The 57,116-nt window shown below is 63.2% G+C and carries 53 protein-coding genes and 1 riboswitch (2 of these 54 running past the window's edge); of the genes, 26 read left to right on the forward strand and 27 right to left on the reverse strand.

Translation table 11 applies throughout. The annotated features are described in order from the left end of the window. Positions 1 to 1,041 carry the 5' portion of a pyridoxal phosphate-dependent aminotransferase gene (locus ATN38_RS29060; protein ID WP_003945423.1) on the reverse strand. Its footprint begins 180 nt before the window's first position, so 1,041 of the gene's 1,221 nt are visible here — the first part of the coding sequence; the start codon lies at positions 1,039 to 1,041; its stop codon lies off the left edge, out of view. 138 nt (positions 1,042 to 1,179) lie between these two features. Between ATN38_RS29060 and ATN38_RS29065 the strand changes: the two genes are divergently transcribed. Then, positions 1,180 to 2,586, forward strand: coding sequence for a PLP-dependent aminotransferase family protein (locus tag ATN38_RS29065; RefSeq protein ID WP_003945572.1), 1,407 nt, complete (start codon positions 1,180 to 1,182; stop codon positions 2,584 to 2,586). Between the two features lie 57 nt (positions 2,587 to 2,643). Beyond that, a complete protein-coding gene (locus tag ATN38_RS29070; RefSeq protein WP_037132303.1) occupies positions 2,644 to 3,090 on the forward strand; it encodes a MarR family winged helix-turn-helix transcriptional regulator in 447 nt (148 codons plus the stop codon). Positions 3,091 to 3,096: 6 nt separating this feature from the next. Here ATN38_RS29070 and ATN38_RS29075 read toward each other — a convergent pair whose 3' ends face one another. Next, on the reverse strand, positions 3,097 to 4,305 hold the full coding sequence (locus ATN38_RS29075) for a macrolide family glycosyltransferase (protein ID WP_218749186.1): 1,209 nt from the start codon (positions 4,303 to 4,305) through the stop codon (positions 3,097 to 3,099). A gap of 163 nt (positions 4,306 to 4,468) precedes the next feature. Between ATN38_RS29075 and ATN38_RS29080 the strand changes: the two genes are divergently transcribed. Continuing rightward, a complete protein-coding gene (locus ATN38_RS29080; RefSeq protein ID WP_003945505.1) occupies positions 4,469 to 4,759 on the forward strand; it encodes a YiaA/YiaB family inner membrane protein in 291 nt (96 codons plus the stop codon). Here the strand turns inward: ATN38_RS29080 and ATN38_RS29085 are convergent. Together ATN38_RS29085 and ATN38_RS29090 are read right to left on the reverse strand one after the other, a co-directional pair. Further along, a complete protein-coding gene (locus tag ATN38_RS29085) occupies positions 4,743 to 5,849 on the reverse strand; it encodes a cell wall metabolism sensor histidine kinase WalK (protein WP_218749188.1) in 1,107 nt (368 codons plus the stop codon). The two genes, ATN38_RS29080 and ATN38_RS29085, sit on opposite strands and share 17 nt — an antisense overlap. Next, positions 5,846 to 6,559: a response regulator transcription factor gene (locus ATN38_RS29090; RefSeq protein WP_003945526.1), complete on the reverse strand. Its 714-nt coding sequence runs from the start codon at positions 6,557 to 6,559 to the stop codon at positions 5,846 to 5,848. The genes ATN38_RS29085 and ATN38_RS29090 overlap by 4 nt, the downstream gene beginning before the upstream one ends. Positions 6,560 to 6,775: 216 nt before the next feature. Between ATN38_RS29090 and ATN38_RS29095 the strand changes: the two genes are divergently transcribed. Beyond that, complete coding sequence (locus tag ATN38_RS29095; protein ID WP_054188009.1) at positions 6,776 to 7,426, forward strand: DUF305 domain-containing protein; 651 nt, start codon at positions 6,776 to 6,778, stop codon at positions 7,424 to 7,426. 112 nt (positions 7,427 to 7,538) lie between these two features. Next, entirely contained in the window at positions 7,539 to 9,617 is a 2,079-nt protein-coding gene (locus ATN38_RS29100) for a heavy metal translocating P-type ATPase (protein WP_218749189.1), read from the forward strand. 18 nt (positions 9,618 to 9,635) lie between these two features. Here ATN38_RS29100 and ATN38_RS29105 read toward each other — a convergent pair whose 3' ends face one another. The 4 genes from ATN38_RS29105 to ATN38_RS29120 all read right to left on the reverse strand — a co-directional run bounded on the left by ATN38_RS29105 (position 9,636) and on the right by ATN38_RS29120 (position 13,513). After that, positions 9,636 to 10,406, reverse strand: coding sequence for an alpha/beta fold hydrolase (locus ATN38_RS29105; RefSeq protein WP_003945805.1), 771 nt, complete (start codon positions 10,404 to 10,406; stop codon positions 9,636 to 9,638). Positions 10,407 to 10,548: 142 nt separating this feature from the next. Continuing rightward, positions 10,549 to 11,088, reverse strand: coding sequence for a hypothetical protein (locus ATN38_RS29110; protein ID WP_256932201.1), 540 nt, complete (start codon positions 11,086 to 11,088; stop codon positions 10,549 to 10,551). A 50-nt stretch (positions 11,089 to 11,138) separates the two neighbouring features. Then, the gene (locus ATN38_RS29115; RefSeq protein ID WP_003945668.1) at positions 11,139 to 12,740 is read right to left on the reverse strand and encodes an ABC-F family ATP-binding cassette domain-containing protein; all 1,602 of its coding nucleotides are present in this window, start codon (positions 12,738 to 12,740) and stop codon (positions 11,139 to 11,141) included. A 218-nt stretch (positions 12,741 to 12,958) separates the two neighbouring features. Then, the gene (locus ATN38_RS29120) at positions 12,959 to 13,513 is read right to left on the reverse strand and encodes a hypothetical protein (protein WP_003945732.1); all 555 of its coding nucleotides are present in this window, start codon (positions 13,511 to 13,513) and stop codon (positions 12,959 to 12,961) included. A 96-nt stretch (positions 13,514 to 13,609) separates the two neighbouring features. Between ATN38_RS29120 and ATN38_RS29125 the strand changes: the two genes are divergently transcribed. The 3 genes from ATN38_RS29125 to ATN38_RS29135 all read left to right on the forward strand — a co-directional run bounded on the left by ATN38_RS29125 (position 13,610) and on the right by ATN38_RS29135 (position 17,982). Continuing rightward, on the forward strand, positions 13,610 to 15,427 hold the full coding sequence (locus tag ATN38_RS29125) for a penicillin-binding transpeptidase domain-containing protein (RefSeq protein WP_218749190.1): 1,818 nt from the start codon (positions 13,610 to 13,612) through the stop codon (positions 15,425 to 15,427). Positions 15,428 to 15,534: 107 nt separating this feature from the next. Beyond that, positions 15,535 to 17,214 carry an NTF2-like N-terminal transpeptidase domain-containing protein gene (locus tag ATN38_RS29130; RefSeq protein WP_003945897.1) on the forward strand — a complete coding sequence of 560 codons (1,680 nt, stop codon included), beginning with the start codon at positions 15,535 to 15,537 and terminating at the stop codon, positions 17,212 to 17,214. A 30-nt stretch (positions 17,215 to 17,244) separates the two neighbouring features. Beyond that, positions 17,245 to 17,982: a sulfite exporter TauE/SafE family protein gene (locus ATN38_RS29135; protein WP_003945554.1), complete on the forward strand. Its 738-nt coding sequence runs from the start codon at positions 17,245 to 17,247 to the stop codon at positions 17,980 to 17,982. Between the two features lie 6 nt (positions 17,983 to 17,988). On the opposite strand, the gene ATN38_RS29140 is transcribed toward ATN38_RS29135, so the two are convergent. From ATN38_RS29140 to ATN38_RS29155, 4 genes are all read right to left on the reverse strand, one after another. Further along, positions 17,989 to 19,461 (reverse strand): peptide MFS transporter, encoded by a 1,473-nt coding sequence (locus ATN38_RS29140; RefSeq protein WP_003945468.1) that lies wholly within the window; start codon positions 19,459 to 19,461, stop codon positions 17,989 to 17,991. A gap of 57 nt (positions 19,462 to 19,518) precedes the next feature. Continuing rightward, entirely contained in the window at positions 19,519 to 19,896 is a 378-nt protein-coding gene (locus ATN38_RS29145) for a DUF3054 domain-containing protein (RefSeq protein WP_003945710.1), read from the reverse strand. 64 nt (positions 19,897 to 19,960) lie between these two features. Further along, complete coding sequence (locus tag ATN38_RS29150; RefSeq protein ID WP_003945643.1) at positions 19,961 to 20,509, reverse strand: YceI family protein; 549 nt, start codon at positions 20,507 to 20,509, stop codon at positions 19,961 to 19,963. A 78-nt stretch (positions 20,510 to 20,587) separates the two neighbouring features. Next, positions 20,588 to 22,324 (reverse strand): 2-isopropylmalate synthase, encoded by a 1,737-nt coding sequence (locus ATN38_RS29155; protein ID WP_218749191.1) that lies wholly within the window; start codon positions 22,322 to 22,324, stop codon positions 20,588 to 20,590. A gap of 163 nt (positions 22,325 to 22,487) precedes the next feature. Here ATN38_RS29155 and ATN38_RS29160 point away from each other — a divergent pair, with 163 nt between their 5' ends. Continuing rightward, positions 22,488 to 23,168 (forward strand): FadR/GntR family transcriptional regulator, encoded by a 681-nt coding sequence (locus ATN38_RS29160; protein ID WP_007734477.1) that lies wholly within the window; start codon positions 22,488 to 22,490, stop codon positions 23,166 to 23,168. Here ATN38_RS29160 and ATN38_RS29165 read toward each other — a convergent pair. Continuing rightward, positions 23,165 to 24,271: a YbhN family protein gene (locus ATN38_RS29165; protein WP_042452628.1), complete on the reverse strand. Its 1,107-nt coding sequence runs from the start codon at positions 24,269 to 24,271 to the stop codon at positions 23,165 to 23,167. The two genes, ATN38_RS29160 and ATN38_RS29165, sit on opposite strands and share 4 nt — an antisense overlap. A 9-nt stretch (positions 24,272 to 24,280) precedes the next feature. Then, positions 24,281 to 25,759: an adenylate/guanylate cyclase domain-containing protein gene (locus ATN38_RS29170; protein WP_003945952.1), complete on the reverse strand. Its 1,479-nt coding sequence runs from the start codon at positions 25,757 to 25,759 to the stop codon at positions 24,281 to 24,283. Positions 25,760 to 25,951: 192 nt separating this feature from the next. On the opposite strand from ATN38_RS29170, the gene ATN38_RS29175 reads away from it, so the two are divergent. Genes ATN38_RS29175 through ATN38_RS29190 form a run of 4 tightly spaced genes read left to right on the forward strand, consistent with a single transcriptional unit; the run spans position 25,952 to position 29,744 of the window. Then, positions 25,952 to 27,130, forward strand: a complete 1,179-nt coding sequence (locus tag ATN38_RS29175; RefSeq protein ID WP_007734480.1) for an AI-2E family transporter — start codon at positions 25,952 to 25,954, stop codon at positions 27,128 to 27,130. Next, positions 27,123 to 28,346: a MacS family sensor histidine kinase gene (macS, locus tag ATN38_RS29180; RefSeq protein WP_007734482.1), complete on the forward strand. Its 1,224-nt coding sequence runs from the start codon at positions 27,123 to 27,125 to the stop codon at positions 28,344 to 28,346. The genes ATN38_RS29175 and macS overlap by 8 nt, the downstream gene beginning before the upstream one ends. Positions 28,347 to 28,374: 28 nt before the next feature. Then, positions 28,375 to 29,007 (forward strand): response regulator transcription factor, encoded by a 633-nt coding sequence (locus ATN38_RS29185; RefSeq protein ID WP_047269712.1) that lies wholly within the window; start codon positions 28,375 to 28,377, stop codon positions 29,005 to 29,007. A gap of 17 nt (positions 29,008 to 29,024) precedes the next feature. Beyond that, positions 29,025 to 29,744: a DUF1707 domain-containing protein gene (locus tag ATN38_RS29190; RefSeq protein ID WP_007734485.1), complete on the forward strand. Its 720-nt coding sequence runs from the start codon at positions 29,025 to 29,027 to the stop codon at positions 29,742 to 29,744. Positions 29,745 to 29,748: 4 nt separating this feature from the next. Here the strand turns inward: ATN38_RS29190 and ATN38_RS29195 are convergent, their stop codons facing one another. Continuing rightward, on the reverse strand, positions 29,749 to 30,201 hold the full coding sequence (locus tag ATN38_RS29195; protein ID WP_218749192.1) for a MaoC family dehydratase: 453 nt from the start codon (positions 30,199 to 30,201) through the stop codon (positions 29,749 to 29,751). Between the two features lie 35 nt (positions 30,202 to 30,236). Then, on the reverse strand, positions 30,237 to 30,764 hold the full coding sequence (locus ATN38_RS29200) for a cupin domain-containing protein (RefSeq protein WP_065456094.1): 528 nt from the start codon (positions 30,762 to 30,764) through the stop codon (positions 30,237 to 30,239). A 152-nt stretch (positions 30,765 to 30,916) separates the two neighbouring features. Here ATN38_RS29200 and ATN38_RS29205 point away from each other — a divergent pair, with 152 nt between their 5' ends. Both ATN38_RS29205 and ATN38_RS29210 read left to right on the forward strand, forming a co-directional pair. After that, positions 30,917 to 31,489 (forward strand): TetR/AcrR family transcriptional regulator, encoded by a 573-nt coding sequence (locus ATN38_RS29205; protein ID WP_054188003.1) that lies wholly within the window; start codon positions 30,917 to 30,919, stop codon positions 31,487 to 31,489. Between the two features lie 137 nt (positions 31,490 to 31,626). Then, entirely contained in the window at positions 31,627 to 33,495 is a 1,869-nt protein-coding gene (locus ATN38_RS29210; protein ID WP_218749197.1) for a DUF2339 domain-containing protein, read from the forward strand. Here the strand turns inward: ATN38_RS29210 and ATN38_RS29215 are convergent. Genes ATN38_RS29215 through trmB form a run of 3 tightly spaced genes read right to left on the reverse strand, consistent with a single transcriptional unit; the run spans position 33,470 to position 37,888 of the window. Next, the gene (locus ATN38_RS29215; RefSeq protein ID WP_218749198.1) at positions 33,470 to 36,415 is read right to left on the reverse strand and encodes an MMPL family transporter; all 2,946 of its coding nucleotides are present in this window, start codon (positions 36,413 to 36,415) and stop codon (positions 33,470 to 33,472) included. The genes ATN38_RS29210 and ATN38_RS29215 overlap by 26 nt on opposite strands. Positions 36,416 to 36,425: 10 nt before the next feature. Continuing rightward, positions 36,426 to 37,133, reverse strand: a complete 708-nt coding sequence (locus ATN38_RS29220; protein ID WP_003945733.1) for an NYN domain-containing protein — start codon at positions 37,131 to 37,133, stop codon at positions 36,426 to 36,428. After that, positions 37,130 to 37,888, reverse strand: coding sequence for a tRNA (guanosine(46)-N7)-methyltransferase TrmB (trmB, locus tag ATN38_RS29225; RefSeq protein ID WP_007734493.1), 759 nt, complete (start codon positions 37,886 to 37,888; stop codon positions 37,130 to 37,132). The genes ATN38_RS29220 and trmB overlap by 4 nt, the downstream gene beginning before the upstream one ends. A 199-nt stretch (positions 37,889 to 38,087) precedes the next feature. Here trmB and ATN38_RS29230 point away from each other — a divergent pair, with 199 nt between their 5' ends. The 6 genes from ATN38_RS29230 to epsC all read left to right on the forward strand — a co-directional run bounded on the left by ATN38_RS29230 (position 38,088) and on the right by epsC (position 44,598). Then, positions 38,088 to 38,984, forward strand: coding sequence for a GTPase domain-containing protein (locus ATN38_RS29230; RefSeq protein ID WP_218749199.1), 897 nt, complete (start codon positions 38,088 to 38,090; stop codon positions 38,982 to 38,984). 181 nt (positions 38,985 to 39,165) lie between these two features. Next, on the forward strand, positions 39,166 to 40,317 hold the full coding sequence (locus ATN38_RS29235) for a hypothetical protein (protein ID WP_231915004.1): 1,152 nt from the start codon (positions 39,166 to 39,168) through the stop codon (positions 40,315 to 40,317). 134 nt (positions 40,318 to 40,451) lie between these two features. After that, positions 40,452 to 40,790 (forward strand): DUF6802 family protein, encoded by a 339-nt coding sequence (locus tag ATN38_RS29240; RefSeq protein WP_063314962.1) that lies wholly within the window; start codon positions 40,452 to 40,454, stop codon positions 40,788 to 40,790. Positions 40,791 to 41,067: 277 nt separating this feature from the next. Beyond that, entirely contained in the window at positions 41,068 to 42,897 is a 1,830-nt protein-coding gene (locus ATN38_RS29245; RefSeq protein ID WP_003945806.1) for a phosphoenolpyruvate carboxykinase (GTP), read from the forward strand. 181 nt (positions 42,898 to 43,078) lie between these two features. Further along, entirely contained in the window at positions 43,079 to 44,014 is a 936-nt protein-coding gene (gene cysK, locus ATN38_RS29250; RefSeq protein ID WP_003945916.1) for a cysteine synthase A, read from the forward strand. A 5-nt stretch (positions 44,015 to 44,019) separates the two neighbouring features. Continuing rightward, positions 44,020 to 44,598, forward strand: coding sequence for a serine O-acetyltransferase EpsC (gene epsC / locus ATN38_RS29255; protein WP_003945907.1), 579 nt, complete (start codon positions 44,020 to 44,022; stop codon positions 44,596 to 44,598). 58 nt (positions 44,599 to 44,656) lie between these two features. Here epsC and ATN38_RS29260 read toward each other — a convergent pair whose 3' ends face one another. From ATN38_RS29260 to ATN38_RS29270, 3 genes are read right to left on the reverse strand one after another with little or no spacing between them, the layout of a single operon-like run. Next, positions 44,657 to 44,959, reverse strand: a complete 303-nt coding sequence (locus ATN38_RS29260; RefSeq protein ID WP_065351988.1) for a hypothetical protein — start codon at positions 44,957 to 44,959, stop codon at positions 44,657 to 44,659. A 28-nt stretch (positions 44,960 to 44,987) separates the two neighbouring features. Beyond that, complete coding sequence (locus ATN38_RS29265) at positions 44,988 to 45,935, reverse strand: cation diffusion facilitator family transporter (protein ID WP_042452614.1); 948 nt, start codon at positions 45,933 to 45,935, stop codon at positions 44,988 to 44,990. Positions 45,936 to 45,945: 10 nt separating this feature from the next. After that, on the reverse strand, positions 45,946 to 46,884 hold the full coding sequence (locus ATN38_RS29270) for an alpha/beta hydrolase (RefSeq protein ID WP_161120897.1): 939 nt from the start codon (positions 46,882 to 46,884) through the stop codon (positions 45,946 to 45,948). 52 nt (positions 46,885 to 46,936) lie between these two features. Between ATN38_RS29270 and ATN38_RS29275 the strand changes: the two genes are divergently transcribed. From ATN38_RS29275 to ATN38_RS29295, 5 genes are all read left to right on the forward strand, one after another. Continuing rightward, positions 46,937 to 47,545, forward strand: a complete 609-nt coding sequence (locus ATN38_RS29275; protein WP_218749200.1) for a TetR/AcrR family transcriptional regulator — start codon at positions 46,937 to 46,939, stop codon at positions 47,543 to 47,545. 16 nt (positions 47,546 to 47,561) lie between these two features. Continuing rightward, positions 47,562 to 47,699, forward strand: a riboswitch (cobalamin riboswitch). A gap of 115 nt (positions 47,700 to 47,814) precedes the next feature. Then, positions 47,815 to 48,822, forward strand: a complete 1,008-nt coding sequence (locus ATN38_RS29280) for an iron ABC transporter permease (RefSeq protein WP_047269567.1) — start codon at positions 47,815 to 47,817, stop codon at positions 48,820 to 48,822. Next, positions 48,819 to 49,637 (forward strand): ABC transporter ATP-binding protein, encoded by an 819-nt coding sequence (locus ATN38_RS29285; RefSeq protein WP_218749202.1) that lies wholly within the window; start codon positions 48,819 to 48,821, stop codon positions 49,635 to 49,637. Before ATN38_RS29280 ends, ATN38_RS29285 begins: the two co-directional genes overlap by 4 nt. Next, positions 49,634 to 50,695, forward strand: coding sequence for an ABC transporter substrate-binding protein (locus tag ATN38_RS29290; protein WP_218749204.1), 1,062 nt, complete (start codon positions 49,634 to 49,636; stop codon positions 50,693 to 50,695). The genes ATN38_RS29285 and ATN38_RS29290 overlap by 4 nt, the downstream gene beginning before the upstream one ends. Further along, complete coding sequence (locus tag ATN38_RS29295) at positions 50,692 to 51,393, forward strand: (2Fe-2S) ferredoxin domain-containing protein (RefSeq protein ID WP_218749205.1); 702 nt, start codon at positions 50,692 to 50,694, stop codon at positions 51,391 to 51,393. Before ATN38_RS29290 ends, ATN38_RS29295 begins: the two co-directional genes overlap by 4 nt. Positions 51,394 to 51,723: 330 nt before the next feature. Here the strand turns inward: ATN38_RS29295 and ATN38_RS29300 are convergent, their stop codons facing one another. The 5 genes from ATN38_RS29300 to ATN38_RS29320 all read right to left on the reverse strand — a co-directional run. Further along, a complete protein-coding gene (locus ATN38_RS29300) occupies positions 51,724 to 53,169 on the reverse strand; it encodes an aldehyde dehydrogenase (RefSeq protein WP_003945530.1) in 1,446 nt (481 codons plus the stop codon). A gap of 4 nt (positions 53,170 to 53,173) precedes the next feature. After that, the gene (locus ATN38_RS29305; protein WP_042452600.1) at positions 53,174 to 54,343 is read right to left on the reverse strand and encodes a hypothetical protein; all 1,170 of its coding nucleotides are present in this window, start codon (positions 54,341 to 54,343) and stop codon (positions 53,174 to 53,176) included. A gap of 1 nt (position 54,344) precedes the next feature. After that, positions 54,345 to 55,532 carry a phosphotransferase family protein gene (locus ATN38_RS29310; RefSeq protein ID WP_007734522.1) on the reverse strand — a complete coding sequence of 396 codons (1,188 nt, stop codon included), beginning with the start codon at positions 55,530 to 55,532 and terminating at the stop codon, positions 54,345 to 54,347. Between the two features lie 139 nt (positions 55,533 to 55,671). Continuing rightward, positions 55,672 to 56,559, reverse strand: a complete 888-nt coding sequence (locus tag ATN38_RS29315; protein WP_218749207.1) for an ROK family protein — start codon at positions 56,557 to 56,559, stop codon at positions 55,672 to 55,674. Positions 56,560 to 56,563: 4 nt separating this feature from the next. Then, a protein-coding gene (locus ATN38_RS29320; RefSeq protein WP_003945692.1) for a bifunctional 2-polyprenyl-6-hydroxyphenol methylase/3-demethylubiquinol 3-O-methyltransferase UbiG crosses the window boundary here: on the reverse strand, positions 56,564 to 57,116 show its 3' portion. The gene runs 218 nt beyond the window's last position; the window shows 553 of its 771 coding nt (coding positions 219-771); its start codon lies off the right edge, out of view; it ends in the stop codon at positions 56,564 to 56,566.

The raw sequence follows: 57,116 nt of genomic DNA on the forward strand, positions 1-57,116 counted from the left end.
GATGCCGAACTTGTCGACGTCGAGCTTGGGGAACAGGTACAGCGCCCCGTCGGCCTGTTGGCAACTGATCCCGTCGATGCTGTTGAGCGTGGTGTGTGCGAGATCGCGCTGGGCCGTCAGCCGACCTTGTGGAAGCAACAGGTCCTCGATGGACTGTCGTCCGCCGAGTGCAGTCTGGATAGCGTGCTGCGCCGGCACGTTGGCACACATTCGCATGTTGGCCAGCAATTTGATGCCTTCGATGAAGCTCGACGCCCGCTCGAGTGGTCCGGTGATGGCCAGCCATCCGGCTCGGAATCCGCACACGCGGTAGGCCTTGGACAGTCCCGAATACGTCAGACACAGAACGTCTCGCCCGGTCATCGTCGCAAGGTTTGTCATGGATCGGCCGTCGTAGACGATCTTTTCGTAGATCTCGTCGGCGAAGAGCATCAGATCGTGTTTGCGCGCTAGATCCACGAAGCGTTGCAGCACCTCCGTCGAGTAGACGGCGCCCGTCGGATTGTTGGGATTGATGACGACAATCCCTCGGGTGCGCGGCGTGATCCGGGCTTCCAGATCGTCGAAGTCCGGTGCCCAGCCTTGGCTTTCATCGGTGAGGTAGTGGACGGGCGTGCCGCCGGCAAGTGAAACCGAAGCCGTCCACAAGGGATAGTCGGGAGCGGGAATCAGGATCTCGTCCTCTGGATTGCAGAGGGCCTGCATCGTCAGGGTGATCAGTTCGGACACACCGTTTCCGAGATAGATCTCGTCGACGGTGACGTCGGTGATGCCCCGCGTCTGGTAGTACTGGACCACCGCAGTGCGCGCCGAATACAGTCCGCGAGAATCGCAATATCCCTGCGCGGTAGGGAGATTGCGGATCATGGCCATCATGATTTCGTCCGGAGCTTCGAACCCGAAGGGGGCCGGATTGCCGACGTTGAGTCGCAGGATCGTGTGCCCCTGATCCTCGAGTTCTTCGGTCTTGTCGAGAATTCGCCCTCTGATGTCGTACCTGACATTCTCGAGCTTGCGGGCCTGATCGATGGGTGTGTTCACGCGGTTACGTACCTCTCCGGTTCGGGTGGGTGAGTTGTGTTTCAGATGAGAAGGGCGCCTCAGGGTTCGGTCTGGAAACGGACATTGATTCGCGATAGCGCTAGCGGCGAAAGAAGAGTAGCGCTACTATGATTCGACATGTCCAATGATAGCAGTTCGAGGATTGTCGCAGCCTTGCGTGAGTGGATCGCGACGGCTCCTCCAGGCGCGAAGCTTCCGTCCACTCGGTCGCTCGTCAGCCTGCACGGGGCGAGTCCGGTCACCGTGCAGAAGGCGCTGCGAACACTGGTATCTCAGGGGGTTGTGGAGGCTCGTCCCGGTGTGGGGACCTTCGTGCGCGCGGCGCGCGTCGTGCGACCCAACGACTACGGGTGGCAGACAGCGGCGCTCGGATCGCCGAACTATCGTCTGCAGTTGCCCATGGCGCTGCAGTCCACCTCCAACGACGTGATCGCGCTGCATTCCGGCTATCCGGCCCGAGAGCTGTTGCCGGAAGGTCTGGTTCGTGCAGCCTTCACCAGGGCGACGCGAACCGACGCCGTGTTCAATCGGCCCCTCGCTGCCGGGCTTCCGGAACTGCAGTCCTGGTTTGCCTCCGAATTGGGTTCCGCCACTCCTGCCGGGATCACGCCGCCGGGGCCGAACGACGTGGTTGTACTTCCGGGCAGTCAGGGCGGGCTTGCGACGTCCTTCCGCGCATTGGTGGGGGAGGGGCGTCCGTTGCTCATGGAATCGCCGACCTACTGGGGTGCGATCCTGGCCGCCGCGCAGGCAGGAGTCACGGTCATTCCGATCTCCAGCGGCGCCAACGGGCCTGATCCTGAAGAGCTTTCGCGTGCATTCGAACAGACCGGTGCCCGTGCGTTCTACGCACAACCGAGCTTCGCGAGTCCGACGGGAGCGCTGTGGTCGCCGTCGTTGGCTGACAAGGTTCTCGACACCGTCCGTCGGCACGGCGCATTCCTCATCGAGGACAGTTCGGCGCTCGACTTCGGAATCACCGCAGATCCCAGCCCCATCGCTGCACGAGACGACAGCGGTCACGTCGTCTACCTTCGTGCGCTGACCAAGAGCGTGTCCCCATCGGTGCGAGTTGCCGGATTGATCGCTCGGGGTCCGGCGTACGAGCGGATTCTGGCTGATACACAGGCAGATTCGATGTACGTCAGCGGGATGCTGCAAGCGGTAGCGCTCGACGTCGTGACCCAACCGGCCTGGCGAACGCACTTGCGCAGGCTTCGTCACCAACTCGAGGCCAGACGCGACCTCCTCGTCTCGAGTCTGCGCGAGCATGCGCCGGACGCTCACCTCGATGCCGTACCGCAAGGTGGACTCAACCTCTGGCTTCGGCTCCCGGACACCACGAACCTCGAACGTGTAGTGCAGGACTGCCGGTCGGCCGGCGTCATCGTCGGAGCCGGTGACGATTGGTTCCCGGCAGAACCGACTGGAAAGTTCTTGCGGCTCAACTACGCCGGACCGAACCCGGGTGAGTTCCCCGACGCCGCCCGCATTATCGGCAGAGCAATCACGCAACATATGTAGAACTTCACCTCGCTGGTGGTTGACCTTAACTTCCGTTGAGGTTTTATCGTCGTGTGCATGAACAAACAAGCGATGCAGCCACCGGCCAACCAGCCGATCGGATTCTGGACCGCGCGAGCCGGTGAAGCGATTCGCGCGCGCACGCGCGGAGCACTCGAAGCGATCGGCGTCACCCAGCCGGGGTGGTGGGTCCTGCACCAACTTTCGCTGCACCCTGAAGGGGTGGAGCGCGCTGTCCTCTTGCGGACGATCGGTCCGAACGAATCCACCGACGTGATCGATGACGCCGTCGACTCTGCCCTCGAACTGGGGTGGGCGCGCGAAGACGGGTCTGTCCTTCGCCCGACTGATGCGGGCTCCGAGCAGTTCGATCGCGCCGCGCGGGTACAGCAGATGCTGCAGGAAGAGCGGATGCAGGGAATCACCGAAGAGGAGTTTGTCACCACCATCACTGTGCTGCAGCGAACCATCAAGAACGTGGGCGGCGACGCCTGGCACTGGTAGCAGACATTATCTGGGCCCGCTGCCGGGTAGAGCGGCTTCGATCAATTCGACGGCACGGGACACACCGCCCGCCGCTGCGAGTTCTTCTGCCAACTCCGCGCTGCGTCGGCGGAACTCGTCGGCGCTCACCAGCGTCAGCGCCTCACGAAGCTCTACTGCCGTGACGGTAGCGCTGTCGACGCGTACTGCGACACCGGCGTCGACGAGCGAGTCGGCGTTGCCGAACTGATCGACGGCTTGCGGCACTGCGATCATGGGTGTCCCGGTCACGAGTCCCTCGCTGGATCCGCCCATACCCGCGTGGGTCACGAACGCGTCGGCCTGCTGCAGAATCGCGAACTGCGGTACCCAACGGTGTATTTCGACGTTGTCGGGCAATGGTCCGAGATCTGAGATCTGCACCTGCTTTCCGATCTGGAGGACGACGTGCCAGCCGTCCATCTGGCCGAAAGCCTCGACGCAGGTGCGGTAGAAATCCGGATGATCGGTGAATGCTGAACCCAGCGAGATCAACAAGAGCTTGCGTTCGGGATCCGGGTTCACCCAAGGTTGACTGCTCGGTTCGAGTGCGGGGCCGACGAACGTGTAGACGTCGCGGTTCACGCGATCGGCGTTGGGCTGCATCGATTCTGCGATCAGCACGATTGCACGGGGTGGGCGTCCGGTGAACTCACGTGGATCGACCTCGACGCCTTCGGCGCGGAAGAACCGGGTCTCCCGATCGAGCAGGTCGACGCCTCTCGGATCGGAACGAATTTCGTCGTACATCGGTGCGGCGTCGGCTTCGTAACCGTCCCAGGCAACGTACGTCGGCGACAACTGGATGATGGGAACGCCCCACTGCTGAGCCAGTATTCGTGCCGGAATGCCGGCGATGTCGTAGAGAAAGAGGTCAGGGCGATCGTCTTCGTAGATTCGGCGTAGCTGCGGCAGCATCGACTCGTAATCGTCCTGGAAAATCGTCAACTGATCGATCAGATCCCCGTCCCAGCTCTTCTCCGGTTCGGCGCCGTCGGGAGAAGGGACGAGGCTGGGCAGCGTGGAGACGTACGGTGCGAATTCGGCCCCGGTCGCCTCGATGATCTCACGCATCGACTCGTCGTTGGCATAGGTGACGCGGTGACCGGCGGCGACGAGACGCGCGATGATCGCCAGGCTCGGATTGACGTGGCCCGGTGCCGGAATGCTCACCATGGCGATATGTCTGCGGGTCATCGATCACTCCTGCCGTCTGACTGTTCTGGAACAACTCCGGATACCGGACCGAGACTATCCACCAGGATGGGTGACGGCATCTGATTTTTGCCGGGGAAGTACCGTGCGCACTCGAGTAGGACTACGCATCCGAGTGCCGGGATGGGCGAGCAGACTTCGAAGCATGAGCACACCGACAACACCCTCGAAGACCACTGCAGCCTTCTATCTTCAGGCCGGAATAGCCTTTGCCGTCAGTTTTGTCGGCACCCTCCTCGGAATTGCGTATCTTCCGATCGATGCGTGGCAACGCGGATTTCTCGGAATGTCCTTGCTGTTCTTGGTCACCAGTACGTTCACGTTGGCCAAGGTGATTCGTGATCAGCAGGAGGCATCCACTGTCAGGGTTCGAGTGGACGAGGCTCGACTCGAGAAGCTGATCGCCGAGCACGATCCGTTCAAAGCGGCAGCCTGAAACCTGTCGGCAAGGTGAGGATCAGCGTGCTGCCGAGAGGTTGCTCGTTTCGGAGCGCCGACAGATCGCCGCCGTGTGCGAGCGCGAGGCTGCGCGCAATCGTGAGCCCCAAACCGGAACCGTCGGATCGATCACCGCGATGGAAACGGTCGAAGACTGATTCGAGTTGGTCTGCGGGAATTCCGTCACCGGTGTCGGTGACGGACACCGAGAGGTGGTCACCTTCCCGTGCGAGTGTCACCGTCACCGAACCTCCGCTCGGAGTGTGCCGCAACGCGTTTTCGAGCAGATTGGCGAGGATCTGTTCGATTCGTTGGCGATCGACCTCGGCCGTGATCGGTTGCGGAGACAGAGCGGTCGTCAATTCGACTCCACGCTCGGCGAAACGTGGCGCCGCTGCTGCCGTTGCGCTGCAAACGATGTCGTCGATCTTCTCATCTCGGCGATCGAGTTCGAGAGCGTGTTCGTCGGCCGCGGAGACGTCCGCCAGATCGCAAGAGAGCCGACGCAGTCTTTCGAGTTGATCGCGCATGACCGACCATGAAGAGTTGTCCGTGGGGAGGACGCCATCCTCGATGCCGTCCACGTACGCAGCCAAAGTCGATACCGGAGTGCGTAATTCGTGGGCAAGATCGGCAAGCAGGCGTTTGCGGACCCGATCCGAATGATCAAGGCGTGCCGCCATGTCGGCAAAGGCAGTTTCGAGACGCGTGAAATCTGCGTCCACGTCAGACCTGTCGATAGTCACGTCGAAGTTCCCGTCTGCGACGCTTTGAGCCGCCTCCGCCAGCGTTGAGATCGGGGCCGTGATGCGTCGGACGATGTAGACCGCGGCGATGCTTGCGCCCACCAGTGCGACCGCGATCCCGCACAACAGTGCAATGGTCATGGTCTGAGCGAATGCCTCTTCGGTGTGGGTACGGACATTCGAGTCTTCGATGCCGGCCATCATGAGGTGGTTGTGAAAGAGCGGGGCAGCGACGGCAATGGCGACTGCGGCGATGGCGAGGCAGGAGACGAACAGGACGACAAGCTGCGCCAGCAGCAGTTTTCCGCGTAGCCCGAGTTTCTTCATGACGACCGCGTTCATGACGACCTCAGGGAGTATCCGACGCCCCTGACGGTTCTGATGAACCGAGGATCGGTCGCGTCGTCGCCGAGTTTGCGGCGTAATGCACGCACGTGGACGTCGACGATGTGTTGGTCCCCGAACCAGGGCGACCCCCACACCGAGGCGATGATGTCTGCTCGACTCCAGGCCGCGTCAGGTCGGGTAGCGAGGGCGGAGAGCAACGCGAACTCGGTGGGTGTGAGATCGACCGGGCGGTTGTCGACATGCACGGTGCGGGCGAGGACGTCGATGTCGAGACCGGGTGGCGTCGGCAGCGCTTCCGGCAGCATGCTCGACGCACGTGGCCGTCTGAGCAGTGCTTTCACTCGCGCAACCAACTCGCGGGGGCCGAAGGGTTTGACCACGTAGTCATCTGCGCCAGCTGCCAGTCCGGTCACCTTGTCCGACTCGTCACCGCGGGCGGAGAGCATCAGGACGTACGCGTCGGAAAACGTACGGATCCGCCGGCAGACTTCCAGACCGTCGAAGCCCGGGAGCATCAGGTCGAGCACGATCAGCGCGGGCTCGAATTCGCGCACCGAACGTACTGCGCTCGGCCCGTCGTGGGCGAGGCGCACGGTGAATCCTTCGCGTGTCAGATAGTTGGCGACAACCTTGGCGAGGGCAGTCTCGTCGTCGACGACAAGAACGCGCCCCGGTTCCTCGCCAGGTCGTAGTTCGGCGCTCATCAGACCGAGGTTAGTCGACTGCGTGTCTGCATTGCTGGCGCGTGGTGGTTTCCACTCGACTGTGAAGATTCGATGAAGGAAGCCTGTTCGAGCCGGTTATCGGGCTTCGCGGTGGATTTTCGCCGGTAACGTGGCAACTGTGCATTTGCAGCATTCTTGTCAAATCAATTGTGGTGCAGTGCATATCGAACAGAATCTATTCTCGGGAGTGAAAACATGTCTTTGACGGTCAGGAAGAGCGCCGCGCGGTTCGTTCCGGTTGTGGCAGCGGCAGCACTGTTGATTGCCGGATGCTCGGACAACTCCGGGGAGAGCATCAACCATTCTTCCGAAACAACCAGTGTTGCAGCGCAGTCGGAGATTCCTGCGGGTGTCAATGCCGCCGACATCGAGTTTCTCGAAGGGATGTACCCGCATCACGCGCAGGCATTGGACATGGCCAGGATGGTCGACGGTCGAACCGACAATGCCGAACTTCTCTCTCTTGCAGCGCAGATAGAGGCAGCGCAAGGCCCGGAGATGGCTCAGATGACCGAATTGTTGACGGAGTGGGGACGCCCCGAGCCTTCGTCGAGTTCGATGGAGGGCATGGATGAGTCGGCGCACGCGGGACACGGCGTCGGGATGGCCGAGATGCCGGGAATGATGTCGGCCGACGACATGACCGCCCTCACCGATGCCAGTGGCGCGGAGTTCGACAAGTTGTGGCTGACGATGATGATCGAGCACCACAAGGGTGCCATCACCATGTCCCAGACCGAACTCGACAACGGGCTCGACCCGTCGGCGGAGAAGATGGCAGAAGCGATCATTGCCGGTCAGCAGGCGGAAATCACTCAGATGGAAGCGATGTTGAAGGGGAGTTGAACAGGAGGCCTTGGCCGCGTGACCTTGCTCGGGTGGCTACCTGGGCATACGTTCGAGGCTGATGGCTTGACCGGTGCTGTGCTGCAATCACACGCGAGGGGATGACCGCCACATGGATCACAGTCAGATGGACCATGGCCAGATGGAGCATAGCGAGATGAGCCATGGCCAGATGGAGCATGGGGCACACGGTGGTCACGGGGATCACGTCGCACAGTTCCGGACGTTGTTTGCAGTCATGCTGGTCATCGCGGTTCCGGTCGTTGCGGCAGACGCGATGTTCGCTGATCTGGTCGGGTACACACTGCCGGAAAACTCTCTGGTGGAATGGATCTCACCGGTACTCGGCACGGTGATGTACTTCTGGGGTGGCAAGCCGTTCCTCACCGGCGCTGTTGCCGAAATCCGTTCTCGGCAGCCGGGAATGATGCTGTTGATCGCGCTCGCGATCACCGTGGCCTTCTTCGCGTCATGGGCTGCGAGTCTGCACTGGGTGGATCACACTCTCGATTTCTGGTGGGAGCTCGCGCTTCTGATCGTGATCATGTTGTTGGGCCACTGGATCGAGATGCGTTCGCTCAGTCAGACATCGAGCGCCTTGGATTCACTTGCCGCTTTGCTGCCCGACGAGGCAGAACGGGTGGTGGGGGAATCGGTGGAAACCGTGCCCACCGCAGCTCTGGCGACCGGCGACCTGGTGATAGTTCGTCCCGGCGCCCGTGTTCCCTCGGACGGAACGGTGGTCGAGGGAAGCGCCGACATGGACGAATCCATGATTACGGGCGAGTCGAAGACCGTCCGCCGGACTGTCGGAGATCAGGTGGTGGCCGGCACGGTAGCCACCGACTCGGCACTTCGGCTTCGAGTCACCGCCGTGGGAGAAGACACCGCGCTCGCCGGTATCCGGCGCCTGGTCGAGCAAGCCCAGAACTCGTCGAGTCGCGCGCAGGTGTTGGCGGACAAGGCCGCTGCTCTGCTGTTCTGGTACGCACTCGGCGCGGCAGTGCTGACCGCGATCGCCTGGAGTATCTGGGGCACCCCGGAGAGCGCAGTCACCCGGACGATCACCGTTCTGGTGATCGCCTGCCCGCACGCGCTCGGGTTGGCGATTCCACTGGTCGTCTCGATCGCGACGGAACGGGCGGCTCGGGCTGGGATCTTGATCACCGACCGCATGGCCCTCGAGGCGATGCGTAACGTAGACACCGTTCTCTTCGACAAGACCGGCACTCTCACCAAGGGGGAGCCCGCAGTGGTCGGTGTACGCGGTGTCGACGGGTATTCCGATGACGACGTTCTCAGCGCAGCGGCTGCCGTCGAGTTCGACAGCGAACATCCACTCGGGCGCGCCGTCGTCGCGGCGGCGCGGGAGTTGTCGCTCGAATTCACTTCGGGTTCCGACTTTCAGGCGCACAACGGGATCGGGGTTGCTGCGGACGTCGCCGGTGCACGCGTCGGTGTCGGTGGACCGGGGATGCTGCGATCGGTCGGGGCCACCGCGATCCCGGGGACCGAAGAGTGGCTCAGTGACGGGTCGACCGTCCTGCATGTAGTGCGTGACGAGAAGGTAATCGGCGCATTGGCATTGGCCGACGAGATTCGCCCGGAATCAGCATTGGCCGTCGACGCCCTCCATGCTCGCGGTGTGCGGGTGGCCATGGTCACCGGAGACGCGGAGGCCGTGGCTCATTCGGTGGCTCGCAGGCTCGGGATCGACGAAGTTTTCGCCGAAGTGCTTCCGCAGGACAAGGGAGCGCACGTATCTCGGCTTCAGGCTGCGGGCCACCGCGTGGCGATGGTCGGTGACGGGGTCAACGATGCGCCGGCACTCGCCCAGGCGGATGTGGGCATCGCGATCGGTGCCGGAACCGACGTGGCGATCGCGTCGGCGGGAGTTGTTCTGGCCAGCGATGATCCGCGTTCGGTGAGCTCGGTCATCGAGCTGTCCCGCGCCACCTACCGGAAGATGGTTCAGAACCTTTGGTGGGCAGCGGGATACAACGCGATCTCGGTTCCCCTCGCTGCGGGAGTGCTGGCGCCCGTCGGGTTCGTGCTGCCGATGGAGGTCGGAGCAATCCTGATGTCGGTATCCACTGTGGTCGTTGCCGCGAATGCCCAGTTGTTGAGGCGCTTGGACTTGCGGCAACCACCGGTGACCGCGTTGGAGTCGAGAGTGCTCACATCGCAGTAGCGAGAGGTTGAAGGCGGACTACTGTCGGCTCAGGAACGGAATGAGCGCACGCAGTACAGCATCGGAGTCTGCGACTGCGCTTGCGTGGTCAGCCCCTTCGATCACAGTCAAGGCACTGTCCGGGATCAGCGACGCGAGATGCTCGGTATCCGGCAGGCGCTCGCGATCTCTCGATCCGACGAACAACAACGCCGGTGTGGTGATCCGTTGCAGCACGGCGTCGTCGATGCCGTGCTCCTTCTCTGCGCGGCGCATGTAGGCAGCGAGCGCGAGGGCATCATTGATTCGGAAGGCAGTCGCAGTCTGAGGATCCACCGGTTTGCCGCGCCTCACGCCCCAACCGGTCAGAAATCCCTCGATACCGCCGCTTTCGAGTACGTCGATGCAACCCGGGAAGAACAATGCGTCGAACGCGCCCGTCATCGGTCGGCTGCTACCGCCCCCGACGGTCAGCGATCGCACCCGTTCGGAGTGCTCGACTGTCAGCGACATCACCGAGCGTCCGCCGAACGAGTATCCGAGGACGTGTGCCGGTTCGAACGGAGACTCCGTGTCGAGGATCTCCAGGAGATCGCCGACCACCAGATCCATTGCATACGAATCGGAGTCGTGTGGTTTGTCACTGCGTCCGTGACCCCGCATGTCGACGAGGATCAGACGATATTGCTCCTGAAGTGCCTTGACGTACCCGAAGCCACGCCAGATGGAGCGCGACAACGCTGTGCCGTGCACCATCAACAGGGGTGGGCCATCGCCCACGATCTGATAGGTGATCCGCGCACCGTCCACCGGATTTCTCACGTCGTGCAACACCCGTCCAGTATGGGTGCCAGTTGCTACGCACGTGAACTCGAGTAGTCGTCCGGACCCATTCGACGGATGGCGTGGACTCTCACGAACAGTCGGGCCGTCAACTCGGCCTCCCTCAGAGCTACCGGTCACTGCCCGGCGGGGCAGTACCCACTGTTCCAAGCAATGCATCGGTGGAGGGGTCTGCAGTGCTGACGCCTGCGGCTATGCCCCGAATCAGAGCCTCGAAATCAGCGGCGACGATGGTGACCTCCTCGAACTCCGGCTCTCCTCCACGGACAACCTGACCGTCGGGTGCGAGCGCCAAGTACTCGTACCCATTGCGCACCGACATCAGGACCGGGAGGTGAGTGGACCAGAAGGCGTTGATCGCCGCGCGCTCCGCCGGCCCGGAAGCGACCGCCAGGCTCTCGTGCCGGAACGCATTCCAGGGAAACGCCTCATCGCTGACGCCAACGCCACCGGCATAGTTCTCCGCCGAGAGAAACCACACCTGGTCGTCGGAACTGGCAAGTACGGAGAACGAACTCGCCCACACTACGAGTTGGTCACAACCGCCGACCAGTGGTTGCGGAACTGGGGCAGAGGCCGATCGAGTAGGTTCTTCGCGAACCCAACCTGCGAGCGACAGCGCGGCGGTTGCGTCGAGGTGAAGGTACATCGCCCCACGGTAGGCCAGACCGTCGAGCACCGATAGCGTCAACCGTCGGCCTACTCGGGATCGATGTCTCGAATACCAGTCTCGTCCATGCTGATCCATCGCGTTATGCCGATGCCGCGAAGGAACGGCAGATCGTGACTCACCACCACCATGGCGCCGCGAAAATCGGAAAGTGCCTGCGTGAGGTGGGCGAGACTCGGTAGGTCCAGGTTGTTGGTCGGCTCGTCGAGAAGAAGCAGCTGGGGCGCGGGCTCGGCCAGCAGGATCGTGGCTAACGCCGCACGCAATCGTTCACCGCCGGAGAGCGCGGATGCCGATACGTCGGAATCCGTTCCCCGGAAAAGGAACCGTGCCAACTGCCCGCGAATTTCCTCGGCTGTCGCGTGTGGCGCGGCCAACGCGACGTTGTCCGCCACCGAGAGGTCCTCGTCGAACACGTCGAGACGTTGGGGGAGCGCACGAGAGGCTACGAACGGAGTCGACGCGGCGAGTGCATCGAGCAACGTCGTCTTGCCGATTCCGTTGCGTCCCACTATCGCAATCCGCTCCGGCCCGGTGATCTGGAGCGATACCACTTGGCCGCTCTGCAACGTCACCTCGTCGAGCCGCGCAACCTGCTGCCCCGGATGAACCTCTGTAGCAGGCAGATCCAGACGAATCTCGCGATCGTCTCGAAGGAGTTCCTCTGCCTCCGACAGGACAGACTTGGCCTCGTCCACCTTCCCGATATGGTTGAGGGCCAGCTTTCCCGCCGAAACTTGGGCCTGACGTTTTCGTGTCTGCGCGATGATCGGCGGCATCCGCTTGTTCTCGAACATCTTCTGCCCATAGCGCTTACGCCGGTCCAGTTTCGTTCGAGCGTCGATCAGCTCGCGGCTCTGCTTTGCCAGATCGGCCTTGGCGTCGCGAACGGTGGCGAGTGCGTTTTCCTGCTCAGCGGTCACGACCTCCTGGTAGTGCGAGTAGTTGCCGCCGAACACGCGTAGATCCCCCCGACGTAGTTCGATCGTGTACTCCGCGGTGTCGAGCAGTTCCCGGTCGTGGCTGACGATCAGTACGGTTCCCGGAAACTGTTGGACTGCAGCATGAACTCGTGATCGAGCGTCGCGGTCCAGGTTGTTGGTCGGCTCGTCCAGGAGCAGTACCTGTGGATTCTTCAGCAGCGTTGCGGTCAGGCCGAGTAGGACGGTCTCTCCGCCGGAGAGGGTGCCGACAGTTCGGCTCAATGCTGCGGTATCCGGAGCCACCTTCTCGAGGCCGAGTCGATGCAAGGTGGAGAGAGCGCTCTCCTCGATATCCCAGTTGTTGTCCACGAGCGCAAAGTCGGATTCGGAGCCGTCGCCGGTTTCGATGCGGTGCAATGCGTTTCGGAGTTCGTGGATACCGAGGATGTCATCCACCCGAACGCTCGGATCGAGTGTGATGTCCTGACGGAGGTAGCCGACCTCGCCGGAAGCGGTCACGGATCCGGATTCCGGTGAGAGCTCTCCTGCGATCAATCGCAGCAGAGTCGACTTTCCCGATCCGTTGAGTCCCACGAGACCGACACGGCCACTGGGGAATACAAAATTGGTGTGGGAAAAGACTGATTCGCCGTCCGGCCAGATGAAGGTGAGATCCGAGAGCGACAGAGAAAGATGGGATTGGGTCATGAGTACTCCAGAGGGTGCTTGGACTGTGCGCCCGGCTCAGCAAGTGCTGATGGGTGCGAGTGCCTTCGCGTGATGAACCTCTAGAGGAGCAACGGCCCGTTTCCTGTTCTGTCGGGAATGATTCGTGTTCCAGGTTAGAACACTCGAACGGTCCCGTGCAATCGAATTATTCTGTGCTGTCGGTCTCGTCGGTGTTCGGTGCTCAGATTTTCGGGCCGTCAGATTTTCGGACCCTCGGATCGGAGGTCGTCGACCTTCGACATCGCTTCGCGGAGTTCGGTGAGCCATTGTTCGCTGTGCTTGCCCGCCAACCGGACTGTCCACATGAGAGCGTCCGCTCGGGAGCGAGCAACTCCCGCGTCCACCAAGGTGTCGAGAACCTTGCGTTCGGGCTGACGTAGTCGTGTCATCACCGGAACTGCGAGATGTGTGAACAGGACGGTCTTTTCGTCCAGACGTACACCCCAGGCGACCTTGCGCCCGTAGCGAGCCTCGGCCTCGTCGGCGATGCGCATCCGGTCGGCGCGCGTGGTTTCGCGAAAGCGTGAGATCCTTCCGTCCGCGGCGGCCTCGCCACCGTCGACTGCCGGGAGTTCACCGATCACGACGATTTCTTCGCGGTCGACCTGGACGTCGGCCGTTCCGGTGAACCAGTCATCTGGAAGTCGACCGGCAAACCAGTCGGACGCATCACTCGCGTCGGGAACCGACGCCTGTTGCCAACCTCCGGGACGGCCGAACCTGCGGTCGCCGGAGTTTTGTGAGTTCTTCATGGCGTTCTCCTCGGAGAGCTGGTGGAGTGTGGCGTGCGTTTATTGCACTGATTACATGATTACACCGAGAGTCGAACTGGCGCCACAAATTCGGGCATGATCGGAGTCGTGCGCCTTTCACACGCTCGTCAGAGCTTCCGAACTTTCCGTCGTCCCGTGGCTGCCGTGGCTCTGGGGGTATTGGCCGCAGGATCGGTAGTTGCCTGCAGTTCTGGCCCTGACCAGCCGAAATCAGTGGCAGAGGAGTTCGCGTCCGCGCTCACGTCCGATGACGTGCAAGCGGCGGCAGCCCTGACCACCGATCCGGCGGCGGCGGCGACTGCAATTTCGGCTCTGATCGACGGGCTGGGCAAGGACGAGGGAACATTCACCGTCTCCGACGCCACCGAGTCCGGTGATTCTGCGGGGACGTTCACACTCGATGCGGCGTGGAAGTTCGGTGAAGGTCAGGACTGGAACTACTCGACGCAGGGAAACGCGTCGAAAAGCGGGGACAACTGGCTGATTCAGTGGGACCCGGCGCTGTTGGCTCCGGACCTGACCTCCTCGACGACCTTGCGCTACACACCCACCACCGGTGCTCCGCCGTCGGTGCTGGACGCGGCGGGCCAGCCGATCATGGAGCAGCAGGTGGTGACGCTGGTCAATCTCGATTCCGCCGCGGTGCCCCCGGTGGACACGGCAGCCGTGGCGGCCCTTCTCTCGCCCATCGCACCGACGATCACGGCGGCATCGCTGAGCGGCGATCTTGCGTCGGCAAGTGGGAAGCCGGTCACCGCAATCACTTTGCGGGCCGAGGATCTTGCACCGATCGAGGAGAGGTTGGCGGCGATTCCCGGAGTGAGCTTGGCGCCGCAGGCTCGGTTGCTCTCGGTGGACAAAACTCTGGCGTCGCCGACTTTCAGTGGGTTGTCCGATCTGTGGCAGGAGGGGCAGGACAAGTCCGCGGGCTGGGCGGTACAGCAGGTGAAGCAGAACGGAACCGTCACCACCGTCGCCGGCCAAGACGGGCCGGTTGCTCCGAACATCGCGACAACGATCGACCGACCGATGCAACTCGCGGCCGAGAATGCGCTCGCCGGGGTGACACAACAGGCGGCGATCGTTGCGCTGCAGCCGTCGACCGGAGCGGTGTTGGCGGTGGCCCAGAACGCCCCCGCCGACGCACAGGGCCCGATCGCTCTGACCGGCCTGTACCCACCGGGTTCGACGTTCAAGACCGTGACGACGTCCGCGGCCCTGCAAGCCGGCGTCGCTACACCGGACACCGTTCTGCCGTGCCCGGGTACCGAGAACATCGAGGGCCGTCAGATTCCCAACGACGACGAGTTCGACCTCGGATCGGTTCCGCTGCACACCGCGTTCGCGAAGTCGTGCAACACCACAATGGCGAGGATGGCCGTCGGTCTGCCCGCCGATGCTCTGCACAAAGCGGCGCTGCAGTTCGGGCTCGGCGTCGACTACGTCACCCCCGGACTCACGACGGTGACGGGCAACGTCCCTGACGCGAACACCCCCGCCGAACGCGTCGAGTCCGCGATCGGACAGGGCACGGTGACCGCCACGCCCTTCGGGATGGCTCTCGTGGCGGCCTCGATCGCCAACGGAACGACACCCGCGCCGATGTTGGTCAAGGGACAGCCCGGCGTGGCAGATCAGACCGTTGTACCGGCTCCCGCGGAGGTGACCGAACAGTTGCGGGTGATGATGCGCGAGACCGTCACAGGCGGTACGGCGACGTCGTTGCAGGACATTCCGGGGCTTCTCGGCAAGACCGGCACGGCCGAAACCGAGGGTGGCCCGGCACATGGGTGGTTCGTCGGAATCAAGGGAGACCTCGCATTTGCGGTATTCATCGCGGGTGCGGACAGCTCTTCGCCTGCAGTGCAGGTAGCGGGCACTTTTCTGCGCTGAAACCTGTTTTCCGTTGCAGTTGGATCACACCGTCGTAGCTCAACCGTGACACGTTCGTAGGCATCCCGTGCTTGTTACTCGTGTGACAGAAGTAAAGAGTTACATGCATGGGGCCCGGAGGACAGCACAACCGTCGTGGAAAATATGTCGTTGCGTCGATAACTGCTGTCGTTCTGACAGTGGCGCTCGCGTCGTGTGTCATCGGTGGGGAGAAGAAATCCGACGCCGCCTCGGTGGTGGAGGACTTCGTCACCGCCCTCAACAACCACGACGCCGAAGCTGCCGCGGCGCTCACGTCGTACCCCAACGCGGCGCGGCCGTCGATCCAGCAGATGTTCGACGGACTGGCCGCCAAGTCCACCGACTTCGACGTCGCTCAGGTCATGGATCTGGGTAGCGACTCCGGACTCTTCACACTCGACGCGTCCTGGAACTTCGGCGAAGGCAAGGACTGGAGCTACCAGTCGCAGGGTGAGGTTCGTGATCTGTCGGTCGGCTGGCGTGTGTCCTGGGACCCGTCGGTCCTCGTCCCCGACCTCGGCAACGGTCGCACCGTTTCGTACACCCGCACGGACGCAGCGCCGCCGAAGGTAGTCGACAGCACCGGCACCCTGCTCATGAACGAGCAGACCATCAACGCGATCACTCTCGACCCGGCCACCATGCCGGACCCCGTCGACACCACTCGTCGCCTCGCCACGGTGCTCGAACCTGTCGCCCCGTTGGTCACTTCGGAGTCGATGTTGGCCGACCTCGCCGCAAACCCCGGCAAGCCCGTCACCGCCGTACTGCTCCGCGATCCCGACTACGCCTACCTGGAAAGCGATTTTGCGATCCCCGGTGTCGTCGTGGTCAAGACACCCAAGCTGATCGCCTCCGACCGTCGAATCAACTCGCCGTTGCTGGACCCACTGCGGACCGTGTGGCAGGCCAATCGCGACGCCACCGCCGGTTGGGCGGTCAATCTGGTAGAGCCCAACGGATTCCCGATCAAGCAAGCCGGCTTCCAAGGACCTCCCGGCCCCGACGTCGCCGCGACCCTCGACTCGCACGCTCAACTCGCCGCGATCGAAGCTGTCGTCAGTGCAGGTACTCCTGCGGCCATCGTCGCGATCCGCCCGTCGGACGGCGCCATTCTGGCTGCCGCACAGAACAATCAGGCCATCGAACAGGGCCCGATCGCCTTCACCGGGTTGCGCCCGGCCGGCGGCGCCCTCGATCTGGTCCGTCTCGCATCGTCGATGCAGAACGGCGTCGACCCCGGCGCCGTGTCAGCCGAGCAGTTGGCCGACACCGGGCAGCAACTCGGACTCGGCAACGGCTTCCACATTCAGGGACTCGAACAGCAGACAGCAGTGCTTGCCGCGAACCGCCCCGGCGTGGACCAGGCGATGAACAACGTCATGGCCAACAAGACGTCCAACGACGCGAGCGCGCCGACGGTAACTCCGTTCGGAATGGCGATGCTCGCGGCATCGATCGCCCGCGGCAGTGCCCCGATGCCGATGATGGTCTTCGGACAACCGGCTACCGCCGACGTCACGCCGACGGCGTTGCCCGGCGACGTCAACAATCGTCTGCGTGACGCCATGCGAGGCGCCGGCGGACTGGCTGGGTACCCGGACATGATGGCGGCCGGTGCAGCGAGCGGTGATGATCGCTGGTTCTACGGATCACGCGGAGACTTCGCATTCGCAGTGTTCGTCGCAGACGCCGACGGCGGCGATCGAGCAATGCAGATGACGGACAAGCTCTTCCAGGAACTCGGCAAGCCTGCCGACAAGTAGTACCGGGCACCGCGAGTAGATTCCTGGTTCGTGAACCTGCTCGATTTCCTTTTCCTCGTCGTAGCGGGATTCTTCAGCGGTCTAGTCGGTTTTGTCACCGGTCTTGCATCGATCGTTTCGTATCCGGCGCTGCTGAGCGTCGGGCTCTCACCGGTCAGCGCGAACATGACCAATACCGTCGCGTTGGTGGCCGTCGGCGTCGGAGCGTTGGCGAACTCGTCCCGTGAAGTTGCCGATACCGGTCCGAAACTTGTTCGCTGGTCTCTCTATTCGGCGGCCGGTGGCATCATCGGTGCCCTCATACTGTGGCTGGCACCGGAAGGTTCGTTCGAATCCGTTGTGCCGGCGATGGTCGTGTTCGCCTCGCTCGCGCTGCTGCTGCAACCGAAGATTCGTGAGTTGTCCGGCGGCGGTGACCGCCCCGGAATCTACTCCGCAGCACTGTTCGCCGTCGCGGTATACGGCGGCTATTTCGGTGCCGGTGCCGGCGTCATCTTCCTGGCTGCGACGCTCATCCTCACTTCCGAAACGGTGTGGCGTGCAACGATCCTGAAGAGTTTCTTTCTCGGCATCGCCAATCTTGTGGCTGCACTCATCTTCGCCTTCTCTGGACAGGTGCATTGGGTGGCCGCGTTGGCGATGGCGCTCGGCGCGTTGGCCGGAGGTTGGTGTGGCCCGCCCGTCGTCAAGAAAATCCCGCCATCGGTACTGCGTGTGGCAGTAGCGATAGCGGGATTCGTGTTGGCTCTGTGGTTGTGGGTGAAGTGAGCCCGTCTACTTCACGCCCTGCATCAGCTTCTTGATCCACGGCGAGGCAAGAGCAAGAATCACTCCGATTCCGATCGACGAGAAACCGATGATCAGGAAGAACGGGCGACTGTCGTCGATGTCGAAGTAACCGGCCAAGGTTCCCGCCATCGAGGAACCCAATGCAACGGACAAGAAGAACAACGCCACCATCTGAGTGTGAAAATGCTCGGGCGCGAGTTTGGTTGCAAGGGAAAGGCCGACGGGGGACAGGAAGAGTTCCGCGAAGGTGAAGAGCAGAAGCACACCGGCAAGGCCGAGGAGCGGTGCACTGTTCGGTCCGCCCCCGGTGATCGGGATGAACGCCAGGAACGCCAGACCCATCGTGCCGGTACCGAGCGCGAACTTGATCGGCGACGACGGCTGACGGTCACCGAGTTTGGTCCACATCGCTGCGAACACACCGGCAAAGATGATGATGAACACCGGATTGATCGACTGTACCCACGTCGGCGGGAAGTCCCAACCGAAGAGATTGCGGTCCAGGAGCTTGTCTGAGATCACCGGCACGGTGGTGAACTGCTGCTGAAACAGCGACCAGAAGGCCGCGCTCGCGATGAACATCGGGATGAATGCAAAGACTCGACTGCGTTCGACCTTGGTGACCTTCTTGCTGGTGAGCATGAGGAGGAAGTAACCGACCGACGCGACGATCGTGAGTCCGACAACGACGTCGGACATGTTGTCCGCCGTGATCAAGCCGGTGACGGAGGCGACCGCGACGACGACGATCGCGGCAATGCCGATCCCGATGTAGAGTGCGCGCTTGTCCGCCGGCAACGGGTTGCCGGGTTCGGCACCGATTCCGTGAAGATGCTTGCGGCCCAGCGTATACTGGATCAGGCCGAGTGCCATGCCGACGGCAGCGAGAGCAAAACCGGCGTGGAATCCCCAGGCGTCCTGGACAGCTCCGGTGAGCAGCGGGCCGACAAGACCGCCGATGTTGATGCCCATGTAGAAGATGGAGAATCCGGCGTCGCGGCGAACATCCTGTTCGGAATAGAGATCTCCGACCAGAGAGGTCGCATTGGCCTTCAAGCCGCCGCTGCCGAAGGCGACCATGACGAGGCCGACGCCGACACCCCACATGCCGGGAAGAACCGACAGTGCGATGTGGCCGGCCATCACCAGCGAAGCACTGTAGAAGAGCGTGCGCTCGGAGCCGAGCAGTCGGTCGGCCACCCACGCCCCGAGAATCGTCGACAGGTAGACGGTGCCGCCGTACGCGCCGACGATGCTGGTCGCTGCCGCCTGACTGATGCCGAGGCCGCCGTCGCTGACGCTGTAGTACAGGTAATAGATGAGGATGCCTTGCATCCCGTAGAAGGAGAACCTCTCCCACATCTCGACGCCGAACAGGTTCGCCAGCGCAAAGGGTTGGCCGAAGAACCCCCGGTCTTCCTTCTCGCTACGTTCGACGGGCTCCGTAGTGTTGCTCATCCGAAAAGTGTCCTACGTGCTCGGGCATTTCGGGTGGTTCCGAGCCGTGGAGTTTGGTTACGACTTGGTGCGGATTTTCACTACCAGCGGAGCGAGTGCGCGCCAACCGAGAAGGAACGCGCCGAGGACCAGCGTCGCGACGACGATGAAGCTGAACTGGGTGCCCTGGCCACTCAACACTCGCAGGATCATCCCGATGACGACGGCGCCGAGCCAAACGACAACGCCGGTGGGAACAAGGAGAACGGCGTTGAACTTGTCGCGGTAGAGCGCGAACGTGGCAGCCCATCCGATCACCAGGCCGGTCAGGAAGGGCCAGGATGTCTTCGCCAGACCGGCGAGCGCATTGGCTTCTTCGTGGGTACGGCGCCCTATCGCGCAGAAGATTATGACAAGAATGGCGTCGATCAGCAGGAATGGTGCGTACTTCTTCACGCTCACACCATACGACTGTGCGCCTTTATTAACCGCGGGCGGTTAATAAAGGCGCACAGTGCTGTTAGGCCTGGAGGCCGGCTTCGATCTCGAGGGTGATCGTGATCTTGTCGCCGACAACTGCTCCGCCGCCTTCGAGGGGCATCTCGATGGAGATGTCGAAGTCCTTGCGGTTGATGACGGTGGTGGCCTCGAATCCGGCGACGGGGCCCTGGCCCATGCCCGGGTTGACGCCGTTGAACTCGAGGTTCAGCTCGACCTCGCGGGTGACGCCGTGGAGCGTGAAGTCGCCGGCGAGGACGAAGTCGCTGCCCTTGGAGCGCACTGCGGTGGACTTGAAGGTGGCCTTCGGGAACTTCTCGACGTCGAAGAAGTCAGCGGACTTGATGTGGCCGTCGCGCTGCTCGTTCTTGGTGTTGATGGAGTCCACGGAGATCTCGGCCTCGACGGCCGGGGTTCCGTCTTCGGCAACGGTGATCGTTCCGGAGAACTCGTCGAACGTTCCACGAACCTTGGAAACCATGAGGTGGCGAACCGAGAATCCGACAGTGGAGTGGACGGTGTCGATGACCCAGGTTCCGGCAGTCAATGCGGGCAAGGTTGCGGTGGTCATGGAAGCTCCTGAATAAGTAGTTGAATGTTCAAGTTCTTGTAGCTTCAACTATGGACCCCAGGAAATCCTTCCGCAAGATCATGTGAGCTGCATCACAGTGTTTGTGCTTGCGGCATAGACCGCGTGAAGCGCCGACGCTGTCACCGACTGATGCACCGCAATGCCCCAGCGTCCTTCACCGTTCACCACGCACTCTGCAATGGTGACTGCCGAATTCGCACTCCCGGAAGAATTCGGGTTGCGGGGCAGTGAATGCTGGGTGAGCGAGACAACCTCGACGGCCGAGCCCTGTTCGGTCAGGATTTTGCTCAATGCCTCGACCGGCCCGGACGCACTGGCCGCGGCGGTGACCTCGCGCCCGTCGCGATCGATGGCAACGAACAACTGATCACCGTCGGCGGTGTGTTCCAGTGAGTACCGACGCACTCCTCCGTTGTACCCGTACTCGCGCAGCAGCAGTTTCCACAGTTGGTCGGCAGTCATTTCGGTGCCCGAGTCGTCGGTTTCGAGCTGCACCCGCGAGGCGAAGTCGATCTGCAGGCGCCGGGGGAGTTCGACCCCGTACTCGGTCTGCAGCAGATATGCGATTCCGCCCTTGCCCGACTGGCTGTTCACACGAATGACCGCCTGGTAGTCGCGGCCGACGTCGGCGGGGTCGATCGGCAGGTAAGGGACCGCCCACGGCGCCGATCCCGGATCGACGCCGGCAGCCTCCGCGCTCTCGTAGTGATGCGCGAAGCCCTTCTTGATCGCGTCCTGGTGGGTTCCGGAAAATGCCGTGTACACGAGATCGCCGCCGTACGGGTGGCGTTCGTGGACGGGAATTCTGTTGCAGTACTCCACCGTTCGACGGATCTTGTCGATGTCGGAGAAGTCGATTTTCGGATCGACGCCCTGTGCATGCAGATTCAGCCCCAGTGTGACCAGGTCGACGTTGCCCGTCCGCTCGCCGTTGCCGAACAGGCATCCCTCGACGCGCTGCGCGCCGGCCAGCACTGCCAGTTCGGCGCACGCAACGCCGGTGCCGCGGTCGTTGTGCGGGTGGACCGAGAGGATCACCGAATCGCGTCGGGCCAGATTCTGGTGCATGTATTCGATCTGATCGGCATAGATGTTGGGGGTGGCGATTTCGACTGTGGCAGGGAGGTTGTGGATGACCGGGCGATCGGGGCTGGCGTCCCAGAGTTCGGTGAGACTGTTGCAGACCTGCAGGATGTAGTCGGGTTCGGTGAGGTTGAAGACCTCGGGTGAGAACTCGAATCGCCAGCCGTCGTGGCCTTCGCCGCCACGAGCAACGTCTTGCGCGGCGCGGAAAATCATGTCGTGCAACTCTTCTCGCTCCTTGCCGAGAACGACGTTTCTCCACGTCGGCGCAGTCGCCGTGTACATGTGGACGACCGCGTCAGGCAGCCCCTCGATCGATTGATATGTCCGTTCGATCAAATCCGTACGCGCGGCAGTGAATACGACGATAGTGACGTCGTCGGGAACGAGATCGAAGCGCACCAGGTCGCGAACGAAATCGAAATCGGTCTGACTCGCGGAGGGGTAGCCGACCTCGATTTCCTTGTAGCCGATTGCCACCATCAGTTCGAACATTCGACGCTTGCGTTCGGGGTCCATCGGTTCTGCGAGGGCTTGGTTGCCGTCACGCAGATCGACGGGCACCCACAGGGGCGCCGCGGTGGTGCGATTGGACGGCCACGTCCGCTCGAAAGTCGGAATGTCGACGCGATCCCACGCGGCGCGATAGCGCTCGGACGGCATGGGTGACGGCTTCTGGTTGTTCCAGCGGTTGGCTCGGGTAGTACTCATCTTCGGTTTCTCCTGCGGTCGAGTCGAGAGACCGGCATGGCGAAACCCCGCGGAGGGGTGCCGGTCTTTCAGGCCCCGCCGCGGCAGTCGAGAAGGAGTGCTCCTGTAGCCATGCGGGCTACACTAGAACGAAATCACTTATCAGACAACCTGAGGAGTTCACGTGTCCCCGATCGTCGAGCGTCGGCTGCTCACCGACCAGGCCGCGGAGTTGCTACGCGCGCGGATCGTGAGCGGTGAATGGGAAGTCGGCGCCAAACTTCCAGGTGAAACCACTCTTGCTGCGCAGTTGGGTATCGGGCGGTCCACTATCAGGGAAGCAGTGCGGACTCTCGCGGGCCTCGGCATGCTCGAATCGCGGCAGGGCGCCGGGGTCTTCCTACGGAGTACGACGCCTCCGGATCAGTGGCCCCGAGTGCTCGAAGCCGAGGCGATCCTTCACGTCGTCGAGGTGCGCAACGCGGTCGAGATCGAAGCAGCTCGCCTCGCCGCGCAGCGGCGCGATGCCGTTGACGTCGCGGCTCTGCGGCAAGCGCTCGACGGTAGAACTGCCGCAGCGCACTCTGGCGACGCAGCGTTCGTCGACGCCGACATCGCCGTCCACCGAGCAGTGGTGGACGCGGCACACAATCCCGTGCTGTCGGAACTCTTCGAGACCTTTGTACCGCGTCTGCGGGCGGCGTTGATCGAGTTGATCGCGGTTCTGGACCTGCATCCCCACAGCCAGCCCGACGCGGACGAACATCGAATGTTGGTGGACGCCATCGAAGCCGGCGACGCGGAGGCAGCCGTACGGATCAGTCGGGCACACCTCGACGACATGGCAGCAGCGTTGCGACGCTAGACGCCGGGTTGTTCTCGGCGTTCGAACTCGAGGTCCATCTCGAGGTCTTCGTGGTGGGTTGCACGGAAAGTGATCAAGAAGACGATCCAACCGACGACAGCGACCATGACGAGGCTGACCATCCGATACACGAACACCGACGCGATTGCCTGCGCTCCGCCGGCCCCTGCGATCGTCAGCGCGGTGACCAGAGCAGCGTCGACGTAACCCAGCCCGCCGGGAACCAGCGGAATGCTGCCGACTGCTTTTGCGGCGGCGAAAGCGATCAGGAGCCCAGCAAAAGAGGGCTCCGCGCCAACAGCCCAACATGCGAAACCCAAACAAGCGACATCGGCGACACGATGGATGGCCGACCACCCGAATGCGATGACCGAGTCGGTGCGGCTGAGCTCGACCGTATCCAGTTGCTTCAGGATCTCGGACCAGCGTCGCATCCCGTGGCCGAGCGGATTCTTGCGAATTCGGTTGTAGCGGGCTAGGACTCGATGCCCGATTCGCTCGATACTGCCGGGATTCTGGGCTATGTATCGCAACGCCAGGAACAGTGCCGCCATGCCGATGATCGAGATCGTGAGCGTTATAGGGCTGACCTTGGTGCCGAAGGCAAACGCGCCCGCGGCACCCAACAGCGCCAAAGTCGCCGCAGCGATCACTCCACACACCGCCAACTGCCAAGACGCGACAACTGGTGTAGCGCCCCACTTCCGAGTCTGCTTGTAGGTGAATGCGGTCGAGAAGACCTGGCCGGCTGGCAACGTCAGCGCCATCGCGGTGCTGGCGTAGATGACCGAGAGGTTCTTGAGGTGACCGGCAATCACACCGGCGGCATTGAGAAGACGTTGCTGAACGGACGCGTATCCGCTGAGCGAAATGAGTTGCGCCGCGACGCACGCGGCCACCCAACCCCAATGGATTTCGGTCAAGGCTTGCCAGGACTCACTGAGCTTGGACCACAGAATTGCACCTTCGACGATCAGAAGAGCGATCAGAGCCACCCCGAGCAGCCACTTCAGCCACCAGAAGCGCCCTCTGACCCGACTGGTCTCGGCCACGGGCGAGCGTGGTCGTCTCAGTCGCCGTGGGGTGTTTCCAGGCTGAGCCATCGACTCACCCTAACCAATTTGATCCGGATCGACCTCTGGATACTTTTCCGGCCACGCCAGATGCGTCAGTCGTCGGCGCCCACGCAGTTGGACTTGCTCTCCGAGTTCCCACTCGGCCTGTTCCTCTTCGTCGGCGAAGTACAACGCGCTCGTCGACGCCAGCACCCGGCTGGGCCGAAGTTTCGCGAGCTCGGTGAGCCGTGACGCCTCGTTGACCGGATCACCGATCACGGTGTACTCGAAACGTTCGGCAGCACCGATGTTGCCGGCGACCGCGAGCCCCGCGCTCACACCGATTCCGACGTCGAGGCCGGTGATGTCGTTGAGCTTGAACCGCAGCTCGCGAGCCGCCGCCAAGGCCGCAGTCGGAGCGTCGGGCCGATCGAGTGGTGCACCGAAGATGGCGAGTGCCGCATCACCCATGAACTTGTTGACAAAACCATGGTGACGATCGATGACGTCGACGACCACACGGAAGAACTCGTTGAGCAGTTCGACCACTTCACCCGGCGGGCGCTCGGCCGCGGCACCGGTGGATCCGACCATGTCGACGAACAGAACTGCCACGAATCGAGTTTCGCCGCCCAGCTCGGTACCGAACTTCAACGCGCGCCGGGCGACGTCCTCGCCGACGTGCTGACCGAACAGCTCACGCAGCAGACGACGCTCGTCGGACTCTTTCATCATGCGGTTGAAGCCGACCTGCAGCCGGCCGATCTCACTGCCGTCGAACACCTCGACGCGTACGTCGGTGGCGCCGCGCTGCACCCGCTCGATGGCGCGTCGCAGTTGGCGGATCGGATCGGAGATCTGGGTAGCCGTCAGCATCGACAGCGCAAAGGCCTGCACGATCGCCATGATCGAGATGAGCAGGATCGCCCACGCGAGCGAGTCGGGGGAGAACTCGAGATCGGTCGTGAGCTGCGTCGAGCACAGCAAGATGATGCCTGCGACGGGCATCAGCGTGCCGAGTCCCCAGGTCATCGCCAGCCGGGTTCCGACGCCAGGCGCCATGGTCCGATCGAATTCGCCCTCGCTCAAGGCCTGGGCGGCGACCGGACGCAAAATGCGCTCACCGAGCATGTAGGTGAACCCGAAGGTCGTGGTCGCGGCCATGCAGACCGTCACGATCACGGCGATCGCGAGACCGGGCATCTCGGTGATGGTCAGGAACACGAAGATGATGCCGCCCAGAATCCACAGCACCAGGTGGACGATGGCCTGGCGAAGCGGCGCGTGCAGTGCCGCCATCTGCTCGGACCTCGTCGGTGGACCCCCGCGCAGCCGCCAGCGAATGACCGACTTCAACATCATCGCCGCCGCCGTAAGGCTGACGGCGCCGGCGAATGCCAGGTACACGCCGAAGATCGCGAAGTTGCGGACCCGGTCGGCAACTATCGCGTCGGACTCCTGGATCGGCACGCCGTACCGGACGAAGGCAAAGACCAGTACCGCGCCGATCAGATTGGCTGCGAGCATGGAGAGCATATAGAGGGGCCACCGGCTGCGGATGGTCACCGCTATTGCTCTGTATGAGGCCCGCACAGGGTTCAATTTAGCTGGCAGAGGTCGAAGTGTTGGTACGCGCGTCCGATTATTCGTCCGCTCACCTGTGTCGGCCGGGCCGGTTAGGCTCGCGATGTGAACGCAAACAGGGGGCGTGCGGAGCGAGCATCGAGGATGAACAAACCCATCTCCGCCGACGCTCGGGCGGTGCATCCCGGCGTGCGCATCGCGGCGGAATGGTCGTGGCGCCTCATTGTGATCTTCGCCGGACTGTTGGTTCTCGGGTACGTCGTACTCCGCCTCGAAACCGTGCTCATCCCGGTGGGGCTGGCTCTGCTGGCATCAGCTCTGCTGATCCCGATTGTCGATCGGCTACAGGTGTGGGGTGTTCCCCGCTCGGCGGCCGTCATCGTCGTTCTGCTTGCCTCGATCGGACTGGTCGCGGGAATCATGACGTTTGTCGTCGAGCAGTTCATCGACGGGTTGCCCCAGCTCACCGACCAGTTCACGGCCAGCGTCACGCAAATTCAGAACTGGCTCACCAGCGGTCCGCTGCACTTCAGCGAGGATCAGATCCGCCAGGCAGGTGATTCGGTCGTCAAGTCGGTGCAATCCAATCGTGAGTCCCTGACCAGCGGCGCCTTGACCACGGCGACAGTCATCGGCGAGATCTTCACCGGGGCATTGCTGACGCTGTTCACTCTCATCTTCTTCCTCTACGGCGGCGACCAGATCTGGCAGTTCGTCACCCGGATCGTTCCCACCGACGCGCGTCGTCGCGTACGGATCGCCGGTTCTGCAGGTTTCGGGTCGCTGATCGGCTACGTGCGCGCCACGGTCGCGGTTGCCGCCGCCGACGCGATCGGTATCGGTGCCGGCCTGGCGATCCTCGGGGTGCCGCTCGCCCTGCCGCTGGCGTCGTTGGTGTTCATCGGCGCGTTCATTCCGATCGTCGGTGCATTTCTGACCGGTTTTCTCGCGGTGCTTGTCGCTCTGGTCACGAAGGGTTTCCTGACGGCGCTGATCGTCCTCGGCATCATCATCGGCGTCATGCAGCTCGAAGCGCACGTGATGCAACCGCTGTTGTTGGGTCGCGCTGTTCGCCTGCATCCGCTGGCAGTCGTTCTCGCCATTACAACGGGCATCGTTCTCGCTGGAATCGTCGGCGGGCTCTTGGCTGTCCCGATCGTCGCGGTCCTGAATACCGCTATTCGTTCCCTCCTCGCCGACGACCCGGACATCGCGTACGCCGAACTGCACGTCGAAGATCCGGAAACCCCACTGTTCCCCGCCGAACCCGACGAGCCGCGCGCCGAGCCTCGCATCGTGAACCCCACTCCTCCCGATGACTGAGCCCACCCGCCGTCGTCGGCTGCACTATCAGCCGACCGTTCGCGAGGCGTCGGGCGTCGACACCGACCCTGATGCCCCGCTGTGGCGGGCGGCGCAGGCATTTCGGCTCGTCACGCTGGTGTACGCGATCAGCTACCAGTTCGCCTCGGCCTCCGACTACACCAACTCTCGGCTCAGCTGGTTCTTCGTCGCTCTGATGGCCGTGTGGACCGGGGTGTCGGCACTGTTGCTCGGGACATCCGGTGCTTTGTTCGGGAAGAAGCTGCCGCGGTATCAGGTGGTGATCGCCGATCAGGTGGTCGTCATCTTGCTGATGGCGTCGACGAGGCTGGTCTCCGACCACGAGTGGTATCAGAATCACCAGACGCTGCCCACCACGCTGTGGGCCACCAACGCGGTCATCTCCGCGGCAATTCTCGGCGGGCCGTGGCTCGGTATGGCGTCCGGAGTTGTCATCTCGGCGGCCAGCGCGATCATCCGCGACCAGGTCAACCTGGACCTCTGGCGCGATGCGACGGCTCCCGTGCTCGTATCGGTCGGCCTGGCGTTGGGCTTGGCCACCACCACCGCTCGGCGCTCGCATCGACAACTCGAGCAAGCCGTCCGTCTGGCGGCGGCCACCGAAGAGCGCGAGCGTTTGGCACGCGAAGTACACGACGGCGTTCTGCAGGTGCTGGCGATGGTGCGCAGGCGAGGTGCGGCACTCGGCGGCGAGGCAGCTGAACTGGCTGCTCTGGCCGGTGAGCAGGAGGTCGCCTTGAGAATGCTGATCTCCGAGCAGGTTTCGGGCGCCGCGGCAGACGTCGGCGGACAGACAGTGGATCTGTGTCCGCTGCTGACCACGCAGGCAAGCACGTCGGTGTCGGTGTCGACGCCCGCGCACCCCGTCGTGATCGAGCGTGATCGAGCCATCGAACTGGCAGCCATCGTCGACAATGCTCTGTCCAATGTCGGGCTGCACGCCGGGCCCGCGGCGAAGGCATACGTATTGCTCGAAGATTTGCCGGACGAGGTGATCGTCAGCATCCGCGACGACGGCGTCGGAATCCCCGAGGGTCGCTTGGCGCAGGCCGAAGCCGAAGGCCGCATGGGAGTATCGAAGTCCATTCTCGGCCGAGTGCAGGTGCTCGGCGGCACTGCAGTCCTGCAAACCGGGCCGGGGGAGGGCACCGAATGGGAGATCAACGTTCCGAAGGGGAAAAGTGAGCGCGGCTGACGAACATGGCGAGAATCCGGTGACGGTGATGGTCGTCGACGATCACCCGATGTGGCGCGACGGTGTCTCCCGGGACCTCGAAGCTGCCGGCTTCACCGTGAGCGCCACGGCGGAGGGTGTCGAGAGTGCGCGCCGCCGGGCCGCCGCCGTGCAACCGGCGGTGGTTCTGATGGACATGAACCTGCCGGACGGAAACGGTGCCGACGCCACCACCGCAGTTCTCGAGGTTTCGCCGAAGAGCAAGGTACTGGTGCTTTCGGCCTCTGCCGAACGTGACGACGTCCTCGACGCGGTCAAAGCCGGAGCGTCGGGTTACCTGGTCAAGAGTGCTTCGGTGGCGGAACTGCTCGAGGCCGTGCGAGCGACTTTCGACGGACAAGCCGTCTTCACCCCCGGCCTCGCCGGATTGGTGCTCGGTGAGTACCGCCGGATGTCGACGGCACCGGCCGACGATCGCGCACCCGAGCTGCCTCGGCTCACCGACCGTGAGACCGAAGTGCTCCGTCTTGTCGCCAAGGGGCTGAGCGCAAAACAGATCGCCACGAGGCTCTCGCTCAGCCACCGGACCGTCGAAAACCATGTGCAGGCAACGCTTCGGAAGCTTCAGTTGGCCAATCGCGTCGAGCTCACGCGATACGCGATAGAACAAGGTCTCGAATAACGTTTATCCTGGAAATCATGGAGGCCAGGAATCTACGCGTATCCGATGCCGAACGAGAGCATGTCGGCGAGCTGCTGCAGAAAGCTGTCGGTCAAGGGATGCTCTCGCTCGGTGAGTTCACCGAGCGCATGGACACTGCCTTGGCCGCAAAGACACGAGGTGAGCTCAACTCGGTTCTCGCCGATCTTCCGGGCATCACACTGATCTCCGACTACGACCCACCCGCGTATCCCAACGCGGGTCAGCCGATGTACCAAGGCCAGCCCTACCCGGCGCCGACGTACCAACCCCAACCGCCGCCGGTTCACCCGAGCCCGCCTTACCGCGCTCCCGTCGGGGCTCCGGTTGTAGGTACTTACGGAGCGGCAAATGCTGCCGTGATCCGTGGACGAATGGCGACGGTGACGCGGAACGGTGCCTGGATCGTTCCACCAGCTGTCGTGGTCGACACCAGAATGTCCAGTGTGACTATCGATTTCACGCGTGCGGTGATGCAGACGCAGGTCGTGAACATCTCGATCGACGACTACGCCAGCTCGATTTCACTGATCGTTCCCGAAGAGGCGACGGTGGACATGAACGGTGTCGAGGCAGTCGGGGGAAGCGCGTCGAACAAGGTTCGGTCCGGCCCACAGATGGGCCCGCTGCATCTGGTGGTGCACGGCAAGGTGCGATTCGGCAGTGTCACCGCGAAGCATCCCTTCGGTACCACGATCCGAAAGATGTTCGGCTCCTGACCTTTCAGTGATACGCGCGGGTCAACATCTCGGCGACGCACACGGGCTTGTCACCGTGTTCTCGTTCGAACGTCTGCGTCACCGTGATCTGGACACCGCCGTTGATCGGTTCGACTTTGCTCAACGTCGCGCACATGCGGACACGAGAGCCGACCGGAAGCGGAGCGGGCAACCTGACCTTGTCGAATCCGCAGTTGAGAGCAAACGCAAAACCTTCGAGCGAGAACATTGCGTACGAGAACTTGGGGCCGAGTGAGAGCGTGTAGTTGCCGTGCGCGATGGTTCCGCCGAACGGTGACTCCTTCGCGCGATCCACATCGACGTGAATCCACTGATCGTCGCCGGTGACCCGGGCGAACTCGTCGATGGACTCCTGGGTGACATCGTGCCAGTCGCTGACGCCCAGCTCTTGGTTCAGGTTGGCGCTGAGGTCTTCTGCTCCGGTGAGTACAAGCATGAATTTTCCTTCGATCGGTAGGTGCTGACAGTCGGTCAGTGACTTTCGATGCCGAATCCCACACCGTGTGTCTGTGCGATCTCGGCGGTGGCAACGAGATCGAATTCGATCCCGAAGTCTGCTTCTACCCGCGCTGCAACCGATTCCGCGGCGGAACCTGCTTCGGCCAGTAGTTTCGGCATCAGTTCGAACAGGTCTTCCATTCCTCCGGGCGTGATGATTTCGAGAATCCGCGCTGGAGCGTCGTCGGGATTCCACACGGCGTGCCACTGGCCACGCGGTTTGAAGATCATGGCGCCGGTCTCCGCGTAGACGACCTCGTCTCCGACCATCGCTGCGACGCGGCCACTTTGAACCACCGTGTACTCGTCTTCCCGGCTGTGGCGATGGACCGGTGAGGTCATCGAATGCGGAGCGATGCGGTGTTGTACAAGAGAGAAACCTCCCTCGGTTTGTTTGCTACGAACCATCATCCGGACGCCGGTGGCCGCGAGGGTCCCGGCGAGGTCTTCGTCCGGTCCGAGGACGGTCGTGGTGGTGTTGTTCGGGGAATTCGGTGACATCGATTCAGTCCTTCGTCGTCGTGAGCGTCGTTGGCCGCGCTCCGGTTTGTTGATTCCCGAATCATGTACCAATCGGTCTAGTGATGCAAGGTTTTGACAATTTATGCACTTCAAGTGTTGTCGATATGTGTACTGATCGGTATATTGAACGTATGTCTACGAGGGATTTGTTGGTCGATGCCGCTGCCGATTTGTTGCAGCGGAAGGGCTACGCCGGAACGGGGGTGTCGGAAGTTCTCTCGGCTAGTGCGACTACCAAAGGTTCCTTGTACTTTCACTTTCCCGGCGGCAAGGAAGAACTCGCAGGCGAGGCTCTGAGGCGACGTGGCGAGGCAATGGCCGATTTCATCCGGCACCTGCTGGAGAGCTCACCCGATGCAGCCACCGCGATCTCGGCATTCGCCGCCGCATTGGCTGCGCGTTTGTCGGATTCGGACTACGAACGTGGATGCGCCCTGGCTACGGCAACACTGGATGCCGCAACCGAATCCGAGGTCATCCGCGGTGCTTGCGCGGACGGGTACAACTCGTGGCTCGCACTGCTGGCTCAGCGCCTCGAGGCAGACGGTTGGTCCCGCGAAGACTCCGAGTCCGAGGCAATTCTCGCTCTGTCCGCACTCGAGGGCGCGCTGGTCCTTGCTCGGGCGCGTCAGGATCCCGCTCCGCTTCACACTTCGGGTCGGCTTCTGTCCGAACGATTGCGGAACGCGGCACCTCGGCGTTAGTGCCCTGTCAGTCGATGATGCAGTCAGTCGAGGGTGCTGTCAGTCGAAGGTGTCCTCAGTTGAGTACGAGAAGTCCCCAGGCTGATCGAGTAGTACTACTCATCTGATCGGTTCGGCCACGCAGCAAGCTCGAAGCCATGACCACACCGAGCTCTTCCGCCGTCGATCCGCGACTGGTGACCGCCCTCTCGGCCGAGTGCGACAGCATCGGCCGGCAGTTGCGTCACATGGGCCAGAACCTGTCGATCCTGCAGACTCAGCTGTCCTCGGCTACTGCGACCCCGCCCATGCCGGTAGTTCCGGCACCCGCATCTCCGGTGCCACAGGTGCCGCAGATGCCGCCAATGCGTCCTCAGCAGAGCGTGCCCGCGTGGCAGCCGCCGACGTATCCGGTTGCCGCACCTCGCCAGCCCTGGTGGCAACGCGACGGTGTCATCAGTCGACTCCTGGCCGCGGCCGGTGTTGCCGTCACACTGATCGGCGTCGTGATGCTGCTGGTACTTGCAGCGCAGGCCGGATTCTTCGGACCTCCGCTGCGGGTGCTCGGCGGTGCGCTCCTTTCCGGCGCCTTGGTGTTTGCCGGTGTGCGGGTCCACGGACGACCAGGGGGCAAAGTTGGGGCAATTGCCCTGGCTGCCACCGGTTTTGCAGGGATGTATCTCGATGTCGTCGCAGCCTCCGTTCTCTACGGTTGGGTGACGACACCGCTCGCGATGGTGATTGCCTTCGGAATAGCCGCCGCCGGCGTTGCCCTCGCCGTGAAGTGGGATTCCGAATCGCTGGCGCTCATGATCGTTCTGGGAGCAGCGCTGCTGGCTCCCGTGTTGACGTCGGGAATATCGTTGACCCTCATCGGTTTCCTCTTCGCGATCCAATCGGCGACATTCTCCGCCCAGCTCGGTCGTGACTGGAAGTACCTGGGCATGGCGCGCACCGTACCGGTGGTTCTTGCACTGCTCGCAGCGATAGCGTCGGAGTCCATCTTCGACGAATCCGGTAACAGTGCAGTGCAATTGGTGATCAGTGCCGGCGTGGTTGCAATCGTGGGGGTCGGCTGCGCGATGGTTATGCAGTGGACGGGTTCGCCCTCGCGTGACGGCATTGCAGGGGCGTGGTCCACTGCTACCTTTGTCGTCTCGTCCCTTCCGCTGATGAGCGTCGGAGCCGTGCTCGGGCGCACCGAATCCGCAGTGCTGTACGGAATTGCTGCGGCACTACTTCTTTCGGCTGCAGCGGCGGCCAAGCCTTTGCCGACGCAACTGCGATTCGGACTGGGCGCAACCGGCGCCCTCGCATTGTTGCTCTGCTGCTTCTCCGGGGCGACTGAATCTCTGGTCGTACCGCTGATCCTCACGGTCGGAATGATCTTCCTCGGAGTCTCGCTGTATGCGGGTTCGCGCTTCGTCTTCGCACTCGGAACCGCCTTTGCGGCAATCGGATCGATCGGATACCTCACGATGGTTCCGCCGGAAGCGTTGACGACCGCTCGCGCCGCATCCAGGCAACTCGGTGCGATCACGGCGCTCTCGAGCCTGACGGCGATAGGCGCGGTGGTGATGCTGGTCTGGGCGATTCACCGACTGAAGTTGATTGCCGATTCGAATGCAGCGGTTCTATGGGCGGGCGCAGGGTTCGGTGTCCTCTACGCGGTGACGTGCGCGCTCGTCTCATCCGGCGTCGAAATTTTCGACAGTGCAACCGGATTCGTTGCCGGGCACAGCGTTGCAACCATCGTCTGGATGCTCGCCGCCACGTCAGCGCTGGTGCTCGGATTGAACAACCGCCAGCACGCTCGCGTCTTGCTCGGAGCCGGGCTTGCTCTCACCAGTGCGGCCGTGGCAAAGCTGTTCCTCTTCGACCTGGCCACACTCAGTGGGCTGGTGCGTAGCGTTGCCTTCCTGGTGGTCGGCTTGCTGCTCCTGCTGGTCGGGACACGTTATGCACGAGCCTTCGCCAAGCAGGAGCAGGAGCAGGAGCAGGTCAGCTTCGCTTCTGGCGAGCGATGAGCTCGCTCACGCTGATGGCGCCTGCGTCGTCAGGCCGGTGCCTGCCGGTGGCGTTGTCGTCGCCGTCGCCGTCAGGGGTGGCGTCCGAGACTCGGGGCTCGTTGGTAGGCGAAGGCGAATCCGTGAAAACCCCGTTACGACGCTCCGGAGCGGTCGGTGGAGGCGGCGACTGGGGGGTCGCCTCCACCGAGGTCGGGGCTGAACCGTTTGTTGCAGAGCCGTTGGTAGCACCGTTTGCGGAGCCGTTCCGGCTCGCGCCGTTGGAGCCGGAACTGCTGCTGGCAGCACCGTTGGTCGCCGAACCGTTTGTCCGCGAAGGCGTCCGGACCACCGGCAGTGGACGTGAGGCCGGGGGAGTCTGTTCCCGGGCCCGCAGGTCCGACAACCAACTCTCGATGGGACGCTCGGCCGGCGCAGCGGGCGTGGGGTTTCTGCGCTTGTCGCTGGCATTCGGTTGCGGCCGGTACGAGGGATTGGGTACCGGTGCCTCGATCAGGTTCTGGGGGGCGCTGGCTGCACTCCCGATATCGAGACGACGTCGCGGTGCCGGCTTCTCCGCGGCGGGAGCCTCCGTGTTGGGTGCCTTGATCGCCATTTCGCTGAGCGGAATGGGCTCGGTGAGAGGATCGGGAACGCGAGGTCCGCTTTCCGGCTGTGCAGCCGGGGCAGGCGGCGGCATGACCCGCGAGGCCGCTTCGATCTTGCGCGGCTGACCCGGTCCGGCGATCGCACCGACAGGCGCGATCTGCGGGACGTTCGCGAGTACCAGCTCGTTGTCGAGGATCGGCTCGCCCAGCCCGATCTTCTGCTGGATCCGCTTCATCCAGGCCGGAGCCCACCAGCAGTCGTCGCCGAGCAGTTTCATGGTCGCGGGGACCAGGAACATTCGGATGAGAGTCGCGTCGATGATCAGCGCGGAGATCATGCCGTAGGAGATGTATTTCATCATCACCAGATCGGACAAGCCGAATGCGCCGGTGACCACGATCAGAATCAGTGCGGCAGCGGTGATGATTCGTCCGGTATGTGCCGTGCCGATACGGATGGATTCGGTAGTACTCGCGCCCTGCGCTCGCGCTTCGACCATGCGGGAGAGCAGGAACACTTCGTAGTCGGTCGACAGGCCGTAGACGATCGCGATGATCAACACCAGGACGGGAGACATGATCGGCCCCGGTGTGAAGTTCAACAGACCGGAACCGTGCCCGTCGATGAAGATCCAGGTCAAGATTCCGAGCGTCGAACCCAGTCCGAGCGCGCTCATCAATGCGGCCTTGATGGGCAGGACGAGCGAGCCGAACGTCAAGAACATCAGCAAGGTCGTCAGCAGGATGACGGATACGACCATCAGCGGCAGACGATCGAGCAATGCGTCGACGCTGTCCTGCTCGATGGCCGGAGTACCGCCGACCAGCACAGTTGTGCCCTCGGGCCAGTCCGCGGACCGCAGATAGTCGATGGTGGGACGTGCCTCGTTCCGCTCCGTCAGACCGGCCTTGAGGACGTTGACACCGTCCTTCGTCGCAACCTCCGGGGTGAACTTCTCGACCAGACCCGGCGCAGCATTTGCGGTCTTGGAAATCTGACCGAGGGTGGTGTTGTCGGCTCCCTCGATGACGAGTCGAACGGGCTCGGTGCGATTGCCGGGGAAGAGTTCGTCGAACTGCGCCTGCGCGACACGCGTGGGGCTGTCCGGGGGCAGGTACGTCTCGTTGATACCGCCGAACTTGATGCCCGTCAGCGGAATGATCATCAGCAGTAGAGCCGCGACGATCGGGACCGCGACCTTGAGCGGATGCTGCATGACCCAGCGGGTGAGCTTGCCCCAGAAACCGTTCTCGATTTCCTCGTTGGTCTTGGTCTGACGCAGCTTCTTGAAGGTCAGCGCGTCGATCCGCTTGCCGAGAATGCCGAGAATCGCGGGAAGAATCGTGATGGACGAGATCGCGGCAAGCATGACGGCAGCAATGGCGCCGTAAGCCACCGATTTGAGGAAGCCCTGCGGGAACAACAGCAGACCGCCGAGGCTGACGGCAACCATGGTCGCCGAGAACATGACCGTTCTACCCGCCGTCATGACCGTTCGGCGTACAGCGGTCGGGGTGTCGTACCCCTCGGCTATCTCTTCTCGGAAACGGCTGACGATGAACAGTCCGTAGTCGATCGCGAGACCCAGGCCGACCAGAGAGACCACGGGCGCAACAAACGCGTTGACCTCGGTGAAGTTGGTGATCAGTCGAATGATGCCGTTGGCGCCGATGACGGTCAGACCGCCGACGATCAACGGGAGGGCAGCAGCGACGACGCCACCGAAGACGAAGAACAGCAGGACACCGACAGCAGGAATCGCGAGCATTTCCATGCGCTTGATGTCGTTGGCCATCGTGTCGTTGAGCGAATTCGCGACAGGTTGCAGGCCGGCGAGTTGCACGTCGACGCCGTCGATGTAGAACTGCGACTCGACGTCGCGGAAGTTGTTGGACACCGCGGTGTCGTTGTCTCCGGCGATCGCGATGCTGGTGACCGCGTGTTGCTTGGTCTTGTCCGCCAGGGCCGCCACCGAGAGACCGTTGTCGACCTTGAAGTACGAGCCGTTGATCTTCATGATCTGGTCGGGGTTGTCGGCGACGAGTCGCTGCAGATTGTCGATGACCTTCGCTTGGAACTCGGGGTCGTCGACGGTCTTGCCCTCCGGCGCCGTGTACAGCGCCAGAACGTCACCCGTCGTGCTGCGTCCGAACGTGCCGTCAGCGAGTTTGGCAGCCTCTACCGATTCCGACCCCGGATCGTCCCAGCCGCTCTGGCTGAGATGATCCTGCAGGCTCAGGCCGTACGCAGCGAGCCCGAGGAGCCCCGCCACCATGACAGCGATGACGGTGAAGCGGGCTCGATAGACGATGCTTCCCCAGCTGGCGAACACTGATCAACTCCTACTCGGCAACACTTTTTCGCCCGATGAGCAGGGCAGAAAGCGGTCGGAACGGCTGCAACCAGGCGCCCTCGTCGGGCAGGGTGTCCAGGCTTACCCGTGGCAGAGGCTCACGGAAGACACCTGGGATGTCCTCGAGATCGACGAAGTCCAAGATATCGGACGACACAGCCCAGCTGGCGTGTTCACGGAACCCGAGAACCTGGACCGGGATACCGGTTGCTGCGATGTCCTCGAGAGGTTCGCGGAACGCTTGGCCGTCGGCGGAGGCGACCATGATTCCGGCGAGGCCCTCGCCGTACCGGAGCGCGATGTGCTCGAGCATGTCCGAATCGACATCGCTGTCTTCATCGACCTTCGGCTTGGCGAACACCGCGAAACCCACGTTACGCAAGGCTTCGACCCAAGGACGAACGACGTCGGCGCTGCCGGACGCGATGTTGGTGAAGACGGTCGCTTCAGGCTCGAGCGTGCCGCTGTTCTGTGCGGACAGTTCGGCGGTGCGAGAGAGCAGCCAACGACCCAAAGCGTCGAATCGTGGCCGGTAGGCGGCGGTAGGCCGGCCACCGAGGATGGCGCCGAGGCCCATGTCGAGGTTAGGGGCGTCCCAGACCAGAAGCACCCGCTTGGGGTGGCGGGAGTCACGACCGAAGTCGAGAGGAGATTCCGACGACGTCACGTCGTCGGATAGCTGTTCGCTGACGCTCATGCTCTGATCTTCCCCCATATAAGCTCGGTGATTGCACTTCCGACCTTATGGGCTTTGTCCTCGAACTTGGTGACCGGACGCTCGTGGGTCATCGGAGACTCCCAGTCGAGTGCGGTCAGCAGCGGCTCGGCATTGCCGGCTTCTTCGATCCATTCGGCGTACTCGGCGTGATCGGTTGCCACGTGCAGGACTCCGCCGGGCTTGAGGCGGTTGGCGATCAGCGAGAACGTCGGCCCCTGCAGGAGGCGACGCTTGTGATGGCGGGCCTTGGGCCACGGATCCGGGAAGAACACCCGGACGCCCGTCAGGGACTCGGGGGCGACCATGTTCTCGAGTACGTCCATCGCGTCACCGCGCAGTACGCGGACGTTGGGAATTTCTTCGCGTTCGACCTGCTGGAGAAGCTGCGCCAGCCCGGGGCGGTACACCTCGATCGCGATCAGGTTCACGTGCGGTTCCGCCTTGGCCATTGCGGCCGTCGCGGTGCCGGTACCCGAACCGATCTCGATGATCAGGGGTGCTTCACGTCCGAACCAGGCGTTCGCGTCGAGCGGTGTGTCCGAGACGTCGGCGCCGATGAGCGGCCACTGACGGTCCCAAGCCTGCTGCTGTGCGTCGGTCAGCGCACCCCGGCGAGAGCGAAAGCTGGTCACTCTCGGATGGAGACGGGACCCCTTGGTGTGGTCCGTCTGCCCCGTGTCAGGGGTCTGCGGTGCATGCTGATCGGCTTCGTTCACGAACCCATTGTCACGCATGACCCCCGTTTAGCGCAGACGGGTCTGAAGTTTGAGTTGAGACTTTCCACGGAAAGTCCTGAAACCGTCGACTTCGGACTGTCGGCGAAAGGGTGGTGTCACCTGCCGTCCTTGCCGAGAACCTGACAGAATCTCACCGACACGATGGGGACGTGGGGTGGGGATGAACACAGGATTTGCATGCAGTAATTGGTCACGAATGTTGCCCGCAGAATCGATCGACGACGCCTGCTCGGAGCCGATCGATCAGTTGCGCGCTCTGGCATATCGGCTGACGTCGATCGATTCGGGAGCCGCAGAGGTGGTTCACTCCGTGCTCGGATCGCTGACTGCGCCGCTCGAGCTGGTGGTCGCCGGACGGGCCGGGGTGGGGCGGTCGTCGTTGGCGCGAATCCTGAGGCGCGACGACCGGTTCTCGCGCAGAGTTGTCGGCGCACCGGTTGTGGTGACCGAGTCGAGGGCATTCGATGTCCCTGGAACGTCGAACCCCGATCTGGGTCGTCGTTGCGTTGTCTACGTGGTGGTCGACGCGGTCCGCGACGTCGACGGCCGAGCCATTGCTCGAGTTTCCGATCGTGTGGTCGTCGCTGCGAACAAGGCTGACTTGTTCGGTCCGCGCTGGGACGAGGCGCTGGGACGGGCGGCGGAAATCTCGGAGAACGTCGGCGTGCCCACGGTTCCGGTGGAGACACTGACCGGGCGCGGCGTCGAAGAGTTGTTCGCGGCTCTCGGACCTGTTCTGGAGGCGCAGTGGTGGGGCCGGGTCGAGCAGATCGGCCCGGCGCTGAGGCGATCTGCCTCGCGCAGCATTGCGGGCAGGGACGAGATCGAGTTGTATCTGAGTTCGGACTCCGCGGTGTTGTTCGGCGCTGCGGCGGCGATGATGAGCCCCGAAATTCGAGCCCTGCGTCAAGGCGAGCCTCCCGATCCTCGTACCGCTGACGACGCGGGCACGTGCAGCCGGTGGTGGGGCGAGCTCGTGGACGAGTCGGAACAGTGTCCGCAACAAAGGGTCTCACTGATTCGACGCGGGTATGTGCGTCGGTGGGCGCAGCTCGGAGGCGATCGCTCTGCCCCGGCGGTGACCGATGAATAGCGTTTCGGTACTTCCGGATTCGGTGCTCCGCGTGGTGCAGCGATGGAATCCGGCATCCGATCCGGGTCGCCGGGTCGCCGCCGAAACATGCAGGGGCACTCGCATTTACGTTGTCGGTCCACCACGGTGTGGACGGGAAGACGTCGCGCAGATGTTCGATGCTTCGGATGACTGTTCGACAGTGACACGCGAGGTGGACGCCGACGTCGTACTTCTGGTCGTCGACGCTGCCAGTGTGATCGGACGCGAGGATCTCCTTCTCCTCGGCGACGCTGCGGCGAGCGGAACCCCGGTGGTGGTGGCGCTGACCCGCGTCGACGTCTATCGAGACTGGCAGGCGGTGCGCCGGCGTGATGCCGAGATTCTCGCTTCGCACTGCACCGCTTTTGCGCAGGCTCCCGTGGTCCCGATTGCGCCTGGTCAGGAGCAGTCACTCGTTGCGGTCGTGAGCCGGGCGGCACGGGAGAGGGAAGCAGGTGGTTCGGATTCCGGAGTCATCGCACAGACGCGCCGGATGATCGAGATGGAGATCCGGAATCTACGTGACGGTGTTCCTGGTGCCGAACTGCGGGCAGAGCGATCGCAGCTGCTCGCAGACCGTGACGGCCGGCGAGGCGAACGCCTGGTGCAGGTGCGAAGCCGACTGCAACGAGCGCGCGGGGATCTGTCACAACAAATCGCCGAGGCAACCCGGGCGACGGTCGCCGGGGCACGTGCCTGGGTCGACACGGCCTCGCGAGCCGAATTGGGCAGCGTGCCGACGCGACTGCAGCACGAGGTCGACCACCACACCCGGGTGTTCGACGCCGCGATGGCGGCAGCGGTGGAATCTGCGGGGACGAACGGATACATGCCTTCCCCGCAGATTCCGGAGGGCCTGCCGGGCCGTCAGCGCGGAAACGAGGACCGGGTGACAATTCTTGTCGGCGCGTCCGCGGGTCTCGGCCTCGGCCGTATCGCAGTGACTCCGCTGGAAATGATTCCGGCCTTGGAGTTCGCAAGTATCCCCGTGACGTTGATTCTGGGTGGCGCCGCGGCGTGGTGGTTGGCGCGAACTCGCGGGCTGACGGCCGATCGTGCCCACTCCAGGTCGTGGATCGTCGAATCGATGTCGGCGGTTCGCGCTCAGTGGGAGCAGCGAGTGCAGAGCGTGCTGCTCGAGGCCGAGGCGGATCTGGGAGCGGCGATCATGGCGGAGAGTCGCGAGCAGTTGGCGTCGGCGCAGGCCCGAATCGTGGAGATCGACGGTGAACTTCGTGAGCTCGCCGCGGCCAGATCGGGTCAGCTCGCGTCGTGCGAGCGCGACCTCGCCGTTTTGAACACCGCCTACTGATCATTTCGCGAGTGCAGAGTTCTCCACAGTGCGGCAATTTCGGCCACGTCTGATCGTCGGGGTCTGGTAATACTGAGCGGACGGTTTCGGTAGGGGTTGCCGAAGCAGTAGGTCACCATCCAGTAGGGGGAGTAATGGAAGCATTTCTGATCACGGCCGGACACATCGACGGGCACGAAGCCGAAGCGCTCGATCCTGGGCGTATCGAGCCCGAGACCTTCGGGCCCGCGTCGGGACCGGTCGATGCCGGCGACCTGAACTTCGACGCCTTCGACTTGGACGGTGACGGAACGGTCGACAGCCGTGTCGTCCACTCCGACGACGCCGTCGTGATCGTGTCCGATTTCGATCGCGACGGTAGCGCCGATCGCCTCACGATGATCGAGTCGGACGGCGACTACTCGGCCTGGGAATGCAGTCGAGACGACGAAGGCGCCCTCGTGTGGCAGAAAATCGATGCCGGAGCGCTCTGAAAAGCTTCCGTTTATGTGCTCTGAGCGCCGGGTAGGCACCTGAACACACCAACTGAATCGTTTCTGTGACATTTCTGACCGCACCCGATTACCTGCAGGTGAACAGCCAGCGTTAACCTCAATACATAGGACACCCGGCGTCCGTGAAATCCACGTGAGTGGATGACGCGGCTGGACCCCGTCGAGAGGGGGACACCGGGATCGACTGGTATCGGGGCGCTGCAGTTCGCATCCGGTGTCACGAGAACCCGGTTCCGGCTCACCCCAGGAGAGTTTGATGACCTCAGCGACCATTCCCGGTCTCAATGGAACTGACGGCACGCCCCCCACGCAGCACAAGGAACTGCTTGCATGGGTGCAAGAGGTTGCCGAACTCACCCAGCCTGATCGCGTCGTCTTCGCAGACGGCTCGGACGAAGAATGGGACCGACTGACAACGAAGTTGGTCGAGGCAGGAACCTTCACCCGCCTCAACGACGAGAAGAAGCCGAACTCTTTCCTCGGCAACTCCGATCCGTCCGATGTCGCGCGAGTCGAATCGCGTACGTACATCTGCTCGAAGGAAGAAATCGACGCAGGTCCCACCAACAACTGGATGGACCCGGCGGAGATGCGCACCCTCATGGGTGACCTGTACCGCGGTTGCATGCGTGGACGCACCATGTACGTCGTGCCGTTCTGCATGGGCCCCCTCGACGCCGAGGACCCGAAGCTGGGCGTCGAGCTCACCGATTCCGAGTACGTCGTCGTATCCATGCGCGTCATGACCCGCATGGGCAGCAAGGTTCTCGACAAGCTCGGCACCGACGGATTCTTCGTCAAGGCGCTGCACTCGCTGGGCGCTCCGCTGGCCGAAGGCCAGGAAGACGTCGCGTGGCCGTGCAACGACACCAAGTACATCACCCACTTCCCCGAGGATCGTGAGATCTGGAGCTTCGGTTCCGGCTACGGCGGAAACGCTCTCCTGGGCAAGAAGTGCTACTCGCTGCGTATCGCCTCGGCAATGGCGCACGACGAGGGCTGGCTGGCCGAGCACATGCTCATCCTCAAGCTCATCTCGCCCGAGGACAAGGCCTACTACATCGCGGCGGCATTCCCCTCCGCTTGTGGCAAGACCAACCTCGCGATGATCCAGCCGACCATCCCCGGGTGGCGCGCCGAGACCCTCGGTGACGACATCGCCTGGATGCGTTTCGGTGAGGACGGACAGCTGTACGCCGTCAACCCGGAATTCGGTTTCTTCGGCGTGGCTCCCGGCACCAACTGGTCCTCGAACCCCAACGCCATGCGCACCATCGACCAGGGCAACACGGTCTTCACCAACGTCGCTCTGACTGACGACGGTGACGTCTGGTGGGAAGGCCTCGAAGGCGACCCGCAGCACCTGATCGACTGGAAGGGCAACGAGTGGACGCCCGAGTCGGGCACCCATGCGGCTCATCCCAACTCGCGTTACTGCACCCCGATGTCGCAGTGCCCGATCATGGCTCCCGAGTGGGACGACCCGAAGGGCGTGCCGATCTCGGCAATCCTGTTCGGCGGACGCCGCAAGACGACGGTTCCGCTGGTCACCGAGGCTCGCGACTGGCAGCACGGCGTCTTCATGGGTGCAACGGTCGGCTCCGAGCAGACCGCAGCAGCCGAAGGCCAGGTCGGTACGGTTCGCCGCGATCCGATGGCAATGCTGCCGTTCCTCGGCTACAACGTCGGTGACTACTTCCAGCACTGGATCGACCTCGGCAAGTCCGCGGACGCGTCCAAGCTCCCCAAGGTCTTCTACGTCAACTGGTTCCGCCGCGGCGACGACGGACGCTTCCTGTGGCCAGGCTTCGGCGAGAACTCTCGCGTCCTGAAGTGGATCGTCGAGCGTATCGAGCACAAGGCTGCCGGTATCGACACCCCGATCGGCGTCGTTCCCACCGGATCGGCACTCGACATCGAAGGCCTGGACGTGTCGGACGCCGACATCACCGAGGCCCTCGCGGTCAACATCGACGAGTGGAAGGCCGAGATCCCGCTCATCGAAGAGTGGTTCGACTTCGTCGGCGAGAAGCTGCCGACCGGCATTCGCGACGAGTTCGAAGCTCTGAAGCAGCGGTTGGCCTGATAAACCGCCCCCGTATGTAGTGGCCTGATGCCGCATTGGTTCAATTTGATGAACCGATGCGGCATCGGTCGTCTGTATGCCCTTGCCTGTAGCCGTTAAGCAGTTCAGCCGTTATGCAGTTCAGCCGTAAAGCAGTGATCAGCGAGCGGGTCGACACACTCGATCCTCAGGAGGACCAGATATGAGCGGGATCTACAACAACGTGACCGAATTGGTCGGGCGCACCCCGATCGTGCGGCTCAACCGTCTGACCGAGGGCCTGGACGCACAGGTCGCCGTCAAGCTCGAGTTCTACAACCCGGCCAACAGCGTCAAGGACCGGATCGGCGTGGCGATCATCGACGCCGCCGAGAAGTCCGGAGCACTCAAGCCCGGTGGCACGATCGTCGAGGGAACCAGCGGTAACACGGGTATCGCACTCGCCATGGTCGGTGCTGCTCGTGGCTACAAGGTCATCCTGACCATGCCCGAGACCATGTCCACCGAGCGTCGCGTGATGCTGCGTGCTTACGGCGCCGAGATCGTGCTGACCCCGGGATCCGAGGGCATGGCCGGTGCGGTCGCCAAGGCCAAGGAAATCGTCGAGCAGACCGAGAACGCTGTCTCGGCCAGCCAGTTCGCGAACCCGGCCAACCCGGCCATCCACGAGGCAACGACGGGCGAAGAGGTCTGGGCCGACACCGACGGCGCCGTCGACATCTTCGTGTCCGGCATCGGCACCGGCGGCACAATCACCGGCGTCGGACGCACTCTTCGCAAGTACAAGCCCGAGGTCAAGATCGTGGGCGTCGAGCCCATCGACTCGCCGATCCTCAACGGTGGCCAGCCCGGCCCCCACAAGATCCAGGGAATCGGCGCGAACTTCGTGCCCGACGTCCTCGATCGCGAGATCTACGACGAGATCATCGACGTCTCGTTCCCCGATTCCATCGAGGTCGCTCGCGCACTCGGCACCAAGGAAGGCATCCTGGGCGGCATCTCGTCCGGCGCCATCGTCTGGGCAGCACTCGAGTTGGCGAAGCGTCCGGAAAACGCCGGCAAGCTGATCGTGGCTGTCGTGTGCGACTTCGGCGAGCGTTACATCTCCACCCCGCTGTTCGAACACATCCGGGACTGAGACTGGTGAGTATCCTCGGGACAATTCGCGAGGACCTGCAGGCTGCGCGCGGTCAGGATCCTGCCGCGCGCAGCAATGTGGAGAACGCGCTCGTTTATTCAGGGCTGCATGCCATTTGGGCACATCGGGTTGCGCATCGCATGTGGGCCGTCCCCGCGCTACGCGGCCCGGCGCGAGTGCTCTCGCAGCTGACACGCTTCGTCACCGGCATCGAGATTCATCCCGGTGCCACCATCGGTCGGCGGTTTTTCATCGATCACGGCATGGGCGTCGTGATCGGGGAGACGGCCGAGGTCGGTAACGACGTGATGCTCTATCACGGCGTCACTCTCGGTGGTCGCTCACTCGAGCAGGTCAAGCGTCACCCGACGCTGGGAGACCGGGTCACCGTCGGCGCTGGTGCCAAGATCCTCGGACCTGTCGTCATCGGTGAAGGTAGCGCTATCGGCGCTAATGCCGTTGTCACCAGAGATGTTCCGGCCGAATCCATCGCGACGGGTATCCCGGCGGTGGCGCGGCCACGGACCACCAAGGAAAAACTGGTGGACCCGAACAGCTACATCGATCCTGCGATGTACATCTGAAGCGCTCCTTCTTCGATGGCCACCCTCGTGTAGACGGCGGGTGGCCATCGGCGTCTGTTCAGGCTCGCGTCAAGTGCCACCCGCGACGTCCCAGTACGACGGCAGTCAGAGCGCCCAGTGCTGCTCCGATCAAGGGATAGCAGGCCAGGACGAGCCAGCGCGGTCCGTCTAAGGGTTCGTAGGCGGTGGCTATTGTCGACTCGTAGTCCCGAGCCATCTGCACGTCCCGGAACGGTACGTAGGAACCCTGATAGACGATGGTCTCGTCAGGGCTGGTCATCACGTCGATCAGACTGCCCACCAGGGGAATTCCCCCGACGACAAATCCCAGAACCGCCAGAATCACGATCAGTGTGCGCATCGCCCGAGCCTATCGCCCGGCAGGAAGTTCAGACTGTGATCGACGGTTCTTCGGGGGTCGAGAGGGTCAGGATCGCCCGCACGACACGTGGGCTCTGCTCGAGTGAGCGCTCGAGTTCGCGCAACGTGTGGGCCACACGGGATTCCGCGTAGTCACCGACCAGGTCGACGCTGGCCACCAGGTAGACCTGCCGCGGCCCGAGGTATTCCATGCGTAGGAACGTGATTCGGTTGATTTCGGGTAGTTGAGTGAGAGCTTCGACGGCTGCTGCCCGCAGCGTCGGTGAGGCCTCTTCGCCGACCAGGAAGCGGCGGTTCCGATCTATCAGAATGATTGCGATGACCCCGAGGAGAATGCCGACGAAGATGGAGCCGAGGGCGTCGGGGATCGGCGAACCGGTGACCTGGTGCAACAGAACACCGACGAACGCGATGACCAAACCGATAAGTGCCGCAGCATCTTCGGCGAACACGGCCCGAGTCGTCGGGTCGGATGTGTTGAGTGCCTGGGTCATGACGTCGCGGTTCACGGCGGACGCTTCGTTTCGGAGTTGTTTGTACGCCTGCCGGAACGAGATGCCTTCGAGGATGAACGAGACGCCGAGGACGGCGTAGGCGACACCGAAGTCGGACGCCGGTTCGGAATGGAACAGTTCCTGGATGCCATGAGTGATCGAGACACCCGCGCCGAGTGCAAACAGTCCGAGAGCGGCGAACATCGACCAGATGTATGCCTCCCGGCCGTAGCCGAGTGGCTGGTCTCGGTCGGGAACCCTTTTCGAGCGGCGGTTCGCGATCAGCAGCAGCACTTCGTTGCCGGTATCGGCCCAGGAGTGGGTGGCCTCTGCGACCATCGATGCAGATCCGGTGACGATGGCGGCCGCCGTCTTGGCACCGGCGATCAGCGCGTTCGCCGCAAACGCCAGTACGACCGTCGTGGTGCTCTCGTCGGCCGATGCTTCCGTTTCGGTGCTCACGATTCTCAGGCTAGGCGGGTGACGACGGTTTCGTGCGGTGACGCTCGGCGACGGAGTGCAGCAGTGTGGCGACGGCGTCGTGGAACTGCGTCAGGCCCGGCTCTTCGACGGGAAAGTGCCCGCACCCGTCCAGCATCACGAATTCGGTGGGTGCGTTGATGCGGCGGAGGAACTGCAGGCTCAGTTCGGGTGGCGTCCATCGGTCGTCGGCCGGGTGGGTGAGCAGAACGGGCGTCGTCCGAAATGCTTCGGGTGCGGTGTGCTCGAACGAGAAGTAGCTGCTGAGGAATCCGAGTGGCAACCGAACACCGCCACCGCGCGGATCGGTTGCGCACAGCGTTGCGAGCTCCCGATTGCTGCTCATGTTCGCCACGTCGGCGACCCAACGGATGGGCACGCGGATACGGCCCACCAGTCGTTCGGTGCGCCGCATCAGGGGAGTGCCGTAGACACCCATCGGGCCGAACCGCGCCGCGGCAGCTCTGGCCGATGGATCCGAGGGATCGAGCAGGCAGGTAGCGACGACGGCGTCGGCCAGACCGGTCCGCGCGGCTACCTCGTAGGCCAGCAGACCGCCGATGCTGGCTCCCAACAACACCAGCGGCCGATCGTCGGCTGCCTTCTCGGCCCGGACGAGATCGCAGAGGAGATCGACCCACTGCTCGTACCGGACGCCGGCGGGATCGGCTACGACGGTGTCGCCGTACAGCGGAAGGTCAGGGAAGAGGACTTCGGCTCCGAGTTTCACGCCGATCCCGGCGAACGGCCACAACGCGCCCGAGTAGCCGCCGGCGCCGTGGATGCCGAGAACACGAACCGGCGCGTCTGGAACCACGGCCCGTGCGACGTGGACGGTGTTGCCGTTCCACTCCCACCACGTCGGGGTCGGCGCCGGCATGTGGTCGGTGTACCGGTCGGGCATAAACTTCGAGTAATCGGCGCTGGTCACCTACACAATTCTCGGTATCGGCGTCGCGGCTGACAACTCGCATCGGAGGACCGTGTCGACTCGGCGGAAAAGGCCCTCCCAGCAGCGCTCGAGGGCTACCTACGACGCGATCCTGGAGGCAGCTACTCGCGTTTTCGCTTCGGAAGCCATGGCAGCGACCACCAACCGGATCGCTGACGAAGCAGGGGTGTCGGTGGGCTCGCTCTACCAGTATTTCGGCGACAAGTACGAGATCCTCTCGGAGTTGGCGAACCGTCACGTGAGTGCTGCGCGGGAGAGTTTTGCGCTCTGCCTTGCCGACATCGTCGAGCGCGAACTCTCCCTGGACGAGGCCGTGAGGATGTTGGTGGAGTGCGCGGTCGAAGTGAACAGTAAGCCGCGAGAGTTCTTTCACCTGCTCTACGATCAGGTTCCGCGTACGCGTGAGCTCATCGAGCAGGTCGAAGGAATGAATCGGCAACTGGTACTAGGCTTTTCGGAGTGCCTCCAGAGCCACGGTTTCAGTGCGGAGGATGCGTTGTTGACGTCGCGGCTGACCGTGACTGCCGTGGACAGTCAGGTGCATCGGGTTGTGCTGGAATCGGATTCACCCGAAGAACTTCGAGTGCGAACGGAAGCCGTCGTACGGCACGCGAGATCGATGATCGCGTCGGAATCCTGATCCGGTGTGCGGAATGGTGACCACAGTCCGTTATGGTTCTGACGTCATCATCGAGGTAATGGGAAGTCGGTGCAATTCCGGCGCGGTCCCGCCACTGTGAGGTCGTCCCTGCGTCGACCGTAGCCAGATACCACCCTCGTTGACGTTGTGTCATGCCACGAGGATGGATCGGTCACACCATGAATGCTGTTGGCGGAGCTCTGTCTCCACCTACCCACCTGCCTTCGCCGAAGGCTGGTGCGCCTCGAGGACGGCTCAGTCCGGGTATCGTGCTGCCCGCTCTGCTGGTCGTCACCGTGCTCTCTGCTGTGTGCGCGTTGGCGTTCGGATCCGAGATGCTCCCCGTGTCCACTGTGGTGGACGTGGTGCACTCGCGCTTCGGAGGCCCACCCGTCACGCGTTCCGAACTTGCGATCGTGTGGGGGATCAGAGCACCTCGGGTACTGCTCGGTCTGGCCGTCGGCGCTGGTCTTGCCGTCGCCGGCGCGGTGGTGCAAACCCTCGTCCGTAACGCTCTTGCCGATCCCCACCTGCTGGGAGTGTCGTCCGGCGCGAGTGTCGGTGCCACCGCCGTCATCACCACCGGACTGTTCGCCGGAGCGGGAGTGTGGGCGCTCAGTTTCGGCGCGATGATCGGGGCGTTGGGAGCTGCGATTCTCGTCTTCACCATCGCGACGCTGCAAGGCGGTATCACTCCACTGCGATTGGTTCTGACCGGCACCGTTACCGCATCCGCCCTGTCGGCGATCGCGAGTTTTCTGGTGCTGCGTACCAATGATTCCCAGGCCGCGCAGTCCGTATTGTTCTGGCTCCTGGGAAGTTTGGCCGGGGCATCCTGGGACAAGTTGTGGGCGCCGGTCATCGTTGTGTTCCTGCTGACGGCAGCGGTGTTCGCCCTGCACGGTTGGCTGGATGCGCTGGCGGCCGGACCGGACGTCGCGGCTTCGCTCGGTATTCCCGTCCGAACCCTGCGAAACGTGCTGTTCGGCGTGCTGGCAGCGTTGGTCGGCACGATGGTTGCAGTGTCCGGCGCGATTGCCTTCGTAGGCTTGGTCATACCGCACGTCACACGCATGCTCGTCGGAGCCAGACATCGAGTGGTGTTACCGGCGGCAGCACTGATCGGCGCGTCCTTCCTGGTGTGGGTCGACGTCGTGGCGCGGACCTCGTTGCGGCCGACCGAGATCCCGCTGAGCGTGGTGACCGGGGTGATCGGGGCCCCGCTGTTTCTCCTGCTTCTCGGCCGTCGGCGCTACCGATTCGGTGGCAGTTCGTGAGCGCCCGAGCCCTGGCGCTGACCGCGTCCGGAGTAGTTGTCCGCATCGACCGTCGAACCATCGTCAAAGGCGTCGACATCGCGGCCGACGCCGGTGCAGTAGTCGGCGTCGTCGGTCCGAACGGATCGGGCAAGTCGACGTTCTTGCGTGCTCTCGCGGGTCTCGGGCCGATCGCCGGCGGTGACATTCGTGTCGGCGGCGACTCCGTGCACGCGATGTCCGCGCGGTCGAGGGCCAAAGCCATTTCCTTTGTGGCGCAGGAAGAGCAGAGTCCCGCCGATTTGTTGGTTCACGAGTACGTGAGTCTGGGCCGCACGCCACATGCAAAGCCCTGGAGCGTCGGTGGAAAGCACGAGAATGCCGTCGTCGATCGTGCTCTGGGCGAGGTCGGAATGATCGAGCACCGGTTCTCTTCGATGGACACGCTTTCCGGCGGTGAGCGCCGGCGGGTGTTTCTCGCCCGAGGTCGCGCGCAGGACGCCGGTGTGCTCATCCTCGACGAGCCGACCAATCATCTCGACATCCGGCATCAACTCGAACTGCTCGATCTGGTCCGGTCGTTGGACCGGACGGTGATCATGGCACTGCACGACCTCGATTTGGCTGCGGCAGTGTGCGATCGGGTGCTCGTGCTCGCGGATGGAGTGGCCAGGGCGTTCGGACATCCATCCGACGTACTCACCACCTCGGTGGTGGCAACTGTCTTCGGCGTCGAGACTTTCGAGCTCGTGAACCCCGCGACAGGCCGTTCACACCTCGTATTCGAATCACGAAATTCTCAACTACAACAATCATTTTCGGAGAGTGCACTTTGATACATGTCAAGACCCGCGCGTCGTTCGGTGCGGTTGTAGCCGCGACAGCGTTGTTGACAGTTGCCGGCTGCTCGGCAACTGCACCGGTGGACGAAGCTGCAGACAAGACTTCGGTGACATTGGAGAACTGCGGGACCGAAAGCACTTTCCAGCTTCCGATCGAGAACGTCGTTGCGACAAGCAATGCGGCCAATATCGGCACCATTCTCCGAGTCGGCGGTTTGGATCGTCTCGCGGCAGTCGTGTTGAACACGAACAACGACGCGGTCATGGAGTCGATGTTCGGCCCTGGAATTGCGGATGTCCCACACCTGGACGGAACGATCACGATGGAGACGATTCTGGGTAAGCAGGCGGACCTGGTGGTCGGCTCCTACAGTGGCTTGTTCAAGGGAGCCTCCGGTGTGACGCCGGAATCGCTGCAGAGCAACAACATCGATGCATATGTGATCTCCGATAGTTGTCGGCAGAGTGCCGCAGCGGATTCCGCGCTCGGCACGATGGGTCCGTGGGATGCCCTTCGTGCGGACGTGACCAATTACGGAAAGCTGTTCGGAACCGAGGAAACCGCCGCCGAGGCATTGACCGAATTGGATTCGCGTTTGGCGCGTCTGGAGTCGGCGCCAGATGCCGCCGACAAGCCGAAGGTTTTGATCTACGACAGCGGTGAGGAAGATCTGTACACCAGTGGAGGCAACGGAGCCCCCAACGGAATCATCGACGCGGCCGGGGGAACCAATGTGTTCGCCGACGTCGACAACACCTGGTTCAAGGCGAGCTGGGAGACCGTCGCGAAGTCCGAACCCGACGTCATCGTGATCATGGACTACAAGAAGAGTGCCGACGAAGTACAGGGCAAGATCGACGCGATCAAGAGCCGAGAAGGACTACGCGACCTCGACGCCGTCAAGCAGAACCGATTCGTCGTACTCCCGCTCGCCATGTTCACCAGTGGGTTCCCCAATATCTACGGCGCGGAACAGCTGCGCGCGAAGATCGAAGAGTTCGGGCTGGCTCCGTCGAGCAGCATCGACTGGACAACCGCGCCGTCGGCATGAGCAACAACCGGTGCTCGCGTCGGGTGATTGTCGTCTTACGGCCGACCGTCAGCGGCCTCGACGAGTCGGCCGCGCGACGGATGTTCGACGCTGTTCAGGCGGGCACCGACGCCGACGTTCGCGTTGCGTACCTCGATGTCTCCTCGCCGAGCCTTCACGAGGAACTCGATCGAGCCCATGTCGATGACGTCGACAAGGTCGTGTTGATTCCAGTTGCGGTGCCGAGGGATCGGTACCTGCTCACGTGGACAAGCAAGGCGGTTGCGAACTGGCGCGAAACCCGAATCGACGCCGAACTGGAAGTGACGCTCCACGAATCGGAAACGCTCGAAGGTGCGGTGGCCGCGCAGTTGATCGACGAACTCGACTCGGCGGGAAAGCCGATCACCGCGAGTCCGGCGTCGTATCGCAGTCCGGCTTGGTCCGTGATCGAGCAGCACGATAGGCATCTGTTGGTGTGCAAGGGCCCTCGCTGTATGGCGTACGGAGCAGGACCGCTTCACCGGGCCATGAGTGCGGCGGCCAAAGGCACTTCGGCAAAGGTGACCGGAACCGGTTGTCTGAGCCCGTGCAACCTGGGCCCGTTGGTGATCGCGAACCCCGGTGGCACCTGGTTCGGTCATGTGGACGCCGGTGACGCTGAAGCATTGGTCGCAGGTCAGGAGAATCAATTGGTGGATCACGTTCTGGACCGGTAGATATAGGTCGGCGAAACAGAGAACCCGCTGAGCGCGAAGTGCGCTCAGCGGGTTCTGTTGTCTTGTCTCAGGAACCGAAGGGAAGGGTTCCCGGCGGGATCTGGTATCCACTGCTGCCGACGGAGGCGCTGCCCCAGAGTGCGAGGAAAGCGTTGATGGCGTTGGTGAGCATATGAATGTCCTTTGTGAGATGACTGATTCGTTTTCGACGGTACCGGGTGGATCTGTGGATTCGCTGGGAGTTGGCACCCATTTCATGGGGCTGGCACCCGTTCCGGCAGGTCGGAACGGGTGCCAACTGTCAGCAAAGGGTGCCAACTCCCGGGTGGGTCAGCCCACGTAGCCGGGCGGCATGAGTACGGACTTGGTCTCGCAGAAGGCTTCGAGGCCCTCAGGTCCGTTCTCGCGCCCGATACCGGAGTTCTTGTAACCACCGAACGGCGATCCGGGATCGAAGGCGTACCAGTTGATCGCGTAGGTACCCGTGCGGATCTGCGCAGCAACTTCGAGTCCGTGATCGATGTCGGTGGTCCACACCGATCCGGCGAGGCCGTAATCCGAATCGTTGGCGATCTTGATGGCCTCGTCCTCGGAGTCGTACGGAATCACCGAGAGAACGGGTCCGAAGATCTCCTCGCGTGCGATGGTCATCGAGTTGTCCACGTCGGCGAAGATGGTCGGCTCGACGTACCAGCCCTTGTCCAGGCCGGCGGGGCGTCCACCACCGAGTACGACGCGCGCGCCTTCTTCCTTACCCTTGGCGATGTAACCCTCGACGCGCTCGCGCTGCTTCTCGGAGATCAGCGGGCCGAGTTGTGCTGCGGGATCGGACGGATCGCCGACGGTCATGAAGCCTGCGGCGGTCTTCATTCCCTCGATGACCTCGTCGTAACGCGAACGGGGAGCGAGGATTCGGGTCTGAGCGACACAGGCCTGACCGGTGTTCATCAGGCCGGACATGACGAGCATCGGCATTCCGGCGGCGATGTCGGCGTCCTCGAGGATGATCGCGGCGGACTTGCCACCCAGTTCGAGGGAGCAGCGCTTGAGGTTCTGTGCGGCGATGGCACCGATCTTGCGGCCGACGGCACTGGATCCGGTGAACGTGATCTTGTCGATGCCCGCATGAGAGACCAGATATTCGCCGGTCTCGGCTCCGCCGGGGAGCACGGAGATGACGCCTTCGGGAACACCTGCCTCGGTGAAGATCTCGGCGATCACGTGGACGGAGAGAGGGGATTCGGGTGCGGGCTTGAGCAGTACGGTGCAGCCGGCGAGCAGTGCGGGGGCCAGCTTGTTGATCGCCAGGAACAGCGGGACGTTCCAGGCCAGCACGGCGGCGACGACGCCGACGGGCTCACGGGTCACCTTGGTCTGCCCGAATGCGCCGGTGCGCTTCTCTTCCCACGCGAACTTGTCGGCCAGCTCGGCGTAGTAGCCCAGCGTCGCCATCGACGGGGTCTGCTGCATCATGCCGACCATGGCGGGCGGCTGGCCCATCTCGTTGGAGATGAGCTGGTTGATCTCCGCGCTGCGCTCTTCGATCAGCTTGGCGGCCTTGGCGAGGATCGCGCCGCGCTCGGCGGGGGTGGTGCGTGACCACGGTCCCTCGAACGCCGCGCGGGCTGCGGACACGGCCGCGTCGATGTCTGCCGGTGCTGCGATGGGACAGCTGCCGACGCGCTCCTCCGTTGCGGGAGAGAACACTTCGAGTACCTGGTCGGTGGCCGGGGCCACCCATGCTCCACCGATGTAGAGCTTGTCGTAGTCAGTCATCAATTCATTCCTCGGTGTTGTCGGTCGCCGCGAGGGCATACGCGTCGTCTGCCTGTGCGGTGTCGGTGAAACTGGTGAATCCGTATTTCTCGTGCGGTCCGATGGCGGCTACCTCGAAAAGACCGGTGCCGGTGTTGGTGTTCGTGCCTTCGGTGAGCGTGAAGGACGCGAGGTTGTCGACGGGGGAGAACATGCGTTGGAACGGTTCGATCTCGTGGACCTTGTGGCGGAGCCCTTGTACGACGAGTTCGCCCTGCCACATTCCGTGACGCCAGTCCTGTTCGAGCCCGTAGCCGGTGCCGATTCCGATGTAGTTGGCCAGCAGCAGTTCGCAGGCGACGGTCAGGACTTCACCGCCTGGCCGGTGGAAGGTGATGGTCGCTCCGGTGACGTCGCGGGTGTCGGGGCAGAACGTCAGTTCGTGTTCGGGTCGGCCGAGCCATTCGTTGTCCCTGGCTTCGTCCGGCCACACTCGCATGGCTTCTTCGACGATGCGCCTGCCTTGCTCGTCTTCCTGCATGATCACCGAGATCGTGAACTCGTCGAACTGCATGACCGCGTAGATCCAGAAGAAGTTCTGGATTCCGTCGACGGCGCGTCTGCCTTGCGGTTCGGCTTCACCGACCGGACGCACACCCCACGAGCGGTCGCGGTTACCTCGCCACGTCTTCGGGTCGATCGCGAAGTCCTCCCCGTCGACGGTGAGCGATCCGGTCCACGTGCCGGTCTGCAGGAAGCGTGAGGTGTCGAACGTGACTCGTTCGAGTTGACGGCGAAAGTGCTTGGGCTCGAGCGCCGCGGGGATGGTGGCATCGAAGGTGATGTCGAAGGAGAGATCGTATTCGCTGCCCGGTTCGAGGACGACGCGGAGCTTCTGCAGCCCTTCGAGCACTTCGATGCGCAAAGGCCCGACGGTGGTGTCGGTGCGGTCGGCGCCCAGAGCCTTCGACATTCGAGCAACGATGTGGTCGTCACCGCGGCGCAGTACCGCGAAGGCGTCCATGACGCCGAGGTTGGGGTACTGGCCGAGTCCGACGATGAGGAACACGTCGGGGGATTCGGTGGGGTAGCAGTTGAAGTAGTAGCGGTCGTAGAAGTTTCGATCCGAGGTGGCTACGTGACGGATCGGTTCGGCGATCTGGTGAACGGGATAGTCGTCCATCGGTGAGAGCATGTCAGGCCAACCTCTCCCAGTAGGTACCGTCGAGCATCGCGGCGAGCGAAGCGCGGTGCATGATCATGTCGTCGGGGTCTTCGGGTCGCTGTGACTGGCCGAAAGCTATGGCGCGAGCCTGGATTCGCCACATGATGACCGCCTGACGCAGTGCGGCATAGGTAACGTAGAACTCCAGATCGTGTGGGGTGTGGCCGGTGATCTCGGCGTAGGTCTGCGCGAGATCCGGCAGTCGAAGGAAGTCGGGAAGACCGGGTAGGTTCGCCAGTCCGGCGATGTCCTCGAAGAACCTGTGCAGGAATGCCATCCAGCCCAGATCCATCTCCCGCGGGCCGAGAGTTGCCATTTCCCAGTCCAGTACGGCTACCGGCGCGAAGTCCTGGTACATGACGTTGCCGATGCGCGAGTCGCCCCAACAGAGCACTGCCGGCGAATCGTCCGCGGGATTGTTCTCCTCGATCCAGTCGAGGGCACGTTCGATGAGCGGTGATCTGATCCCGTCGGAGACCACCCACTCGTAGTACGCGCGCTGCTCGGCGATGTGCGCCGTGAATGCTTCTCGTGCAGTCGTTCCCGAATTCGGGAGTCGGAGGAAGTCGAAACGCTCACCAGGTTTGTCGATGGCATGCAACTGAGCCAGGACGTCGACCGAGCTGCGCTGCAGGGTCTTTCGCTGCTCGGGTGACGCTTCGGTGACCCACGATCCGAAGTTGTACGGCATGACGTCCGGTGGCACGTCGCCGGAGATGCGTTCCATCACGAAGAACGGCGCACCCAACGCGTCCGGGTCGGATTCTGACCAGTACACCGCGGGTACGGGCACTGCCGAGTGCTCGCGCACCTGAGCCATGGTGCGGAACTGGGATTCGAGGTCGTAGGCAGGAAAGACCGGCATGGTCGATTCCGTCGGCGCCACCCGAGCGACCAAGGGATGATGTTCGCCGTCCCAGGTGGCGTCGAAGAGGATGGTTTCGCTGGACATGCCGTTGGCTGCGGGCAAGGTGACGTCGGCGACGGTCACAGTGGATCCGCTCGGCACCTTGCCGGCCATCCACCGTTCCAGGCGCTCACGGAGGTCTTCGGTGTCGCGGAGGGAATCGCTTGGTCGGGCGACCTGGGCGTGATGCTCGGTTTCATCGGTCGAAGAAGCAGTCGAGGCAACGTCAGATGAGGAAGCGTCTGGGCTCACGGTCACCTCCTTCCCGTAGGCGTCACGTGCAATGCCCGTAACGGTGTGAGTCAGAACACTAAAACACGTTACAGAAATTGGGAACAGGTGGCACCCGTTTAGTGGGACTCCCTGCGGATTTATCGGGGAAGAACGCGTGTCAGATAACGGCGGTGAGCGCGAGCAAGCCCGCACCGGTCAGAGTTCCGGCGCCACCCAGCTCGGCGGGAACGATCCGGAGCCCGGCGACGAACGACAAACGGGCATGTCGGGCAGCCGCGTCGAGCATCGGTTCCCACAGCGGTGTACCCGACTGGGCGAAACCGCCGCCGATCACCGCGAGGTCCACGTCCAGGAGGGCAGCCGCCGAGGCGATGGCACCACCGAGCGCCGTGCCTGCACGGTGAAGCGCGTCCACGGCGATCGCGTCGCCGCTGCGTGCACCCTCGGCTAGTTCACGGCCGGTGTTCCCCGACCAGCCCTGGCTACGAGCCCATCGCACCGCGGACGGTCCACTTGCCACCGTCTCGAGGCAGCCGACGCCCCCGCAGCTGCACGGTTCGGCAGATCCTGGAACGACGAGGTGGCCGATGTGACCGGCGTTCCCCGTGCGACCCCGAGCAATCTCACCGCCGAGAACGATTCCTCCGCCGATTCCCGTCGAGACGACCAGGTTCAGGAGGTTCGGGGTTCCGCGTCCGGCGCCGTGGTGGAACTCCGCCAATGCCGCTGCGGCTCCGTCCATTGCGAGGGCGGTTCCGGCATCGGGAAAGAGGCTGCGGACGCCCGCTACGAGCTCGAATCCCTGTGCCCACTCGGTGATGTTGATGGGAGCGACGACGCCGGCGACGGTGTCCACCGGCCCGGCGCACGCGATGCCGACACCGTCGACCTCTCGGCCGTCTGCGACTCGTTCGAGCAGCGCCGCACAGGATCCCCACGGGTCGGTCTGCGGCGTCGGAACGCTGTCGAACACGGGAACGCGGCCGTCCTCGGACACGACCCCGGCAGCCATCTTGGTACCACCGATGTCGACTGCGAGGCGCATGTCGCTATCGCTTTTCGAGAACCACGACGAGGTTGCTCACCAGGAACTCCCGCAGACCGGGGACTCGGACCATCCACCACGCCCACGACGGGTGGTAGCGCGGGATCGCGGCGAGCAACGTGCCCTGGCTGGTTCCACGGGCCCAGCGTAAGCCGTCCGTGGCGCCGACTTTGAACAACGACACCCCGAATCTGTTCTTCGGTTCGCGTCCGGTCTTGCGTAGGTACCGCTTGGCTGCGTACTCGCCACCCAGCGCGTGCCACGGTCCGGTTTCGTGGCCGCCGAACGGACCCCACCACAGGGTGTACGAGAGAACCATCAAGCCGCCGGGCTTGGTCACGCGCAGCATTTCCTCGGCCATCAGCCAGGGCTCGCTGACGTGTTCGGCCACGTTGGAGGAGAAGCAGATGTCCACGGACGAGTCCAGGAACGGCAGTGCCAAACCGGATCCACGCACCGCGCCGCCCACCGTCAGACCTGCTGCGTGCATCTCCGACGGATCGGGTTCGACGGGAATGTAGCGGGCACCTGCGGCCTGGAAGACCTCCGCGAAATAG

This window comes from Rhodococcus sp. FH8, from assembly GCF_019266085.1.
Taxonomy (GTDB): Bacteria; Actinomycetota; Actinomycetes; order Mycobacteriales; family Mycobacteriaceae; genus Rhodococcus_F; species Rhodococcus_F qingshengii.

Bases quoted from the DNA above. Each gene is read 5' to 3' on its own strand.
- ATN38_RS29065 (WP_003945572.1), top strand. From the start codon at position 1,180: ATGTCCAATGATAGCAGTTCGAGGATTGTCGCAGCCTTGCGTGAGTGG.
- ATN38_RS29070 (WP_037132303.1), top strand. From the start codon at position 2,644: ATGAACAAACAAGCGATGCAGCCACCGGCCAACCAGCCGATCGGATTC.
- ATN38_RS29075 (WP_218749186.1), bottom strand. From the start codon at position 4,305: ATGACCCGCAGACATATCGCCATGGTGAGCATTCCGGCACCGGGCCAC.
- ATN38_RS29080 (WP_003945505.1), top strand. From the start codon at position 4,469: ATGAGCACACCGACAACACCCTCGAAGACCACTGCAGCCTTCTATCTT.
- ATN38_RS29085 (WP_218749188.1), bottom strand. From the start codon at position 5,849: ATGAACGCGGTCGTCATGAAGAAACTCGGGCTACGCGGAAAACTGCTG.
- ATN38_RS29090 (WP_003945526.1), bottom strand. From the start codon at position 6,559: ATGAGCGCCGAACTACGACCTGGCGAGGAACCGGGGCGCGTTCTTGTC.
- ATN38_RS29095 (WP_054188009.1), top strand. From the start codon at position 6,776: ATGTCTTTGACGGTCAGGAAGAGCGCCGCGCGGTTCGTTCCGGTTGTG.
- ATN38_RS29100 (WP_218749189.1), top strand. From the start codon at position 7,539: ATGGATCACAGTCAGATGGACCATGGCCAGATGGAGCATAGCGAGATG.
- ATN38_RS29110 (WP_256932201.1), bottom strand. From the start codon at position 11,088: ATGTACCTTCACCTCGACGCAACCGCCGCGCTGTCGCTCGCAGGTTGG.
- ATN38_RS29115 (WP_003945668.1), bottom strand. From the start codon at position 12,740: ATGACCCAATCCCATCTTTCTCTGTCGCTCTCGGATCTCACCTTCATC.
- ATN38_RS29120 (WP_003945732.1), bottom strand. From the start codon at position 13,513: ATGAAGAACTCACAAAACTCCGGCGACCGCAGGTTCGGCCGTCCCGGA.
- ATN38_RS29125 (WP_218749190.1), top strand. From the start codon at position 13,610: ATGATCGGAGTCGTGCGCCTTTCACACGCTCGTCAGAGCTTCCGAACT.
- ATN38_RS29130 (WP_003945897.1), top strand. From the start codon at position 15,535: ATGGGGCCCGGAGGACAGCACAACCGTCGTGGAAAATATGTCGTTGCG.
- ATN38_RS29140 (WP_003945468.1), bottom strand. From the start codon at position 19,461: ATGAGCAACACTACGGAGCCCGTCGAACGTAGCGAGAAGGAAGACCGG.
- ATN38_RS29150 (WP_003945643.1), bottom strand. From the start codon at position 20,509: ATGACCACCGCAACCTTGCCCGCATTGACTGCCGGAACCTGGGTCATC.
- ATN38_RS29155 (WP_218749191.1), bottom strand. From the start codon at position 22,324: ATGAGTACTACCCGAGCCAACCGCTGGAACAACCAGAAGCCGTCACCC.
- ATN38_RS29165 (WP_042452628.1), bottom strand. From the start codon at position 24,271: ATGGCTCAGCCTGGAAACACCCCACGGCGACTGAGACGACCACGCTCG.
- ATN38_RS29170 (WP_003945952.1), bottom strand. From the start codon at position 25,759: ATGCTCTCCATGCTCGCAGCCAATCTGATCGGCGCGGTACTGGTCTTT.
- ATN38_RS29175 (WP_007734480.1), top strand. From the start codon at position 25,952: ATGAACAAACCCATCTCCGCCGACGCTCGGGCGGTGCATCCCGGCGTG.
- macS (WP_007734482.1), top strand. From the start codon at position 27,123: ATGACTGAGCCCACCCGCCGTCGTCGGCTGCACTATCAGCCGACCGTT.
- ATN38_RS29185 (WP_047269712.1), top strand. From the start codon at position 28,375: ATGGTCGTCGACGATCACCCGATGTGGCGCGACGGTGTCTCCCGGGAC.
- ATN38_RS29190 (WP_007734485.1), top strand. From the start codon at position 29,025: ATGGAGGCCAGGAATCTACGCGTATCCGATGCCGAACGAGAGCATGTC.
- ATN38_RS29195 (WP_218749192.1), bottom strand. From the start codon at position 30,201: ATGCTTGTACTCACCGGAGCAGAAGACCTCAGCGCCAACCTGAACCAA.
- ATN38_RS29200 (WP_065456094.1), bottom strand. From the start codon at position 30,764: ATGTCACCGAATTCCCCGAACAACACCACCACGACCGTCCTCGGACCG.
- ATN38_RS29205 (WP_054188003.1), top strand. From the start codon at position 30,917: ATGTCTACGAGGGATTTGTTGGTCGATGCCGCTGCCGATTTGTTGCAG.
- ATN38_RS29210 (WP_218749197.1), top strand. From the start codon at position 31,627: ATGACCACACCGAGCTCTTCCGCCGTCGATCCGCGACTGGTGACCGCC.
- ATN38_RS29220 (WP_003945733.1), bottom strand. From the start codon at position 37,133: ATGAGCGTCAGCGAACAGCTATCCGACGACGTGACGTCGTCGGAATCT.
- trmB (WP_007734493.1), bottom strand. From the start codon at position 37,888: ATGCGTGACAATGGGTTCGTGAACGAAGCCGATCAGCATGCACCGCAG.
- ATN38_RS29230 (WP_218749199.1), top strand. From the start codon at position 38,088: ATGTTGCCCGCAGAATCGATCGACGACGCCTGCTCGGAGCCGATCGAT.
- ATN38_RS29240 (WP_063314962.1), top strand. From the start codon at position 40,452: ATGGAAGCATTTCTGATCACGGCCGGACACATCGACGGGCACGAAGCC.
- ATN38_RS29245 (WP_003945806.1), top strand. From the start codon at position 41,068: ATGACCTCAGCGACCATTCCCGGTCTCAATGGAACTGACGGCACGCCC.
- cysK (WP_003945916.1), top strand. From the start codon at position 43,079: ATGAGCGGGATCTACAACAACGTGACCGAATTGGTCGGGCGCACCCCG.
- ATN38_RS29260 (WP_065351988.1), bottom strand. From the start codon at position 44,959: ATGCGCACACTGATCGTGATTCTGGCGGTTCTGGGATTTGTCGTCGGG.
- ATN38_RS29295 (WP_218749205.1), top strand. From the start codon at position 50,692: ATGAGCAACAACCGGTGCTCGCGTCGGGTGATTGTCGTCTTACGGCCG.
- ATN38_RS29300 (WP_003945530.1), bottom strand. From the start codon at position 53,169: ATGACTGACTACGACAAGCTCTACATCGGTGGAGCATGGGTGGCCCCG.
- ATN38_RS29305 (WP_042452600.1), bottom strand. From the start codon at position 54,343: ATGCTCTCACCGATGGACGACTATCCCGTTCACCAGATCGCCGAACCG.
- ATN38_RS29315 (WP_218749207.1), bottom strand. From the start codon at position 56,559: ATGCGCCTCGCAGTCGACATCGGTGGTACCAAGATGGCTGCCGGGGTC.